At 71.2% G+C, this 54,799-nt stretch carries 62 protein-coding genes (2 of these 62 only partly in view); 38 read left to right on the top strand and 24 right to left on the bottom strand.

The features are described 5' to 3' along the window. The 4 genes in view from AB0L37_RS22425 to AB0L37_RS22410 are tightly spaced (at most 46 nt apart) and all read right to left on the bottom strand, a layout consistent with a single transcriptional unit that may run on beyond the window. A protein-coding gene (locus AB0L37_RS22425) for a lipid II flippase MurJ (RefSeq protein WP_365508097.1) crosses the window boundary here: on the bottom strand, positions 1–519 show its start. Its footprint begins 1,164 nt before the window's first position; the window shows 519 of its 1,683 coding nt (coding positions 1–519); the start codon lies at positions 517–519; its stop codon lies off the left edge, out of view. Beyond that, complete coding sequence (locus tag AB0L37_RS22420; protein ID WP_365508295.1) at positions 516–1,823, bottom strand: O-antigen ligase family protein; 1,308 nt, start codon at positions 1,821–1,823, stop codon at positions 516–518. Before AB0L37_RS22420 ends, AB0L37_RS22425 begins: the two co-directional genes overlap by 4 nt. Before the next feature lie 46 nt (positions 1,824–1,869). Beyond that, positions 1,870–3,342 (bottom strand): sugar transferase, encoded by a 1,473-nt coding sequence (locus AB0L37_RS22415; protein WP_365508094.1) that lies wholly within the window; start codon positions 3,340–3,342, stop codon positions 1,870–1,872. Then, a complete protein-coding gene (locus tag AB0L37_RS22410; RefSeq protein ID WP_365508091.1) occupies positions 3,339–4,490 on the bottom strand; it encodes a glycosyltransferase in 1,152 nt (383 codons plus the stop codon). Before AB0L37_RS22410 ends, AB0L37_RS22415 begins: the two co-directional genes overlap by 4 nt. Positions 4,491–5,115: 625 nt before the next feature. Here AB0L37_RS22410 and AB0L37_RS22405 point away from each other — a divergent pair. The 5 genes from AB0L37_RS22405 (at position 5,116) to AB0L37_RS22385 (ending at position 7,924) form a co-directional block, all read left to right on the top strand. Next, the gene (locus tag AB0L37_RS22405; RefSeq protein ID WP_365508292.1) at positions 5,116–5,304 is read left to right on the top strand and encodes a chaplin; all 189 of its coding nucleotides are present in this window, start codon (positions 5,116–5,118) and stop codon (positions 5,302–5,304) included. A 401-nt stretch (positions 5,305–5,705) separates the two neighbouring features. Next, positions 5,706–6,278, top strand: a complete 573-nt coding sequence (locus tag AB0L37_RS22400; RefSeq protein WP_365508088.1) for a hypothetical protein — start codon at positions 5,706–5,708, stop codon at positions 6,276–6,278. 269 nt (positions 6,279–6,547) lie between these two features. Continuing rightward, entirely contained in the window at positions 6,548–6,835 is a 288-nt protein-coding gene (locus tag AB0L37_RS22395) for a hypothetical protein (protein WP_365508085.1), read from the top strand. 118 nt (positions 6,836–6,953) lie between these two features. Beyond that, the gene (locus AB0L37_RS22390) at positions 6,954–7,205 is read left to right on the top strand and encodes a chaplin (protein WP_365508082.1); all 252 of its coding nucleotides are present in this window, start codon (positions 6,954–6,956) and stop codon (positions 7,203–7,205) included. Positions 7,206–7,420: 215 nt separating this feature from the next. Then, positions 7,421–7,924, top strand: a complete 504-nt coding sequence (locus tag AB0L37_RS22385) for a DUF5949 family protein (RefSeq protein ID WP_365508079.1) — start codon at positions 7,421–7,423, stop codon at positions 7,922–7,924. A 79-nt stretch (positions 7,925–8,003) separates the two neighbouring features. On the opposite strand, the gene AB0L37_RS22380 is transcribed toward AB0L37_RS22385, so the two are convergent. After that, entirely contained in the window at positions 8,004–8,231 is a 228-nt protein-coding gene (locus AB0L37_RS22380; RefSeq protein ID WP_365508076.1) for a hypothetical protein, read from the bottom strand. A gap of 306 nt (positions 8,232–8,537) precedes the next feature. On the opposite strand from AB0L37_RS22380, the gene AB0L37_RS22375 reads away from it, so the two are divergent. From AB0L37_RS22375 to AB0L37_RS22365, 3 genes are all read left to right on the top strand, one after another. Then, positions 8,538–9,041 carry a hypothetical protein gene (locus AB0L37_RS22375; protein ID WP_365508073.1) on the top strand — a complete coding sequence of 168 codons (504 nt, stop codon included), beginning with the start codon at positions 8,538–8,540 and terminating at the stop codon, positions 9,039–9,041. 97 nt (positions 9,042–9,138) lie between these two features. Beyond that, entirely contained in the window at positions 9,139–9,591 is a 453-nt protein-coding gene (locus tag AB0L37_RS22370) for a tyrosinase family oxidase copper chaperone (protein WP_365508070.1), read from the top strand. Between the two features lie 6 nt (positions 9,592–9,597). Then, positions 9,598–10,467 carry a tyrosinase family protein gene (locus tag AB0L37_RS22365; RefSeq protein ID WP_365508067.1) on the top strand — a complete coding sequence of 290 codons (870 nt, stop codon included), beginning with the start codon at positions 9,598–9,600 and terminating at the stop codon, positions 10,465–10,467. A gap of 115 nt (positions 10,468–10,582) precedes the next feature. Here the strand turns inward: AB0L37_RS22365 and AB0L37_RS22360 are convergent, their stop codons facing one another. Both AB0L37_RS22360 and AB0L37_RS22355 read right to left on the bottom strand, forming a co-directional pair. Continuing rightward, positions 10,583–10,849, bottom strand: a complete 267-nt coding sequence (locus AB0L37_RS22360) for a chaplin (protein WP_365508064.1) — start codon at positions 10,847–10,849, stop codon at positions 10,583–10,585. A 162-nt stretch (positions 10,850–11,011) separates the two neighbouring features. Then, positions 11,012–11,416: a hypothetical protein gene (locus AB0L37_RS22355; protein ID WP_365508061.1), complete on the bottom strand. Its 405-nt coding sequence runs from the start codon at positions 11,414–11,416 to the stop codon at positions 11,012–11,014. A gap of 259 nt (positions 11,417–11,675) precedes the next feature. On the opposite strand from AB0L37_RS22355, the gene AB0L37_RS22350 reads away from it, so the two are divergent. Both AB0L37_RS22350 and AB0L37_RS22345 read left to right on the top strand, forming a co-directional pair. Continuing rightward, positions 11,676–12,872, top strand: coding sequence for an FAD-dependent monooxygenase (locus AB0L37_RS22350; RefSeq protein WP_365508058.1), 1,197 nt, complete (start codon positions 11,676–11,678; stop codon positions 12,870–12,872). Positions 12,873–13,155: 283 nt separating this feature from the next. Further along, positions 13,156–13,407 (top strand): chaplin, encoded by a 252-nt coding sequence (locus AB0L37_RS22345; RefSeq protein ID WP_365508055.1) that lies wholly within the window; start codon positions 13,156–13,158, stop codon positions 13,405–13,407. Positions 13,408–13,492: 85 nt separating this feature from the next. Here AB0L37_RS22345 and AB0L37_RS22340 read toward each other — a convergent pair whose 3' ends face one another. Next, positions 13,493–13,723: a DUF4287 domain-containing protein gene (locus tag AB0L37_RS22340; protein ID WP_365508052.1), complete on the bottom strand. Its 231-nt coding sequence runs from the start codon at positions 13,721–13,723 to the stop codon at positions 13,493–13,495. Between the two features lie 88 nt (positions 13,724–13,811). Between AB0L37_RS22340 and AB0L37_RS22335 the strand changes: the two genes are divergently transcribed. After that, positions 13,812–14,123, top strand: a complete 312-nt coding sequence (locus AB0L37_RS22335; protein ID WP_365508049.1) for a hypothetical protein — start codon at positions 13,812–13,814, stop codon at positions 14,121–14,123. Between the two features lie 128 nt (positions 14,124–14,251). Here the strand turns inward: AB0L37_RS22335 and AB0L37_RS22330 are convergent, their stop codons facing one another. From AB0L37_RS22330 to AB0L37_RS22320, 3 genes are all read right to left on the bottom strand, one after another. Then, on the bottom strand, positions 14,252–15,088 hold the full coding sequence (locus tag AB0L37_RS22330) for a hypothetical protein (protein WP_365508046.1): 837 nt from the start codon (positions 15,086–15,088) through the stop codon (positions 14,252–14,254). A 244-nt stretch (positions 15,089–15,332) separates the two neighbouring features. Then, positions 15,333–16,553, bottom strand: coding sequence for an acetyl-CoA C-acetyltransferase (locus tag AB0L37_RS22325; protein ID WP_365508044.1), 1,221 nt, complete (start codon positions 16,551–16,553; stop codon positions 15,333–15,335). A gap of 526 nt (positions 16,554–17,079) precedes the next feature. After that, entirely contained in the window at positions 17,080–18,120 is a 1,041-nt protein-coding gene (locus AB0L37_RS22320) for an SGNH/GDSL hydrolase family protein (protein WP_365508041.1), read from the bottom strand. A 161-nt stretch (positions 18,121–18,281) separates the two neighbouring features. Between AB0L37_RS22320 and AB0L37_RS22315 the strand changes: the two genes are divergently transcribed. Beyond that, positions 18,282–19,673 carry a cystathionine beta-synthase gene (locus tag AB0L37_RS22315; protein ID WP_365508038.1) on the top strand — a complete coding sequence of 464 codons (1,392 nt, stop codon included), beginning with the start codon at positions 18,282–18,284 and terminating at the stop codon, positions 19,671–19,673. Between the two features lie 298 nt (positions 19,674–19,971). Here AB0L37_RS22315 and AB0L37_RS22310 read toward each other — a convergent pair whose 3' ends face one another. Next, on the bottom strand, positions 19,972–20,856 hold the full coding sequence (locus AB0L37_RS22310; protein WP_365508035.1) for a MurR/RpiR family transcriptional regulator: 885 nt from the start codon (positions 20,854–20,856) through the stop codon (positions 19,972–19,974). Between the two features lie 101 nt (positions 20,857–20,957). Here AB0L37_RS22310 and AB0L37_RS22305 point away from each other — a divergent pair, with 101 nt between their 5' ends. After that, complete coding sequence (locus tag AB0L37_RS22305) at positions 20,958–21,479, top strand: hypothetical protein (RefSeq protein ID WP_365508032.1); 522 nt, start codon at positions 20,958–20,960, stop codon at positions 21,477–21,479. 39 nt (positions 21,480–21,518) lie between these two features. Here AB0L37_RS22305 and AB0L37_RS22300 read toward each other — a convergent pair whose 3' ends face one another. Both AB0L37_RS22300 and AB0L37_RS22295 read right to left on the bottom strand, forming a co-directional pair. Further along, positions 21,519–22,526 (bottom strand): hypothetical protein, encoded by a 1,008-nt coding sequence (locus tag AB0L37_RS22300; RefSeq protein WP_365508029.1) that lies wholly within the window; start codon positions 22,524–22,526, stop codon positions 21,519–21,521. Positions 22,527–22,544: 18 nt separating this feature from the next. Next, the gene (locus AB0L37_RS22295) at positions 22,545–24,005 is read right to left on the bottom strand and encodes an aromatic amino acid ammonia-lyase (protein ID WP_365508027.1); all 1,461 of its coding nucleotides are present in this window, start codon (positions 24,003–24,005) and stop codon (positions 22,545–22,547) included. A gap of 187 nt (positions 24,006–24,192) precedes the next feature. Here AB0L37_RS22295 and AB0L37_RS22290 point away from each other — a divergent pair, with 187 nt between their 5' ends. The 7 genes from AB0L37_RS22290 to AB0L37_RS22260 all read left to right on the top strand — a co-directional run bounded on the left by AB0L37_RS22290 (position 24,193) and on the right by AB0L37_RS22260 (position 30,158). Beyond that, entirely contained in the window at positions 24,193–25,311 is a 1,119-nt protein-coding gene (locus tag AB0L37_RS22290) for an ABC transporter ATP-binding protein (protein WP_365508025.1), read from the top strand. Further along, positions 25,308–25,964 (top strand): ABC transporter permease, encoded by a 657-nt coding sequence (locus tag AB0L37_RS22285; protein WP_365508023.1) that lies wholly within the window; start codon positions 25,308–25,310, stop codon positions 25,962–25,964. The genes AB0L37_RS22290 and AB0L37_RS22285 overlap by 4 nt, the downstream gene beginning before the upstream one ends. Positions 25,965–25,969: 5 nt before the next feature. After that, positions 25,970–26,656 (top strand): ABC transporter permease, encoded by a 687-nt coding sequence (locus AB0L37_RS22280; protein WP_365508289.1) that lies wholly within the window; start codon positions 25,970–25,972, stop codon positions 26,654–26,656. Positions 26,657–26,667: 11 nt separating this feature from the next. Beyond that, entirely contained in the window at positions 26,668–27,606 is a 939-nt protein-coding gene (locus AB0L37_RS22275; RefSeq protein ID WP_365508021.1) for an ABC transporter substrate-binding protein, read from the top strand. Between the two features lie 12 nt (positions 27,607–27,618). Continuing rightward, positions 27,619–29,061, top strand: coding sequence for a cytosine permease (locus tag AB0L37_RS22270; RefSeq protein WP_365508018.1), 1,443 nt, complete (start codon positions 27,619–27,621; stop codon positions 29,059–29,061). Positions 29,062–29,072: 11 nt separating this feature from the next. Continuing rightward, on the top strand, positions 29,073–29,501 hold the full coding sequence (locus AB0L37_RS22265) for a hypothetical protein (protein ID WP_365508015.1): 429 nt from the start codon (positions 29,073–29,075) through the stop codon (positions 29,499–29,501). Between the two features lie 87 nt (positions 29,502–29,588). Beyond that, entirely contained in the window at positions 29,589–30,158 is a 570-nt protein-coding gene (locus AB0L37_RS22260; RefSeq protein WP_365508013.1) for a hypothetical protein, read from the top strand. 17 nt (positions 30,159–30,175) lie between these two features. On the opposite strand, the gene AB0L37_RS22255 is transcribed toward AB0L37_RS22260, so the two are convergent. The 5 genes from AB0L37_RS22255 to AB0L37_RS22235 all read right to left on the bottom strand — a co-directional run bounded on the left by AB0L37_RS22255 (position 30,176) and on the right by AB0L37_RS22235 (position 33,959). Continuing rightward, on the bottom strand, positions 30,176–30,550 hold the full coding sequence (locus AB0L37_RS22255; protein WP_365508010.1) for a hypothetical protein: 375 nt from the start codon (positions 30,548–30,550) through the stop codon (positions 30,176–30,178). 68 nt (positions 30,551–30,618) lie between these two features. Next, positions 30,619–31,140, bottom strand: a complete 522-nt coding sequence (locus AB0L37_RS22250) for a roadblock/LC7 domain-containing protein (RefSeq protein WP_365508008.1) — start codon at positions 31,138–31,140, stop codon at positions 30,619–30,621. A gap of 113 nt (positions 31,141–31,253) precedes the next feature. Then, complete coding sequence (locus tag AB0L37_RS22245) at positions 31,254–32,012, bottom strand: DUF4388 domain-containing protein (protein WP_365508005.1); 759 nt, start codon at positions 32,010–32,012, stop codon at positions 31,254–31,256. Next, positions 32,009–32,413: a hypothetical protein gene (locus tag AB0L37_RS22240; RefSeq protein WP_365508002.1), complete on the bottom strand. Its 405-nt coding sequence runs from the start codon at positions 32,411–32,413 to the stop codon at positions 32,009–32,011. Before AB0L37_RS22240 ends, AB0L37_RS22245 begins: the two co-directional genes overlap by 4 nt. Before the next feature lie 181 nt (positions 32,414–32,594). Then, complete coding sequence (locus tag AB0L37_RS22235) at positions 32,595–33,959, bottom strand: APC family permease (protein ID WP_365508000.1); 1,365 nt, start codon at positions 33,957–33,959, stop codon at positions 32,595–32,597. A gap of 155 nt (positions 33,960–34,114) precedes the next feature. Between AB0L37_RS22235 and hutU the strand changes: the two genes are divergently transcribed. The 7 genes from hutU (at position 34,115) to AB0L37_RS22200 (ending at position 41,045) form a co-directional block, all read left to right on the top strand. Beyond that, entirely contained in the window at positions 34,115–35,773 is a 1,659-nt protein-coding gene (gene hutU / locus AB0L37_RS22230; protein ID WP_365507998.1) for a urocanate hydratase, read from the top strand. Positions 35,774–35,835: 62 nt separating this feature from the next. Further along, positions 35,836–37,038, top strand: a complete 1,203-nt coding sequence (locus AB0L37_RS22225; protein ID WP_365507996.1) for an allantoate amidohydrolase — start codon at positions 35,836–35,838, stop codon at positions 37,036–37,038. An 11-nt stretch (positions 37,039–37,049) separates the two neighbouring features. Beyond that, positions 37,050–38,378, top strand: a complete 1,329-nt coding sequence (locus AB0L37_RS22220) for a formimidoylglutamate deiminase (RefSeq protein ID WP_365508286.1) — start codon at positions 37,050–37,052, stop codon at positions 38,376–38,378. Positions 38,379–38,464: 86 nt separating this feature from the next. Further along, positions 38,465–39,634 (top strand): imidazolonepropionase, encoded by a 1,170-nt coding sequence (hutI, locus tag AB0L37_RS22215; protein WP_365507993.1) that lies wholly within the window; start codon positions 38,465–38,467, stop codon positions 39,632–39,634. Between the two features lie 38 nt (positions 39,635–39,672). Further along, positions 39,673–39,882 carry a hypothetical protein gene (locus tag AB0L37_RS22210; RefSeq protein ID WP_365507990.1) on the top strand — a complete coding sequence of 70 codons (210 nt, stop codon included), beginning with the start codon at positions 39,673–39,675 and terminating at the stop codon, positions 39,880–39,882. Between the two features lie 33 nt (positions 39,883–39,915). Then, the gene (locus AB0L37_RS22205) at positions 39,916–40,545 is read left to right on the top strand and encodes a class I SAM-dependent methyltransferase (protein ID WP_365507987.1); all 630 of its coding nucleotides are present in this window, start codon (positions 39,916–39,918) and stop codon (positions 40,543–40,545) included. Beyond that, the gene (locus AB0L37_RS22200; protein ID WP_365507984.1) at positions 40,542–41,045 is read left to right on the top strand and encodes an NUDIX domain-containing protein; all 504 of its coding nucleotides are present in this window, start codon (positions 40,542–40,544) and stop codon (positions 41,043–41,045) included. The genes AB0L37_RS22205 and AB0L37_RS22200 overlap by 4 nt, the downstream gene beginning before the upstream one ends. Here the strand turns inward: AB0L37_RS22200 and AB0L37_RS22195 are convergent. From AB0L37_RS22195 to AB0L37_RS22185, 3 genes are read right to left on the bottom strand one after another with little or no spacing between them, the layout of a single operon-like run. After that, positions 41,025–41,432, bottom strand: a complete 408-nt coding sequence (locus AB0L37_RS22195; protein WP_365507981.1) for a type II toxin-antitoxin system VapC family toxin — start codon at positions 41,430–41,432, stop codon at positions 41,025–41,027. The genes AB0L37_RS22200 and AB0L37_RS22195 overlap by 21 nt on opposite strands. Next, positions 41,429–41,725: a type II toxin-antitoxin system prevent-host-death family antitoxin gene (locus tag AB0L37_RS22190; RefSeq protein ID WP_365507978.1), complete on the bottom strand. Its 297-nt coding sequence runs from the start codon at positions 41,723–41,725 to the stop codon at positions 41,429–41,431. The genes AB0L37_RS22195 and AB0L37_RS22190 overlap by 4 nt, the downstream gene beginning before the upstream one ends. Positions 41,726–41,776: 51 nt before the next feature. Beyond that, positions 41,777–42,034, bottom strand: coding sequence for an ATP-binding protein (locus AB0L37_RS22185; protein ID WP_365507975.1), 258 nt, complete (start codon positions 42,032–42,034; stop codon positions 41,777–41,779). A 34-nt stretch (positions 42,035–42,068) separates the two neighbouring features. On the opposite strand from AB0L37_RS22185, the gene AB0L37_RS22180 reads away from it, so the two are divergent. After that, on the top strand, positions 42,069–42,293 hold the full coding sequence (locus tag AB0L37_RS22180) for a DUF397 domain-containing protein (RefSeq protein ID WP_365507973.1): 225 nt from the start codon (positions 42,069–42,071) through the stop codon (positions 42,291–42,293). 102 nt (positions 42,294–42,395) lie between these two features. Next, a complete protein-coding gene (locus tag AB0L37_RS22175; protein WP_365507970.1) occupies positions 42,396–43,274 on the top strand; it encodes a hypothetical protein in 879 nt (292 codons plus the stop codon). Positions 43,275–43,289: 15 nt separating this feature from the next. On the opposite strand, the gene AB0L37_RS22170 is transcribed toward AB0L37_RS22175, so the two are convergent. Continuing rightward, positions 43,290–44,456 (bottom strand): peptidoglycan bridge formation glycyltransferase FemA/FemB family protein, encoded by a 1,167-nt coding sequence (locus AB0L37_RS22170; protein WP_365507968.1) that lies wholly within the window; start codon positions 44,454–44,456, stop codon positions 43,290–43,292. Positions 44,457–44,584: 128 nt separating this feature from the next. Here AB0L37_RS22170 and AB0L37_RS22165 point away from each other — a divergent pair, with 128 nt between their 5' ends. Then, the gene (locus AB0L37_RS22165; protein ID WP_365507965.1) at positions 44,585–45,403 is read left to right on the top strand and encodes a class I SAM-dependent methyltransferase; all 819 of its coding nucleotides are present in this window, start codon (positions 44,585–44,587) and stop codon (positions 45,401–45,403) included. Positions 45,404–45,478: 75 nt separating this feature from the next. On the opposite strand, the gene AB0L37_RS22160 is transcribed toward AB0L37_RS22165, so the two are convergent. After that, complete coding sequence (locus AB0L37_RS22160; RefSeq protein WP_365507962.1) at positions 45,479–46,390, bottom strand: RNA polymerase sigma factor SigF; 912 nt, start codon at positions 46,388–46,390, stop codon at positions 45,479–45,481. A gap of 249 nt (positions 46,391–46,639) precedes the next feature. Between AB0L37_RS22160 and AB0L37_RS22155 the strand changes: the two genes are divergently transcribed. The 8 genes from AB0L37_RS22155 to AB0L37_RS22120 all read left to right on the top strand — a co-directional run. Beyond that, on the top strand, positions 46,640–47,011 hold the full coding sequence (locus tag AB0L37_RS22155; RefSeq protein ID WP_365507959.1) for an STAS domain-containing protein: 372 nt from the start codon (positions 46,640–46,642) through the stop codon (positions 47,009–47,011). 282 nt (positions 47,012–47,293) lie between these two features. Next, a complete protein-coding gene (locus AB0L37_RS22150) occupies positions 47,294–47,773 on the top strand; it encodes an ATP-binding protein (RefSeq protein ID WP_365507956.1) in 480 nt (159 codons plus the stop codon). A 144-nt stretch (positions 47,774–47,917) separates the two neighbouring features. Beyond that, on the top strand, positions 47,918–48,631 hold the full coding sequence (locus AB0L37_RS22145) for an LPXTG cell wall anchor domain-containing protein (protein ID WP_365507953.1): 714 nt from the start codon (positions 47,918–47,920) through the stop codon (positions 48,629–48,631). Between the two features lie 133 nt (positions 48,632–48,764). Then, positions 48,765–49,607 (top strand): hypothetical protein, encoded by an 843-nt coding sequence (locus AB0L37_RS22140; RefSeq protein WP_365507951.1) that lies wholly within the window; start codon positions 48,765–48,767, stop codon positions 49,605–49,607. Next, positions 49,604–50,749: a hypothetical protein gene (locus tag AB0L37_RS22135; protein WP_365507948.1), complete on the top strand. Its 1,146-nt coding sequence runs from the start codon at positions 49,604–49,606 to the stop codon at positions 50,747–50,749. Before AB0L37_RS22140 ends, AB0L37_RS22135 begins: the two co-directional genes overlap by 4 nt. Then, the gene (locus AB0L37_RS22130; protein ID WP_365507945.1) at positions 50,746–52,140 is read left to right on the top strand and encodes a hypothetical protein; all 1,395 of its coding nucleotides are present in this window, start codon (positions 50,746–50,748) and stop codon (positions 52,138–52,140) included. Before AB0L37_RS22135 ends, AB0L37_RS22130 begins: the two co-directional genes overlap by 4 nt. 118 nt (positions 52,141–52,258) lie before the next feature. Then, on the top strand, positions 52,259–52,570 hold the full coding sequence (locus AB0L37_RS22125) for a trypco2 family protein (RefSeq protein WP_365507943.1): 312 nt from the start codon (positions 52,259–52,261) through the stop codon (positions 52,568–52,570). Between the two features lie 30 nt (positions 52,571–52,600). After that, positions 52,601–54,799: the beginning of a trypsin-like peptidase domain-containing protein gene (locus tag AB0L37_RS22120; protein ID WP_365507941.1), read on the top strand. 2,607 nt of this gene lie beyond the right edge of the window; only the first 2,199 of its 4,806 coding nucleotides appear in the window; its start codon is at positions 52,601–52,603; the stop codon falls past the right edge of the window.

The following is a 54,799-nucleotide window of genomic DNA, read 5'->3' as shown; positions in this document are numbered from 1 at the left end:
GATCGCGAGCCGCGGATCCGGCAGCCCCGGGGCCAGGAGCGCGACCAGCTGCGGCGCACTGATCATCAGGAGCGCGGAGCAGGCCAGGAACGCCAGGGTGAGGCGGGGCAGCGTGCCGGCCACGAGGGCTCGCACCGGGTCCTGGACCTGCTCGCGAGCGCCCGGCTCCGACCGGCCCCGGGCGGCGATCGCGGCGCTGAAGGCGGGCACCAGCATGAAAGCCAGCCCGTCCTCGATGAGCATCGTCGACGCCACCTCGGGCACGGTCCAGGCCACCAGAAAGGCGTCCGTCTCACGGCCGGCCCCGAAAAGATGGGCCAGCGCCTGGTCACGGCCGAGGCCCAGGAGCGATCCCGCGGCGGACAGGACGGCTGTCAGCAACGCGGCACGGGCCAAGAACGCCCCGGACAGGTTGTGAGCGTCGGAACCCTTGTCGGTGCTGTCCGGGGCAGGGTGCTGCGCCGGTACCGCGGGGGAGCGGAGGAGATCGTCGCCGTCACGCGGCAGGGTGGGTTTCATCGCTTGTCCGCCGCCCCGGGCAGCGCGGCCGAGGACAGGGCCCACCAAGCGGCCAGTCCGAAGACGACGGAGGTGAGCACGGTGGACGGGCCGCCGATGTCCGCGTACACGAAGTCGATCAGCTGCCAGGTGAGCAGTCCGCAGGCGATGAGCGCGCAGTCCAGGCCGCGGCCGCGGCGGTGGGCCGTGACCAGGCGCCGTGCTCCGAGCACCAGCATCGCGGCCCAGGCGCCGGTGATGGCGCACAGGCCCAGCAGTCCCTGCTCACTGAGGATCAGCAGATACATGTTGTGCGGCGACAGCAGGGGTTGCCGGCGGAAGGAGGCTCCCGCTCCGGCCACGTCGCTGCCCGCGGACAGGGCGATGGAGGCGTGCCCGTCGCGGTAGGCGGGAAAGTTCTTGAGACCCACTCCGGTGGCCGGGTGCTCTTCCCACATGTCGATCGCCGCCGCCCACATCGTGTAGCGGTCGGTGACCGACTGGTCGGGGGCCGCGGTGACCTGGGTGATGCTGCTCAGGCGTTCTTGCAGCATCGAGGTCCCCACGCCGAAACCGCCGACGAGGACGATCGCGGCAGCGACCGCCGCGGCCAGGAGGCGGGCGGCTCGGCGTACGCCGCCGAGGACGATCTGGAGCACGCAGACCACCGCTGTGGCGATCCACGCACCGCGGCTGAAGGAGAGCGCCAGGGGAACGACGAGGCCGAGCGCACAGACGAGAGCAGTGATCCGTACGCGGGCCCTGCCCCCGCCGAGGGCCAGCGCCACAGCGCAGACCAGCCCGTACGCCACCACCGTCGACATGCCCATCACGTCGGTGGCGCCGAAGGTGCCGACGGCCCGGATGTCCTCACCCGCGTACGAGGCACCCGTGCCCGTCAGGTACTGGTAGACGCCGATCGAGCCCTCCCACAGGCCCAGCCCCACCAGGGCCCAGGCGACCGTCCGGAAGTCGTCGTGGTCGCGGACGAGGAGCAGTACGGCGGCAGGGACGAGCACGAGGATCTGGTAGTACCGCGCCATCCCCTCGAAGGCGTTCGCCGGCGAGTCCGCGCCGAGGGCGGCCGCCGCGACGGCGATCACCGGCAGCCCGAGCACGATGAGTGCCGTTCGGCCGAGCGGGCGCTGACGCTGACGTACCGCGCGAACGGCGCAGAAGATCACGACGAGTCCGGAGACGGCGTCGGCCGGTGTCCCGCCGCTGCCCTCGCCGCCGGCTCCGAGCGGCAGTGCGAGCATGGCGACCAAGAAGGCGACGGGCACCACGGGCCCAGCTCTGCGGACCGCGCGCAGGCCGGTCGCCATCGGGCTGGGGCGGCCGATGGCCGCTGCGGGGAGGGTCGTCACGTCGTCAGCTCCCCGTGGGCCGGAAGAACTCGGACGCTGTGCGCACCAGGATGGTGATGTCCTGCCACAGCGACCAGTTGTCGATGTACGCGTTGTCGAAACGGCAGCGGTCCTCGATGGAGGTGTCGCCGCGCAGACCGTTGATCTGAGCGAGTCCGGTGATGCCGGCCGGCATTCGGTGCCGTGCGCTGTAGCCGGGGTGCATCTCGCTGAACTTCACGACGAAGTAGGGCCGTTCGGGCCGCGGGCCGACCAGGCTCATGTCGCCGCGGAAGACGTTCCACAGCTGGAGCAGCTCGTCGAGCGAGGTGCGTCGCAGGAAGCGGCAGAACCAGGGCATCTGGTGGTCGTTGGCGACGCTCCAGCGCGTGGCGGACTCGATCGCGTCCGAGGGCCGGTGCGTGCGGAACTTCAGCAGGGTGAACTGCCGGCCGTCCTTCCCGATCCGCTTCTGCCGGAAGACCACGCCGGGCCCTTCACTGACGCGCAGCCAGAGAGCACACGTCAGGAGCACCGGACTGGCCAGCACCAGCAGCAGGGCGGAGACCGTCAGATCCAGTGCGCGCTTGCCGGGATGTACCGGGAAGGGGGGAGCCGTGACCGGCCGGCAGCGGAACCCCGCCACATGGGTGACGGCCGTGCGCACCTGTGGAACGTACGGCGACGGCTCCGGGTCCATCTCCCAGATCTCGCAGCGCAGTTCGGTCAGGCCCTGGAGCCAGGGCCGGTGCGCCGGGGCGCTGGCGCTGCCGAGGACGATCGCTCGCCGGACGCCGTTCTGGATCACCGCGCGGCGCATGTCACCCAGGGTCGTCAGCACGGGAAGGCCGGGTGCCGTGCCCTCCTGGTGTTCCTGCTCCGTTGCGCCGTCACTGACGATGCCGACGGGGCGGATTCCGCTGGCCGGGTGGCGCTGAAGTGCCGAGGCGACGCGCAGGGCGGTCTGCTCCGGCCCCACCAGGAGGGTCGTGCACGGCCGCCGGACCAGGGTTGTCCGTCGACGCCAATGGACGAGTGCCCGGCCCAGGAGCGCGAGGGCGACCTGGGTGGCACAGCCGACGAACACCCCGCGCAGCGGGATCTGCTGGAGGTGCGGCAGGCTCGCGCAGGCGGCGGCGAGGGCGCACCATGCGGCCGTCGTGCGACCCAGGAGGCCCGGGCAGTCGTCGAGCATGTATCGCTCGTGGACGAGGCGGTACAGCCCGGCGTTCCAGTACAGCCCGACACTGAGGACCGCGAGCCCCGCCAACAGCAGCGGATGGCGTTGCAGGGGCGTGAGGGCGATCGTGCTCAGCAGTACGGCCGTGCAGTCCGTGGCGAGCAGCAGGGCCCTGGAGGAGTGGTCCCGGGAGGCGCCGCCCACCAGGGTGCCCCCGGCACGGTCCCACGTCCGTTGCGCGATGACGGTGGTGGAGACTCCTGGCTCGTCCCGGGCGAGTTGCCGACCGGACGAAGAGACGATGCGTTCCTGGGTCACGTCGTGATCGGCTCTCTGCACTCGATGGTCTCCAGGCTCAGCAGGTCGCCGTAGATGCCGGCGACCGCTGCGGCCGTGCACCGTAGGTCATGGTGGGTACGCACGTGATCGGCTGCGATGCGGCCCAGTTCGCCGAGGTCTTCGGGCCCGCGCAGCAGGTGGACAAGGGCCCGCGCCATGGCTTCGGAGTCGTCCGGCGGAGTCAGGCACGTGCGGGCCAGCCCCGGCGGCAGGCTCTCGCGGGCACCGTCGACATCCGTGACCAGGACCGGGCTGCCGCAGGCCATGGCCTCCAGCGGGGCGAGCGCCATGCCCTCCCACCGGGAGGGCAGCACCACCAGGTCTGCCGCCCGGTACCAAGGCACGGGGTCCTGGACCGGTCCGGTGAAGGAGACCGACGGGGGAGCCGCCGCCTTCAACCGCGCCGCGTCCGGCCCCCCGCCCACCAGGACCAGACGGGCCCGCGGGACCTCGGTGGCGACGGTTCGCCACGCCTCGATGAGGACGTCCTGCCCCTTCTGGCGGCACAGCCGCCCCACGCAGACCACGAGGGGCCCCGCCGCATCGGGCCGGGACAGGCTCCGTTCGGACGGGCTCGCCGGGCGGAAGCGCTCCAGGTCCACCCCGTTCGGCACGATCCGCCAGTCCCCTTCGACGCCGTGGCTCGTGCCGGTGCGCTGCTCGGCCCGGCTCACGCACAGCAGCCGGGAGGCCCAACGCGCTCCGTGCCGTTCCCACATCCGGGCCAGCCAGGCCTCGGCGCCTCCCACGGCTTCGAAGGACCAGGCGTGCGGCTGGAAGACCGTGGGCACCCGGCCCCGGACCACCAGGCGTGCGACCAGACCTGCCTTGGCGCTGTGGGCGTGCACCACATCGGGGCGGACGAGCGACACCACTTCGGCGAGCCGGCGCCACTCGCCGGGCAGCCCTTTGTGCGGCGATCTCGACGCCTCCCACGTCAGGACCTCACAGCCGAGTCCGGTCAGTTCCTCCGGCAACCCGCCGGAGGAGGGACAGGCCACCGAGACCGTCATTCCCGCGGCACACTGCCTGCGCACGAGGTCGGCCACCACGCGCGCCACTCCGCCGTCAACCGGTTGTGTCACGTGCAGTACGCGCGGCGGCAAGGGTGCAGACGTCACATGCATCGCCTCTAACTTGGCTGGACTGGAGGGAGCGGCTGGGAACGGGCGTCGACAGCGCCTAAGAGCGCGCCGTTCCGGACGGCATGAGCACTCGCGAGCCGGCGGCGTGGGAGGGGGCGCGGCGCACCTGCTTGACCGAGTCGGCGCCCCGGCACCTGACCGCCTGGGAGGGCAGCGCCGGCGCAGTCAGGGTCTGCATGCCCACTGGCGCACGACGCGGGAAACAGCATGGGAGGTTGCGCACGACCGACTTCACTTTCAGGAATGAGTTGACGCTTTCGGTGCCGGATAAGAAAAATGAGAAAGTCATATTTTCCGACGGGCGTTCTGTAGCGCGCATTGCCCTGATGAGGGGCGGTCAATAATACTCACCAAAGGGCAAGTTCACTTGATACACGATGTGTGTCGGAGTTGTGAAATTCTGGCTTTCGTTACGTCGACTCTCCGTAGCGCACTTCAATGACCTAACGCGCATTCACTCGTTCGGTGCCGCAACTCCAGGAGGGTCCCCGGCGTTGCACCACGCGCCGGGAATGTGTCCCGGCCGAACACGATTCACCCCCCAAGGAGCATGTTCATGTCGCGTACCGCGAAGGCCTTCGTCTTCTCCGCTGTGGCCGCTGCCGCCATGGCCGGCACCGCTGGTGTCGCCACCGCCGACAGTGGCGCGCAGGGCGCCGCCACCGACTCCCCCGGTGTCGTCTCGGGCAACGTCGTCCAGGTGCCCGTGCACGTGCCGGTCAACGTCTGCGGGAACACCGTGAACGTCATCGGCCTGCTGAACCCGACGTTCGGTAACAGCTGCACCAACAGCTGAGCAGCACAGCCTGACTCTTCCCTGCCGTCCCCTGTTCCAGGGGGCGGCCATTTGATGTGGGGGGCGGGGCCTTCGGTGTCCTGCCCCGTTTGGACGCGGGCGCGGGAACGGCACCAAGCCCCGCCCACCAGGGCGAACGGCTCGAACGCCACCCACTCCGAACACGGAGAGCGGCGGTACGGTTGCGGGTTGCAGTGGGGCGATCGACGGTGATCTCAAGCACCGACACGCCCTCGAAAGGGAAAAACATGCCCGCTTTGCCCGTACGGCGCCTTGCGACCTCCGCTCTCTGCGCGTCTCTCCTGATCGGTGCGTCGGCACCGGTGTTCGCTGCGGACTCAGTCGGCGAGCGCGTCAGCCGCACGGCCGCGTCAGTCGCCCCCGTACCCGGCGCTGACGCCGTGCTGGGTCAGGTCAAGACCCTGCAGAACACCGGCGGCGTTCTGACGCCGGTCACCGATCTGCTCGACGCCGTCCTCAAGACGAAGGACGGCAAACTCCCCGCCGAGGAGACCCAGAAGCACGTCGACGCCATCAAGGCGGCCATCGACGCGGCGAAGGAGCAGGCTCCGGCGACCCCGGCGCCGCCGGCGGCCGACAAGGCGCTGCCCGACGACGCGAAGGTGCCGCTCGACGTGAAGGCCGACGCCCTGGCCGCCCTTCAGTCCGCGGTCGACGCTCTGGTGAAGGCGACCACCGCAGGTGATGTCACCGCTGTGGCCACCCAGGTGCCCGTCGTCGTGACCGGACTGGTCAACTTCGTCGCGGCCACGCTCCTGAGCGGCGCCCTTCCCGCCCCGAACCTGCCGGGACTCCCGGCGCTGCCGCAGCTTCCGACGTCCGCCGTGCCGGTGCCGACCACCCCGACGCTGCCCGCGACGCCGGCCCTGCCTCCGGCGCCGACGCTGCCCCAGGCACCGGCCCTGCCCCAGGCGCCGGCACTCCCGCAGGCGCCGGCACTCCCGCAGGCGTAGCCGGAGCGCGCCTGTAGCGAAGCAGGCTCCATCGCCCGCCGCGACCCCGCCGAAGGGGGCCGCGGCGGGCTTTCAATGCGGCCAGGTAATTCATATTTACGCAGCGCTGCCGTTCTTTCGAGTGGGAATCAATGAAGCCGGGCACCCAAGGGTTTCTGTGGGGCTGGACGGTCGTTATGCAGGGGGAAGCGGAACATCGGGCATGCGAAATGCCCGGACTTGGTGAGAATTCCATCCGATGACAAATGTCATCAAAGAAGGGATAAGAAATGAAGGCTCTGAAGGCCGCTGCTGTCCTCGCTGGCTCCATGGTGATCGCCGGTGCCGCCGCGCCCGCCTTTGCCTCGGACCTCACTCCGACGAGCCTGAACGGCGCTCTTGACACCATCACGAGCCAGCCGACGCTCGACGCTGCTCCGCTGGACAGCAACCTCCTCGACCCGAAGGGCCACGAGGGCCTCGTCGACACCGTCACCGGCGCCGCGGACAAGCTGGACCCGGCCGGTACCGCCGAGGCGCCCGCCAACCTGCTCGGGGGCATTCCGCTCGCCAAGTAGTCCGCCTTTCGCTCATTGACCCAAATGAGCGATCGCTTTATGAGGGTGTGTCTTCGTAGCTGTCCGTACGGGCCGCCCTAATATCATCCAGGAACCCCCGAAAGAAAGGTGCACTGAAATGAACACTGCCAAGAAGGCTGCTCTTGTGCTTGCCACTGCCGGTCTCGCGGCGGGTGCCGCGTCGGGTGCTGCTTTCGCCGACGGTGGCGACGGAGCCATGGCTGAGGGCGCCGCGGTGAAGTCCCCGGGCGTCGCCTCCGGCAACGTCGGCCAGATCCCGGTCCACGTTCCGGTGAACGTTTCCGGCAACACGGTCAACGGCATCGCCGGCCTCAACCCGGCCTTCGGCAACACCGCTGTCAACGACTGACGCGGCAGCGCATATTCGTACGCAGTCACGCCACATGCGAAGGCTGGTTCGGGACGATGACGTTCCTGAACCAGCCTTAGGCTTTTCTCATTCGGGGTGTGCGCGGAAGGTCACTTCGAACGGGTATGTGCCTGGACCTCGATCGGGACACTGCGTTCGGCCGATCGGGTGAATATGGGCGAGATCGGCCGCTCCGGTCTGGCTAGGCTTCGCGAGTGACTTCAACGTCGAGTATTGACACCGCTTTTCGGCCGGCCGACCTGGGAACTCTCGCTGTCATCGCATGGAGTGGCGAGCATGTCAGCGAGGACGCCGACGTGCCTTTCCTTCTCGCCTACTCCATGGGTGACTCCCCGGCCGGGCCTGAGGGTTCGGAGGCGGCGGTGCGGGCGCTGCTGACCAATAACGGTCTGACGGTGGGGACCACCGTTCACGATGCGACCCGGCATCCCAGTTTCCCCGTCTCCCTGCTCGTCGAAGCAGGTCAGGCCGTGGTGACGATGCCTCTGCTGAACGCCCAGTGCCCCGTGCCGCCGGAGTGGCTCGAAGCCGCGGAGGCTCGCGGGAGCGCGTACTTCATCTTCACCGCCCGCCCCTGGCCGGCCGCTGCGCCTGGACGCCCGGTGGCGGAGGGCGAACTGGAGCGGTTCGCCGGCGCCGAGGAGACCCTGGCCGCCGCCGCGCACTGTCTGCTGCCCATCCGGCGCCTGCGCTCGTAGCCCCGGACGCCAGAAGGGCTGGGGACGACCGACGCGGCCGTCCCCAGCACTCCTGGTGGGAGGAACCTCTGGGTCGTCGTCAGCCGATGACGGTTCCGACGCCCAGGCCCAGTCCGAGACCCAGCCCGACACCGTAGTCGTGGTGCCAGTGGTGCCAGCACTCCCAGTCGTTGCCGCAGGGGTGCGAGGCGGCCGTTGCGGAGGCAGGCGCCTGCGGCGTGGCTGCCTGGGCTGCGCCGGCGAGCGGCAGGAAGGCGGCGACGGCGAGCAGGGCCGTCACGGAGGTCCGTCGGACGATGCGCTTCACGAGAGGTCCAATCTGTGAGCTTTTGGGACATGAGCGACGCTAGCGCCGCCGATCGAACCTGTCGCGCGGAGCGTCACGGAATGGCCACTCTCTGTAACGTTACGTGATTTCGGCCGCCTCGATCGTCACGTTCTGGAACGCGACCGTATTCGCGGTGCGCGATGAACATGGGGCAATTCTTTTTTGTTGTGCTTTTCTTCCCTCGCCAGGCGGATTAGTCCCGCAGAGGGAATTCTGTGCTGCTGTGGCCGGAGGCTCGTTACCCCTGATGCGTCATCGCCCTGAGCTGAAGGAGTCCACACAGTAATGAGCATCAAAGCAAGAGGAACGATCGCGGTACTGACAGGCTGCCTCGCGGCGGTGGCGGGAGCAGTGCCCGCTGTCGCGTCGAGCAACGTGCCCATCCGTGTGCCGCTCGACGGCCTGGAGAGCGCCCTGCACATGGACGCTCCCCGGCTCAGCACGGCCGCGCCCATTCCGCTGCCCGGCACTCCCGGGGGTCCCCGGTACACGCGTGGCCACGTTCTCCCGCAGCAGCCGATTCCTCAACTGCCCGTCAGCAGCGAACTGCCGGCCACCGATGCCGAGTTGCCGCTGCCGCAGCTGCTGGCCACCGACGACGTGGAGCGGCTGGGTCTGACGACCGAGGCGAGCGGCGTACGGGCCGCCACCCCGGGTGCCACGGTGAATCCTCCGCTGACCGGCCCGCGGTCGAACAGGATGGGGCTGCCGGAGGTGGCGCCTCCGCAGGCCGCTGTCGCCGTGCCCGATGTGCAGGCTCGGCCCGGGGCGGACCTGGCGCTCGGCTGACGTGGCGGGTGGGCCGGGCGACAGACCGTCACCCGGCCCACCCGTGGCGCGTTGCCCTGGTAGGTGACGGACTGCCAGACCCTAGGAGGAGACGGTCGTGAATTCTCACGTGACCCTGCTGGACCTGCGTGCACCCCGGAAAGGCGAGAACACCGAGGCCGCGACGGGGCGGGAACCGGGCACGGGGCCACTGCTCACCAGACGCAGCGCGAGCCTGATCCTGCTGGGTGTCGTCTCCAGCGTCGCCACTGTGGTTCACGTCCGCTCGCAGAGCGGACAGGGGTCGGTCCCGGATACGGAGACGTTCGACGAGACCTATCTGGGCCGACGGATCACCGGAGCGCCGCTACCCGTCTCCGGGACGCCGGGCTCGGGTGCCTGGCAGGTGACGGTCGACGGGCGCCCGTTGCATCTCATGCGCCGGGCCGATGGCTCCTACCTCAGCATGGTCGACCACTACACGTCCTACCCGACTGCCCTGGCCGCGACCCGAGGGGCCGTCGTGGAGCTCGGGACCCAGGCACTGCAAGCGCATGGACCGAAGGTGTGAGGTTTCGTGGCACATACGCGTCAGAACCAGAGCAATCTCAGCAAGGCGCAGAAGAGACGGTTCGTCGACGCCGTGCTCGCTCTCAAACGCTCGGGCCGCTACGACGAGTTCGTACGGATGCACATCGACTTCTATCGGGGGGACGGCGACGGTGGCTTACGCGTCGCCCACATGGCCCCGTCCTTCTTCCCCTGGCACCGCAAATTCCTGCTGGAGTTCGAGCGTGCGCTGCAGCGGGTGGATCCGGGCGTCTCGGTCCCCTATTGGGACTGGACCGTGGACCGGACCCCGGCCGTGTCCCTGTGGGGGGACGACTTCCTGGGAGGGAACGGCCGTCGCTCCGACCGACAGGTGACGACGGGGCCCTTCGCCCACCGTCACGGTCACTGGGACATCACGGAGGCCGTGACGGACGGTGACTTCCTCATGCGTGACTTCGGCCGGCCGCAGAACCCGGTCGAGCTGCCGAGCAGGGACGAACTGTCCGAAGCCATGAGCGAGCCGCAGTACGACGCCGAGCCGTGGAACTCCACCTCCGCGAGTGGGTTCCGCAACGGGCTGGAGGGCTGGCCCTCACGGCGCGGTGACCGCACCTGGTTCAACCACAATCGGGTACACCGGTGGGTGAGCGGACACATGCTGGGTGCCGGTTCCGTGAACGACCCCGTCTTCTGGCTCCATCACGCCTTTGTGGACCTGTGCTGGTCGCGCTGGCGCAAGCTTCACCCGGAGTCCGACCCGTATCTGCCCGTGCAACCGCCCCCGCTCGGCAACGCGCAGCACGGCCGCGTGCTGACCGTGGAGGACCGCATGCCGCCGTGGGACACCCCCGTGCGCGACATGCTCGAACACCGATCGCTCTACCGGTACGCATGACTGTCCGCACCACGACGATGGCCCCCGGCAGTTGCTGCCGGGGGCCATCGTCAGGGATTCCAGTGGAGAACCATCAGCCCCGTGGGCTGTGGTTCGCCGCTGCTTCTCCCGCGAGTCAGCCGCCGTAGCCGGCGTCGCTGTCGTCGCTGTTCACGCAGGTGTTACCGAAGGCCGGGTTGAGCAGGCCGATGACGTCCACGGTGTTGCCGCAGGCGTTGACCGGGACGTGAATGGGGGCCTGGATCAGGTTGCCCGACAGCACGCCCGGCGAGTTGGTGGCTTCGCCCTGAGCGCCTGCGTCGGCCATGGCCAGACCGGCGCCGCTGAGCACCACAGCACCCGTGCCGAAAGCGACAGCAGCTGCCTTCGCGATGCGAGACATCACGTTCTCCTTTTACTTGCAGGTGCGGCCGCGGGGTCGCAGCCGTCGCCTCTTCAACGGCACGCCCCATCGGCAGTCACGGCTTATGCAGAGATGCATCATGAAAAGACCAGGAATATCGCCGTAATGGGTGGAGCAACCTCGATCCGGAGGCGTCGCGGTTCAGTCCGTCTGCTCGAATACGGAGGCCACGATCTTCCCGTCGTAGACCCCTCCTTCGCACACCTGTGTGCCACCCCCTGCCTCGGCCCCGCTGTCCCACCGCATGACCCCGCCTCCCGCCTGGCACTCCGCGGGCGCCAGGTAGTCCAGATCGAAGGCGGGGCGCAGGACGAAGGCGAAGCCCGGGTCCGTCCCCTGGGTGCCGGGGCCCGCGCCCTCCGCCGTGCTGACGCACCGGTAGGCGTCGCCGCCTCCGTAGACCCGGAACGCGGGAGCGCCGCCGCGCGCCCGGCATTCCTGCACGGTCAGCAGTGCGGGCTGGTCCCGGCCGTCCGCCGCGGCGGAGGTCACGGGCCAAGCGAGGACCGCCGCGCCCAGCAGAACCAGGTGTCGGGTGAGCAGCATCCCTGACCGTGCCTTTCCGTCACATGCGTCGCCGAGTGGGATGCACCCAAGACTCGTCCGGTCCGGACTCGGGTGCAGGCGGAGAGGACCGAACGGGGTGTTCTGCGCATATGGCCAAAAATCGATCGAGAACCGGTGGGGCATTACGTCGTTCTCTCAGTAGTGCCAACCGGTACTTTCCGGGCCCGCGCGTATCGTGCCGCGCGTGCCCGGTCCCGCCTCGGAGAGCGCCGTCGCCTTGCGGCCAGGGAGAGCACACATGAAGGTGGTCTGCGCCGGCGGCGGCCCGGCATCGCTGTATCTGGCCATCCTCCTCAAGCTGGGGGACCGCAGCCGGGAGATCAGCGTTTACGAGAAGAACGCCGCCGGAGCGACCTACGGGTGGGGCGTCACCTACTGGCCCGACATGCTGCACACCCTCATGTCCCACGACGACGTGTCCGCGCGTGCGATCGAGAAGGAATCGGTGCGGTGGAGTGGGGGCGTGGCGCACATCCGCGACCGGATCACGCGTCACGACGGCGACCAGGGCTACGCCGTCGGCCGCCACCGGCTGCTCGAGATCCTGGCCGACCGGGCGACCTCGCTCGGCGTCGACGTGCAGTTCGGCCGGCCGCTCACTCCTGGAGACCCCTCTTTGGAGGGCGACTTGATCGTGGCGGGGGACGGCTCCCGGAGCGTGCTGCGCGACCACTACCCGGAGCACTTCGGGACCCAGGTCACGCTCGGGCACAACCGGTTCATCTGGCTCGGGACGACCAAGGTGTTCCGCTCTTTCACGTTCGCCTTCGTGGAGACCGAACACGGCTGGCTCTGGTGCTACGCGTACGGATTCGACGGCACACACAGCACCTGCATCGTCGAGTGCTCACCCCGCACTTGGCAGGGGCTCGGCCTCGAGACCGCCGAGCGGGCCGACGCCCTGGAACTGCTGGAAGGTCTTCTCGCGGCACCGCTGCAAGGACACCCGCTCATCGACCGCACGGACGGCGGAGCGCTCTCGTCCTGGCAGCGGTTTCGCACAGTGACCAACCGCGTCTGGTCCCGCGGCAACATGGTGCTGCTCGGCGACGCGGCGCACACCACGCACTACTCGATCGGCGCCGGCACCACATTGGCGATGCAGGACGCCATGGCGCTCGCCCAGGCCCTTCAGAGTTCCGCGCCGCTGCCGTCCGCGCTCGAGCGCTACGAGCAGGTCCGCAGGCGCGAGTTGCTTCCCCTCCAGAGCGCGGCGCGGCACAGCGCGAACTGGTACGAGAACCTGACGCGCTACATCCACTTGGAGCCGCACGAGATGTTCGCGCTGCTGGGGCAGCGTCACTCGCCGCTGCTTCCCTACGTCCCGCCGCAGCTCTACTACCGGGTCGACCGGGCCGTGGACCGGGCGCAGTCGCTGCGGTCACTGAAGCGCTGGCTCGGCCCCCGTGTCGCGCGGCTGATGCAGAAGGGGTGACCGGGGAAGTGCGGGGAAACGACCCGAGGAGCAGGCCGGACGGCGGATCGGACACCCCGATCTACGAGGCTGTGGTCAGCCTGTGGCGGGCGCGCGGGAAAGAAGTCCCCGGGCCGCCCCAGGCCACTCGTCCTGCGCGCGGATGGGTTCGCGTCGAGCCCGTGCCCCACCGGCAGCGCTGATCCGGGCAGGACACGCCCGCAGTCAGCGGAATCAACCAGAGCCAGGTGTGCGTACCGGTCTGATGGAACGGTCATGTTCCCTCATCTACCAGGGAGAATCGATGCGTCTTCGTACCTTCGCGGCCGCCACGGCGCTGGCCGGCGTGTCCGTCATGGGTTCCGCGGCAATGGCTTCGGCCTCGGACGGGCCCGACGGAGCCAGTGCGTCGGCGGTCGCCGCGCACAGCCCCGGAGTGCTGTCCGGGAATGTCGTGCAGATCCCGGTCGACGTTCCGATCAACGCCTGTGGCAACTCGCTCAACCTGATCGGTCTGCTCAACCCGGCGTTCGGTAACACCTGCGTGAACGACTAGCCGGTCACCCGGTAGCAGTCTCGGGCCCGCGCACCCTTCGGGGTGCGCGGGCCCTTTTGCCTGTGTGGTCGTGGGGGAGTGGGGGCTAGCCGAAACGGCGCGCCGCGCGCCGCAGGTCGTACTCGTGGACGATCGCCTTGGCGTGGCCGTACGCGAGGTTGTGCTCCCCGCGCAGCCAGCTGACCTTCTCTTCGAAGCGAAGGAAACAAGGTCCGTCTTCGACGGTGCGCAACCAGTCGGAGACTTCACGACCGGTGCAGTGGGGGATGCGGGCCAGCAGATTGCGGTGGGTCTCCTCGGAGAAGACTTGGGACATCGGCGCCTCCGGAACGCTTCGATGTGGCCGGGTCTTCACGCCACCGTGCCTGAGCGTCGAAGGCTTGTAAACAGCTACAGTCACCCGCGTGCTTGATACGACGCCTTTGACAGCGGCAGTGGATCAGTTCGCCGATCGACTCCGGGCCGCGCCGCAGAGCAGACTCCAGCGGGGCGCTGCCGCGGAGGCGCTGGCGCTGGCCAGGGAACTCTCGTCGTGGGCCCAGCGGTTGGAGGATCCGGCGGGGCCGGTCCGGGAGATGCCGGATGCGGGGATGTTCGCCGCGGCCGACCAGATCACGGTCGCGGGGCGGGATCTGTCGGTGGCGCTGCGCGAGCCCGGGGATGTGGCGCGGGCCGTCGAGATGGTCGAGTCGGCGATGAAGCGGGCCGGGGTTTAGATCCGGGTCGCTTCGGGCCCCGGTCCCTTGTCCGTGCGCCGTTGCCGGTCGAGGGTCTGTCGCGCGTTCAGCCACGTCGTGGCTGCTCGCGCGGTTCCCCGCGCCCCTGGCGGGGCGCAGCCACGGATTCAGGCCGACGCTATGACGCGGTCGGCGAGGATGTACACGTTCTCCGCGCCGCACTCGAACGTGAGGGCATACGCGCCGGAGACGCCGGAACCGCCGAGAAGGAACGGGCTGCGGCCCTCGCGCAGTGCGGCGGCGAGCTGCTCGGCCGTCTCGCGGTGGCCCGGGGTCATGCACAGCGTCGTGCCGTCGGCGAAGACGTAGACGTCGAGCGTGCCGAGCGGGCCGGGGCGGACGTCCGACAGGGCCGTGCGCGCCTGCGCCAGCTCCTCCAGACACGCCACCGTGCGCTCGTGGTCGCTGATGACCGGCGACTGGACGGGGACGAAGTCCGGGTGCGAGGGGTGGCGGCGACGGGCCGCGGCCAGTTCGGGGGAGTCGCCCGCGAACTCGTCCTCGGGCTCAAGGGCCGGCTCGACGACGGGCTCGACCATCGGCTCGAGGCCCGCGAAGTCGGCCTGGCGGGGCAGGAAGAACTCGCCGCCCAGGACCTCGTCCAGGGAGCTGCCCGCGCCGAGCGCACCGCCACCGGTCAGGAACGGCGGCAGGTCGGACGTGTCCCGCGCCTCCTGCGCCGCCCAGAACGCCCGCGCCTCCGCCAGCTCGCGCTCCCGCTCCTCGGCGAGGGCGTCGGCCACGGCGGACCGTATGGCGTCGGTGTCGGGGGTGCTGCGTGCCGCGGGGACACCGCCCTTGGCGTGCGCGGCACGGCCGCGGGCCAGTTCCTCGCGCAGGTCCGAGACCTGGCGACGCAGGCCCCTGACGTTGTGCAGGGTGGCGGCGCCGACGGCCGTGGCAGCGGCCGTGGCGAGCAGCAGGACACTCATTGCGACGGGCATGGCGCTCACTGACGTACTCCCGGTTTCAAGTCGACCCCCGACTTCCTACATCAGCTTGAAGCCTGGACGAACCGGCTGTCAGTGCATTACGTCACGAATTGGACAGGTCTTTTGGCCGGGCGTTTAGGCCCGTTATGGCCTGGGTACGGCCCTGACCTGCAAAAATCAATCTCCCCCGAGACGCACGTCACATCCTGGGGGAGATTGGATCACGATTGCGTAGCCGGATTCAGGTCAGCAGTCGTCAGCTCAGGCGCTCGATGACCATCGCCATGCCCTGGCCGCCGCCGACGCACATCGTCTCCAGGCCGAACTGCTTGTCGTGGAACTGGAGCGAGTTGATCAGGGTGCCGGTGATCCGGGCGCCGGTCATGCCGAAGGGGTGGCCGACGGCGATGGCGCCACCGTTCACGTTCAGCTTGTCCTCGTCGATGCCGAGGTCGCGGGCGGACGGGATGACCTGCGCCGCGAACGCCTCGTTGATCTCGAACAGGTCGATGTCCGAGACGGACAGGCCGGCCAGCTTCAGGGCGCGCTTGGACGCCTCCACCGGGCCGAGGCCCATGATCTCGGGCGAGAGGCCGGAGACGCCGGTCGAGACGACGCGGGCGAGCGGGGTCAGGCCGAGCTCGCGGGCCTTCGTGTCCGACATGATCACGAGGGCGGCGGCGCCGTCGTTCAGCGGGCAGCAGTTTCCGGCCGTGACCAGACCGTCGGGGCGGAAGACCGGCTTGAGGCCGGAGACGCCCTCCAGGGTGACGCCGGCGCGCGGGCCGTCGTCCTTCGACACGACGGTGCCGTCGGGGGTCGTGACGGGGGTGATCTCGCGCTCCCAGAAGCCGTTCTTGATGGCTTCCTCGGCACGGTTCTGCGAGCGCACGCCGAAGGCGTCCATGTCCTCTCGGGTGATGCCCTTCAGGCGCGCCAGGTTCTCGGCGGTCTGGCCCATCGCGATGTACGCGTCCGGGACGAGGCCGTCCTCGCGCGGGTCGTGCCAGGTCGTGCCCTCCTGCTGCGCGACCGCCGCGGTGCGGGCCTCGGCCTCGGCGAAGAACGGGTTGCGGGTGTCGGGCAGCGAGTCGGAGTTGCCCTTCGCGAAGCGCGACACCATCTCGACGCCGGCCGAGATGAAGACGTCGCCCTCGCCCGCCTTGATGGCGTGCAGCGCCATGCGGGTCGTCTGGAGCGAGCTGGAGCAGTAGCGGGTGATGGTGCAGCCCGGCAGGTGGTCCATGCCCATCTGGACGGCCACGATGCGGCCGAGGTTGTTGCCCTGCTCGCCGCCGGGCAGGCCGCAGCCGAGCATCAGGTCGTCGATGTCGCGCGGGTCCAGCTCGGGGACCTTGGCGAGGGCGGCCTGGATGATCGTGGCGGTCAGGTCGTCCGCACGGAGGTCTTTCAGGGAGCCCTTGAAGGCGCGGCCGATGGGGGAACGGGCGGCTGAGACGATCACTGCTTCGGGCATCACGGCTCCAGAGGTTCGTAGCGCTTTTCAGGCGGGACCGTCTGGGAAGTTACCCGTACGTACTGCTCAGGTCACCGGCATGGGCGTGTGACCCCCGCCGCATTTTTCTAAGCGCTTGCTCAGCGCTCCGCGGGTTCGGCGGATCATCGTGCGGGGAGTCTTCGCCGCCCCGGGGCGCGGGGCTGTGTCGATATGCGGCTCCGCCGCGGGACGCGACCAGCCGGGCTCAGCCCCGTCAGGGGCGCGGGGAACTGCGCGAGCAGCCACGGCGGCGCGGTACTCGCCGACGAAAGCGCGACCGGCAACGGCGCCGAGGCCCGGGGCGCTGCCCCGGACCCCGCTGCTCAATCGCCGCAGGGGCTTGATTGGCTCAGCCCCGTCAGGGGCGCGGGGAACTGCGCGAGCAGCCACGACGGCGCGGTACTCGCCGACGAAAGCGTGACCGGCAACGGCGCTGAGGCCCGGGGCGCTGCCCCGGACCCCGCTGCTCAATCGCCGCAGGGGCTTGATTTGCCGAGCACGCTGCTCAATCGGCGCAGGGGCTTGATTTGGCCGAAGCAGCTGGTACGGGGTCCTGCTGGGGGACCCGGCGCCTGCGGCGTCGCTTCAGGAGGGCCCAGGGGCCCCGGGGACCGGTCGGCATCGCGGCGGTGACCTCCGTGCCGCCCTCCGCCGCCGCCTGCGCCGCCGCGCGGGCCACCGGCAGGAAGCCCTCCGCGCGGGAGACGTCCGGGCGCTCCTCCTCCGGCCACAGGCCGAGCGCCGCGCAGAGCGTGGGCAGGACGGCCATCGCCGCCGTCGCGTACCCCTCGGCCGAGGGGTGGTAGTTGTCCGGGCCGAACAGCTCGCGCGGGTTCGCCGAGAACTCCGGGCCGAGCAGATCGCCGAGCGAGACCGTGCGGCCGCCCTGCTCGACCGTGCCGATGGTCTGGGCCGCCGCGAGCTGCCGCGAGGCGCGCCGGGCCAGCCAGCGCAGCGGCTGCTGCACCGGTTCCACCGAGCCGAGGTCGGGGCAGGTGCCGACGACCACCTCCGCGCCGGCGGTGCGCAGTCGCCGTACGGCCGCGGAGAGGTGACGTACGGACTTGGTGGCGGGGATGCGGTGGGTGACGTCGTTCGCGCCGATCATGATCACGATGACGTCGGGCCGCCAGTCCGGGTCGGAGAGGATCAGCGCCACCTGGCGGTCCAGGTCGTCGGACATGGCGCCGGGCAGGGCGACGTTGCGCAGTTCCACGGTGCGCTCGGCGACCGCCGCCAGGCCGGAGGCGAGGAGCGCCGCCGGGGTCTGCCGCGCGCGGTGCACACCCTGTCCGGCGGCCGTGGAGTCGCCCAGCATGGCGAACCGCAGCGGCTCCGCGGACGAGGCGGCGTACGCCCTGCCGTACAGGCCGTCCGCCGACGGCACCCGCACCGGATCGGTGCCGTGGTTGCCCACCTGGCGGCGCGCCATCTGCACCTCGGTCAGCACCACCCCGACCGCGGCCGCGCCAATGAGTCCGATCCCCCCGCCGCCGTACGCCGCCCCCGCGGCGATCCGCCGTGCCACCCTCGCCCTGCTCGACATGTTCCGCGGCCACCTGCCTCTGCGTACCAAAACGTCCGGCTCTTTTACGGCTTCATGAACTCATTGCCCCGTAATCACCGTCGGCCAATCGCAACAGGAGATGAAGGGCCGGTGCGCGGCTTACTCTGGCGGCATCCCTACGGAGGAGATCCGGAGACACCGTGCAGATCCACGACTCGATGATCAGTCTCGTCGGCAACACCCCGCTGCTGAGGCTCAACAAGGTGACCGAAGGCATCCAGGCGACCGTCCTGGCCAAGGTCGAGTACTTCAACCCCGGCGGGTCCGTGAAGGACCGCATCGCGCTGCGCATGATCGAGGCGGCCGAGCAGAGCGGGGAGCTCAAGCCCGGCGGCACGATCGTCGAGCCGACCAGTGGGAACACCGGTGTCGGGCTCGCCATCGTGGCGCAGCAGAAGGGGTACAAGTGCATCTTCGTGTGCCCCGACAAGGTCTCCACCGACAAGATCAACGTGCTGCGCGCGTACGGCGCCGAGGTCGTCGTCTGCCCGACGGCCGTCGACCCCGAGCACCCGGACTCGTACTACAACGTCTCCGACCGGCTCGTACGCGAGACGCCGGGCGCGTGGAAGCCCGACCAGTACTCCAACCCGAACAACCCGCTCTCCCACTACCACTCGACCGGGCCCGAGCTGTGGGACCAGACGGACGGGCGGATCACGCACTTCGTCGCGGGCGTCGGCACCGGCGGCACCATCTCCGGCACCGGCCGCTACCTGAAGGACGCGAGCGAGGGCCGGGTGAAGGTCATCGGCGCGGACCCCGAGGGGTCGGTCTACTCCGGCGGCTCCGGGCGCCCGTACCTCGTCGAGGGTGTCGGCGAGGACTTCTGGCCGACGGCGTACGACCGTGACGTCGCCGACGAGATCGTCGCCGTGTCCGACAAGGACTCGTTCCAGATGACGCGGCGGCTCGCGAAGGAGGAGGGGCTGCTCGTCGGCGGCTCCTGCGGCATGGCCGTCGTCGCCGCCCTGCGCGTCGCCGAGCGGCTCGGCCCGGACGACGTCGTCGTCGTGCTGCTGCCGGACAGCGGGCGCGGGTACCTCAGCAAGATCTTCAACGATGAGTGGATGGCCGACTACGGGTTCCTCGACGACTCCGGGTCGAGCGCCCGCGTCGGCGACGTGCTCAAGCACAAGGACGGCGGCGCGCTGCCCGAACTCGTCCACATGCACCCCGAGGAGACGGTCGGTCAGGCCATCGACGTGCTGCGCGAGTACGGCGTCTCGCAGATGCCGATCGTGAAGCCGGGCGCCGGACACCCGGACGTGATGGCCGCCGAGGTCATCGGGTCGGTCGTGGAGCGCGAGCTGCTCGACGCCCTGTTCGCCCAACGCGCCTCCCTGCACGACCCGTTGGAGAAGCACATGTCGGCGCCGCTGCCGCAGGTCGGCTCCGGTGAGCCGGTGGCGGACCTGATGAGTGTGCTCGGCGCGGCCGACGCGGCGATCGTGCTGGTCGAGGGCAAGCCGACCGGTGTGGTGAGCCGTCAGGACCTGCTGGCCTTCCTGGCGAAGAGCAGCGCCAAGTAGGTTCGCGAAAACGGTACGAGCGCGTCACGTGCGCGCAGCACCCGCTTAACACGGGTCCGGCAGATTAGGGGATGTCGGAAGGGGCGGGAGCGGCTCCCCGCCTCGGACGGCACAGAGCGGCGTCAAGGACAACCGGAGCGGCTCCCGGACCTCCATGGACGCCCAGGACGTGGCACCTGGCCCTGACCCGGTGCGCGTCCCTCGCGGGGACCGCCGTCGTCCCGCCCCCCGTAACAGGGGGTGCGGCGGTCCCCGCGCAACTCTCTCTCCCGCGCGACTTCCTTCCGCTGTGCCGGAGTCACTCCACGAAGAGGCCGCGCTCCGCCGCCCGTACGTCGAACTCCTCAAGGCGTGCCTGGGCCTGCGGCAGTTCGTCGCACATCGCTTCCAGGAGGACCCGGCCGAGCAGCATCGGCGCGCACGCCGTGTCGAAGGCGAGGCCGGTGCCGACCGCCGCGGGCAGCAGCAGGTCCGAGTGCCCGGCCACCGGGGCGAAGGCCGAGTCGGCGACGGTGACCACGGTCAGGCCCGCCGACTTGGCGTACGCGAGCGCGTCGACGACCTCGCGCGGGTGGCGGGGGAGCGCGAAGCAGAGCAGCGCCGTCGCCCCGGCGCGGACCGCCGCGTCGATCCGGTCGGCGAGCATCGTGCCGCCCTCGTCGAGCAGTCGCACGTCCGGGTGGACCTTCGCCGCGAAGTACGAGAATCCGTACGCCTGCGAGGCTGCCGCGCGCAGGCCGATGACGGGCAGGGTCGGGGACGCGGCGAGGAGCCGGCCCGCGCGCTCGACCGGTGCCGGGTCGGCGAGCAGGTCGGCGAGATGGCGCAGGTTGGCGATCTCGGCCTCGACGGCCTGCTGGTACTCGTTGGCCTTGGTGGCCGCGGTCGGTTCGGCCGGGGTGACCTCGCGCAGGTGCTTGCGCAGGGCCGGGTAGCCGTCGAAGCCGAGGGCGACCGCGAACCGGGTCACGGACGGCTGGCTGACCCCGGCGAGCTCCGCCAGCTCCACCGAGGACAGGAACGGCACGTCGGCCGCCCGGCGGACCATGCAGTGCGCGATCCGGCGCTGGGTGGGCGTGAGGCGGTGCCCCTCGAAGAGGTGCTGGAGGCGGCCGGCGGGGCTGTGCCCGCTCTGCCCGGCCGCGCCCCCGGTCGCCGTGTTCGTGTGCTCGCGCTCGCTCATGGTCTCCCCGTCCCGGCGGTCCATTCATGGGCGCCGATTCGTGCATGAGTTTATTCAGGCGGAGGGTGGGGCGCCAGGGGTGGGATTGCTACGTTGCCGGGATGGGGTTTCTGGACAAGCTGACCGGTACGAAGCGTCCCGCCGCCGGGGTCGCGCCGCGCTCCGCCCAGGAGGTGCGGGACGCGCTGCTCGCGCAGGGCGGGGGTGACGTGCCCTGGGCCGTGCGTGGCGCGGAGCCCGGTGAGAAGGCGGAGTTCGTCGCCGAGTGGCGGATGCGGGAGCCGGCCTGGCGGGGGTTCTTCCTCAGTCGCAGCCGGCACCTGGACCGCACCGTCAGGATCCGGATGCGGCTCGTCCCGGAGGAGCGCGTGGTGCGGGCTGTCCAGGAGCAGTGGGAGGTCACCTGGGTCGACGGGACGCCCCGGTTCGCCCGGTCGCGCGAGTACGGGCGGGGGCAGGGGCGCACCGTCAGCAAGCAGTGGACGTTCGGGCGGGACGGGAACGGCGGGCGCCGCCTGGAGGAGACGTTCAGCTTCGACTCGGCCGAACTCACCGGACCGCTGCGGGATGCGGTGCTCAAGGCCGGGTGGACGTGGCGGGCCGTGACGTTCGGGAAGCTCTAGCCCCGACTGCCTTACGGCTTAAGGCTTGCGGCTTGCGGTTTATGGCTCATGGCTTGCGGCGCAGGGTGCGGCGGGCGCGGGCCACCGTGACGAGCGTGGCGCGGGCCGTGCGGCGGGGGTGCGGGGCGGGCCGGGTGACGTCCCGGCGGCGGGGAAGTGGCGGCGTTCGCGGTAGGAGACGGTGCCGCCGATGCCGCCGGCCGCGGCCAGGAGGACGCCGGCGGAGATCAGGCCGTCGTTGACGTCGTTGCCGGTCGAGCCCTCCCAGTCCGCGTTGTACAGATCGCCCTTCCAGGGCCCGTACGAGACGACCCAGCCGTATTCGAGGTCCGGTATCAGCGCGTCCCGGTGGCCCTCGCAGATGAACGAGGCCGTGCGGTGTTCGTGGGTCAGCGGGTCCTTGAAGCCGACGCGGCAGGGGCCCGGCTTCGTCGTGTGGTCGATGACCTTCAGTTCGACCATGGGGTCGTGGTCGGCCGCCTCCGAGCCCGCGATGCCGAGGCCGCCCACGACTAGGCCGAGCAGCAGCACCCAGCGGTAGCGGGCGCGGCGGCCGCCGAGCGGGCGGACCCAGGTGAGGGCGGTGCCGCCCGGCGCGGACACGACGCCGCCGTGTTCGGGGGTGCCGGCCCACCACAGCGGGCCGTTCTCCGTCGGGCAGGTGGGATTGATCCGGGGGTGCTTCAGGTGGAGCACGGTGTCCGACTCCGGGTCGCGCAGGAGGATCACGCGGTCGTCGCGCACCTCGGCGAGGCGGCGGGTCCAGGGGTGCGTCTCCAGGGCGCGGCGCATGCGGTGGGCGGTGAGCAGGGTCAGCAGGCTGCGGATGATCAGGGCCGCGCCCGCGCAGTACGGGCCCGGCGACAGGTCGAGGACGGACAGGAACTTGAGTGCCGCGCACACCAGGATCAGCGCCGAGCCGAACGCCGCGGGCCAGATCGACGACGACCGGAAGTCGTCCAGTGCGCGCCGCGTCGGCTCGGCTCCCAGCGCCGGAGACTGCTGCTCCGGCAACTTCACGATGTCCATCGCGCCCCCAATGCCCAAGAGAACAAGGGTAGTTGCTCAGTCCCCCAAGCGCTCCAGCAATGACGCCGCCCGCGCGACATCCGCCGTGAGCGGGCGGTCCGCCAGGTCCGGGGAGAGTTCCGCGGCCGCGAGGTCGAAGGCGCGGCCCACCGGCAGGTCCGGGTCGGGGCGCAGGTCGCGCTGGCGCAACGCCCGTACCGCCGCGACCAGTTCACACCCGACGACCTGCCGGTACGCCGTGCACAGGCGCAGCGTCTGGCGGGCCGCGAGGGAGGCGAAGCTGGCCTGTTCCTCGACGCCGCGGGAGAGGACCGCGTGGCCGAGCGAGGCGGGGGCGGAGAAGGCGCGCAGGTCGCCGAGGGCGGCGCCCGCCGCGTATTCGAGGATCATCACGCCCGACGACGCCGGCTCGCCGTCCGCGAGGAACGGGCGCAGACGCGTGTACGCCGGTTCGTTGAGGGTCGACAGGCGGGACGTCGAGAGGCGGGCCACCTGGGTGACGGACAGTCTGAAGTGGTCGAGTGCCAGGGCGAGTTGGGCCATGTAGAAGCCGCCGTGGTGGTACGCCGCCATGTCGGCGGGCGAGATGAGCGGGTTCTCGGCGGCCGCGTTGATCTCGACGGTGAGGACGTCCTCCAGGGCGTCCGCCGCGTCGGCGGCCGGGCCGTGGATCTGGGGCACGCAGCGGAAGCCGTACGGGTCCTGGATCCGGCCGAGCGGCGGCGTGGGCCGGTCGGGGGCGCCCAGGATCTCGCGCATCCGGGCCGCGACGTCGTACGAGCCCTTGTGGCGGCGGGCCTCGTGCACCGGGAGCGCGTACGCCTCGTAGGAGCCGTCCGTCGCCAACAGGCTGAGGGCGGCGACGAGTTGGGTCGCCGACAGGAGCGTGCGCAGCTCGTGCAGGGCGAGCGCGGACTGGCCGAGGGTGAGCGCGTTGGAGGAGATCAGCGCCAGTGCGTCGTTGTTGTCGAGCGGCTGGGCCTCGGGGGGTGCGCCCTTGCCGCGCCACGGGTGTTCGCCCGCGAGCGCGAGGCCCATCTGGGCCAGCGGCGCGATGTCGCCGGTGCCGACCGAGCCGTGTTCGTTGACCGCGGGGTGCGCGCCGTTCTCCAGGGCCTCGCACAGCGCGGTGACGACGGTGGGGCGCAGGCCCGCGCCGCCGGCCAGGAGCTGGTTGGCGCGGACGGCGAGCATGGCCCGTACCTCGCGCTCGGGCAGTTCGGCGCCGATCGCGCCCGCGTGGCTGCGCAGCAGGCGCAGGCCGTGGTCGGCGGCGGCCTCGGTGGGGACGTCCTCGCTGCGGTTGGCGCCGACGCCGGTGGAGCGGCCGTAGACGCGGCCCCACGCGGCGATCTCGCGGGCCGCGTTCCAGGACTCCTCCACGCGCTTCATGGCGTCCGTGCCGGGGACCGGGCGGGCGGTCCCTTCGGCGAGGCGGACCACGTCGGCGGCCGGGAGGCCGTGGCCGTCGAGCACGACGACCGGGTGGGGCACCATGCGCTGTTCCTCCTCGAAAGGTGGCGAAGGCGACAAAAAGCCGCCAAGGGGGCGTCCGCGTCTCAGAGTTCGGTACCGGGGTGGGGATTTACCGGTGATTTACGCGGGAGGATTGACAAGTTATTCACGCACCGAGAACTCTGCATGACGATATGCAGGACGGGCAAGAGGACTCCAGAGGCGCTCCATGATCCAGTTCGAAGCGGTCCACAAACGATTCCCGAACGGCACGACAGCGGTGCACGACCTCTCGCTCGACATGCCGGAGGGCGGTGTGACCGTCTTCGTCGGATCCTCCGGCTGCGGCAAGACGACCAGCCTCCGCATGATCAACCGGATGGTCGAGCCCACCTCGGGCACCATCCGGGTCGGCGGGCGTGACGTCCTCGACCAGGACGCGGCCGAGCTGCGGCGCTCCATCGGCTACGTCATCCAGCAGGCCGGCCTGTTCCCGCACCGCACCGTCCTCGACAACATCGCCACCGTGCCGCTGCTGCTCGGCTGGGGCCGCAAGAAGGCGCGGGCCGCGGCCGGTGACCTCCTGGAGCGGGTCGGGCTCTCCGCCGAGATGGGCAAGCGCTACCCGCACCAGCTCTCCGGCGGGCAGCAGCAGCGCGTCGGTGTCGCGCGGGCGCTCGCGGCGGATCCGCCGGTGCTGCTCATGGACGAGCCGTTCGGTGCCGTCGACCCCGTCGTGCGGACCCAGCTCCAGGACGAACTGCTGCGTCTCCAGACCCAGTTGAACAAGACCATCGTCTTCGTCACGCACGACATCGACGAGGCGGTGCGCCTCGGCGACCGAATAGCCGTGTTCCGCGAGGGCGGGCACCTGGTGCAGTGCGCTCCGCCGGCCGAGCTGCTCGCGCGGCCCGCCGAAGACTTCGTCGCGGACTTCCTGGGGGCCGAGCGGGGGCTCAAGCTGCTGTCGCTCTCGACGCTGGGGGACGTGCCGCGGGGTGCTGTTCCCGAGGGCGGCGAGTGGGAGCTCGTGCTGGATTCGGGGCGGCGGGCTGTCGCGTGGCGGCGGGGGGACGTGGAGATGCCGGTGCGGGCTCTGCGGGACTCGGATTCGCTGTTGTCGGCGCTGAACGAGTCTCTGGCCTCGCCGGTGGGGCTTGTGGTGCGGGTGGACGACGACGGCGTCGTGACCGGGGTTTCTTCTCGGGACGACATCCATGAGCGGGCGGGAGCTGCTCACGCTGAAGCCTTGTCGAGCGTGCCGTCTCGGGGCTCTGCCCCGGACCCCGCTGCTCAACCGCCGCAGGGGCTTGATTTGGGCACCGGTGCTTCGAAGGGTGCGGCATGACCATCGACTGGGCCTGGATCGGGGAGCACAAGAGTGATCTCGCCACCCTCACCGTCTCGCATCTCCAAGCCGCCCTCACCGCCGTGCTGTTCGGGCTGCTGATCTCGTTGCCGCTCGCCGTCGTCGCGCACCGGGTGCGTCCCCTGCGCGGGTTTCTGCTCGGGCTTTCGAACGTCCTGTTCACCATCCCGTCCATCGCGATCTTCGTGCTGCTGCTCCCGGTGTCCGGGCTCACCCGCACCACCACCGTCATCGGCCTGACGGTCTACACGCTCGTCGTGCTGCTGCGGAACACCGTCGAGGGACTCGACTCCGTACCGCACAAGACGAAGGAAGCCGCCAAGGCCATGGGTACGCGGCCGCTGCGCACGCTGCTCACCGTCGAGCTGCCGCTCGCGCTGCCCGTCATCATGGCCGGGGTCCGGATCGCGACCGTGATGGCCATCTCCCTCGTCTCCGTGGCCACTTACATCGGCGACGGCGGGCTCGGCCAGCTGTTCACCGACGGGTTCCAGCGGAACTTCCCGACCCCGGTCGTCGTCGGCGTCGTCCTCACGCTGCTGCTCGCGCTCGTCGCCGACGCGCTGCTCGTCGGCGTGCAGCGGCTGCTGACGCCGTGGGCCCGCACCCGGACCCGTACTCGGAAGGCCTGACCGCCATGTACGAACTCTTCAAGAACCTCGGATCGTGGCTGGTCAGCGGCGAGCAGTGGACCGGGTCCGACGGCATCGGGCACCGGCTCGCCGAGCACCTCCAGTACTCGCTGCTCGCCACGCTCATCGCCGCCGCCATCGCGCTGCCCGTCGGCCTGCTCATCGGGCACACCGGGCGCGGCGCCTTCCTCGCCATCAACCTGTCGTCGTTCGGGCGCGCGCTGCCCACCGTCGGGCTCGTGGTGCTGGTGTTCCTCGCGAGCGGCCTGTCGATGTGGCCCGTCTACATCGCCCTCGTCGCGCTCGCCGTGCCGTCCATCGTGACGAACACGTACGCGGGGATGACCGCCGTCGACGCCGAGGTGCGGGACGCGGCGCGCGGCCAGGGGATGCGGGCCCACCAGGTCCTGTTCCAGGTCGAGTTGCCGCTCGCGCTGCCGCTCATCATGACCGGCCTGCGGCTCGCCCTCATCCAGGTCGTCGCGACCGCCACCATCGCCGCGTACGTCTCCTTCGGCGGGCTCGGCCGCTACGTCTTCGACGGGCTCGCCCAGCGCGACCTCGTGCAGGTGCTCGGCGGCGCCGTCCTCGTCGCGGTCGTCGCCGTCGTCCTCGACCTCGCACTCTCCGGCCTCCAGCGCCTCCTGTTCCGTCACCGCCCCACCGGCTCCGCCGCTCTCAAGTCCGCCTAGGAGAAGCCCAGATGAACCGACGTACTCTCCTCGGCGGCCTGTTCGCCGCGGCCGCAGTCCCCGCCGTCGCCGCCTGCTCCGGCGGCATCACCTCCCTTGACGGGAGCGGGAGTTCGGGCGGATCGGGCGCCGGCTCCAGCAAGGGCGGCGTCACCATCGGCACCGCCAACTTCACCGAGAACCAGGTCCTCGGGTATCTGTACGCCGCGGTGCTCGGCGCGGCCGGGGTGAAGACCACCGTGCGGCCCAACCTCGGCACCCGCGAGATCCTCATCCCCGCCCTCAAGGGCGGCGACATCGACCTGCTGCCCGAGTACCAGGGCGCCCTTCTGCACTACCTCGACGCCAAGGCGACGGCCACCGAGGAGGGCGAGATGCAGAACGCGCTCGCGATGGCGCTCCCCGCCGGGCTCCAGATCCTCCCGTACGGGATGGCCGAGGACTCGGACGCGTTCGTCGTCACGCGGGAGACGGCGAAGAAGTACCACCTCACGTCCCTCGCCGATCTGGCGGAGCACAACGGCGAGCTCGTCATCGGCGCCGCCCCCGAGGTCAAGAAGCGGCAGGTCGGCGCCGTCGGCCTGAAGGACGTGTACGGCGTCGAGTTCAAGGAGTTCAAGTCCCTCGATTCGTCGGGTCCGTTGGTGAAGGGCGCCCTGAAGAAGGGCGATGTCGACGTCGCGAACCTCTTCACCACCGACACCGACATCGTCGCCAACGACTGGGTCGTCCTCACCGACCCGAAGAACCTCGTCCCCGGCCAGCACGTCGTCCCGCTGATCGCCGACCGCAAGGCCGACTCGACGGTGCGCAAGGCCCTCGCGCGCCTCGGCAACGTCCTGACGACCGAGCAGCTCACCGAGCTCAACCGGCTCGTCGACAAGGACAAGAAGGACCCCGAGGACGTCGCGAACGACTACGCCCGCAAGCACGGGCTCACCAAGAAGTAGGAGGCCACGACCATGGCAGCGGTAGTGGAGAAGCACTCCATCGACGTCGTCCCCGACAGCGAGCGGCACGGGCGCGCCTTCAACCAGTTCACGCTCTGGCTCGGCGCGAACCTCCAGATCACGGCCGTCGTCACCGGCGCGCTCGCCGTCGTCTTCGGCGGCGACGTGGTCTGGTCGCTCGTCGGCCTCGTCCTCGGCAACCTGCTCGGCGGCGCCGTCATGGCGCTGCACTCCGCGCAGGGCCCCAAGCTCGGCCTGCCGCAGATGATCCAGTCGCGGGCCCAGTTCGGCGTCAAGGGCGCCGTCGTACCGCTGCTCCTCGTGATCCTCATGTACGTTGGGTTCTTCGCGTCCGGCAGCGTCCTCGCCGGGCAGGCGACGGCCGAGCTGACGCACACGAACGACACCACCGGCATCGTCCTCTTCGCCGTCGTCACCGCCGTCACGGCGGCCGTGGGCTACCGCGTCATCCACGTACTCGGCCGCGTCGCGAGCGTGATCTGCGCGCTCGCCTTCGTCTACCTGGGCATACGCCTCCTCGACCGCGTCGACCTCGGCGATCTGCTGGGCAACGCGCACTTCTCCTTCCCCATGTTCCTGCTCGCCGTCTCCCTGTCGGCGTCGTGGCAGCTCGCCTTCGGCCCGTACGTCGCCGACTACTCGCGCTATCTGCCGCGCGACACCAGCGCCCGGGCGACGTTCTGGTGGACGCTGTCGGGGTCGGCGATCGGCTCGCAGTGGTCGATGACGTTCGGCGTGCTCGTCGCGGCCTCGTCCGGCGGCGCGTTCCTCGACAACCAGGTCGGATACGTCGTCTCGCTCGGCGGCGCCGGTCTCGTCGCGTCGTTCTTCTACTTCGTGATCGCGCTCGGCAAGCTCACCATCAACGTGCTCAACACGTACGGCGGCTTCATGTCGATGGTGACCGGCATCAGCGGGTTCCGCGGGCAGCGCGCACTGTCGCAGCGCGGCCGCGCCGTCTACATCGCGATCATCATGGTGGCGGGCACGGCGGTGGCGCTGCTCGGCAAGGACAGCTTCCTCGCCTCGTTCAAGGACTTCCTGCTGTTCCTGCTGACGTTCTTCACGCCCTGGTCAGCGGTGAACCTCGTCGACTACTACCTGATCTCCAAGGAGCGCTACGACATCCCGGCCCTCGCCGACCCCCGCGGCCGGTACGGGGCCTGGCGCTGGGACGCGCTCGTCGTCTACGCGGTCGGCGTCCTCGCTCAGCTGCCGTTCCTGGCCACGCACTTCTACACGGGCCCGCTCGTCGAGCCGCTCGGCGGCGCCGACGTGTCGTGGATCGTCGGCCTGGTCGTCCCTGCCGTCCTGTACTGGGCGCTCGCCCGCCGCGACACCTCGCACGTGCCGGAGCGCACGGTCCTGGGGACCGGGGACGAGTCGGACAAGAGGGGGGCTAGCCCCACTGTCACGGGCGCCGGTGCTGCGTAACGTGAAGCGGTATGGAAGCCCGCGAACAGGCACGTGACGCCGAACTGAAGAAGGAACTCGACGCCACCCTGCACGCCCGCAGGGAGCTCGGTGAGGAGTACGAGTCCGCGCTCGTGGACTCCTTCGTCGACAAGGTCGAGCAGCGCCTCGACTCGGTCGTGGACCGTCGGGTGCGCCGGCAGCTGGCCGAGCAGCAGATGGTCGTCGCCCGCGGCAGCCGCGGCGGCCAGGACCCCGGCGCCGACAGCTGGGGCGAGCGCTTCGGCTTCGCCGTCGTCTCCCTCGTCCTCGCCATCCCGCTCTCCGCGATCGCCGCGGTCAACGGCGGCCGCGCCGGGCTGCTCATCGCCTGGTTCGGCATCGTCGGCGTGAACGCCCTGCACACCCTGCGCTGGGCCCCGGCCCGCCGCGCCCGGCGGGAGTCCGACTGGGAGGAGTGACCGGCTCCTGAGGGAGCTCTCACCGAGCCCTCAGCCTTCCCTCAGAATCCGGCGCTAGCGTTCCGCGCCGACGGAGGGAGACGCGGCGTGACGCGCGGAGCACAGGGGCTGGTCAGGACGGCAGTGGTGGTGCGGGCCGGAGCCGCGCCGCTGTGGTGGCTCGGGCTGCTCGCGGCCGGGATCGGGCTGCTGCCCGGCGGGTTCACGGGGCGCCGGATCGGGGTGCTCACGGGCGCCGTCCTCTTCCTCGTGGCCGCGGCGGCGGTGGCGTACAGCCGCAGGAAGCGGTACGAGCGGCTGACCCGCGCGGCCTCGCGCGCCGGCAGGTTCGACGTGCTCCAGGACCGCGCCGTCACCGTACGGAACTGGCGGCGCGGGCACCGCTGGTGGCTGGTCCTCGCCTTCCTCGCCGCGCTCGGCTCGGCCTCTGCCGTGCCCGCGGCCGGCGGTATGGCCCTGGCGGGCGCGGGGGTCGGGCTGTGGCTGAAGGCGGTCTGGCTGGGGCGGCGCGAGCACCGTGACGGATCCCTGGTGTGGCTGCGCGTCGACTGGCTCGGCCCGCGTGCGGGCGCCCCCGTCGGCAAGCAGGCCAAGGGGTACCGCGTCACCGGCACGGCAGCGGGCGACGCCGCGCCCGGCGGGGCACGGCGTCGCTGACGGGGCCTGGCCGGGGCTCAGACCTCCAGCTCGGCCTCGATCTTCTTCAGCTGGTGGCGGGCCATCGCCAGGTTGGCCCGGGACGAGTCAAGGACCAGGTACAGGAACAAGCCGTTGCCGCCGCGGCCCTTGAGCAGCCGGATCAGGTGGTACTGGGTGCCCAGCGTGATCAGGATGTCCTCGATCTCGTCCTTGAGGCCGAGGTGCTCCATGGTGCGCAGCTTGGAGCGCACGACATCGGTGTTGCCCGCCGCCGCGACCTCCAGGTCGAAGCTCTTGGAGCCGCCGATGGTGCCGAGGGCCATGCCGCTCGTGTAGTCGACGAGTGCGGCGGCCGAGGCGCCTTCGATGGAGGCGAGGGCGTCTTTGAGGGCGGTTTCTGTGTTGGCCATGGTGGGTCCTTTCCTGGATTTCTGCGTTGCTGATCGTTACTGGTCGGTGCTGTGCGGTGGGTACGGCCTCAATGGGCCGTGCCCGCCTGCGGGTTGGGCTGTTCGGGCACCACGGGCGTCTTGGGGGTGCGCACCGGGAGCGCGGGCGTCGCGGGCGTCGTGCGGGCGCGGGCCCGGCCCCTGGCCCGTAGAGCGGACTCCTTGGCCGCTTCGGTACGGGCCGCGGTCGTGACGAGCTCGCCGATCCGCGTCCCGGCCCTGCGCCCCTCCAGATGGAGCCGGCCCACGTTCACCCGGTCCTCGGCGAGCAGGGTGAGAACGGCGGTGTCCCCGGCGGCGTACGTGGCGACGTACCCCTCCGTGCCGCGCACCAGGAGCTCCCGGAAGGCCCCCTGCGCGGTGGCGTCGGCCAGGCGCTGGGCGACGCCGAGCGCGGCGGCGGTCAGCGCGGCGACGCCCTCCGGTTCGACGCCGGGGGTGTCCTGGGCGAGGACGAGTCCGTCGACGCTGGCCGCGAGCGCCCCGGTCAGCTGGGGCACACGGACTCTCAACCGCTGGAGTTCGGCGAGGAGTTCGGCCTCGTCGACCATGGGTGGTCTCCTTTCGGAAGGCTCGGAAGGCTCGGAAGGGCCGGAAGACGCGAAGGGCAGGGAAGGCAGGGAAGGCTTTCGCGAAGGCCGCGAGGCGCCCAGGCGGCGGCGTATCACAGCGCCTCCAGGGCGGCCCGCAGCCGGCGCAGCAGGGCCACATCGGGGTCGTCGACGTCGGCGTGCTGCGTGATCCAGTCCGGTACGGCGGCGGCTTCGGGGGCGGCGGGGGAGATCAGGCCGCCGGAGGCGAGGCGGCGCAGGTCGACCAGGGTGTGGAACGCGGGGCGGCCGAGGGCGAGCGCGATCTGGGAGGCGGTGCGCGCCCCGTCGACCTGGTCGAGGACGAGCCGCCGCCGCGCCGGCACCGGCAGGTCCGCGTCGCTGGTACGGGTCAGGGGCGCCGTGTCGGTGTCCGGTTCGGGCCAGATCCGCTGGAGCAGGTCCCTGCGGCGCAGCGTCTCCCGCTCCACCGCCTCGACGGGCACCGGCCGCACCGTCCCGAACCAGTGCGCCACCCCGTAGCGGAACCGGGTCGGCCCGCTGCTGGGCGCGAGCGTGAAGTACGCGGCGTCGAACACGGCCCCCAGGTGGCACAGTTCGAGCGCGCCGTCGGACAGCCGCCCCCGCTCCACGAGATAGCGGCCGACGCGGCGGCCCGCACCCGCCTGGTCGACCGCCTCCCACCAGCCGTCGGCGGGTATCACGCCGTTGGCGGTGAGCAGGACGTCCATGCCGGGCGTCGCGGGCGACTCGGCGTGCACGACGCGCCCGTCCTCCAGGTAGAGCGTGCCGTGTTCGCGGATCAGCGCCCCGGTCGCCCGCTCGGCGGCCAGCCGGTGCAGCATGGGGGAGACGCCGGCCCGGGTGGTCATCCCAGCACCAGCCGGTCGGCGAGGTCGCCGAGGCGCAGCCGGGCGAGCGCGAGGTTGCCGTCGGAGCGGTCCAGCCACAGGTGCAGGAAGACGCTGCTGTCGAAGCTGGTCCGTACGAAACGCAGCAGGTGGTAGCCGTCCCGGCTGGTGATGATGACGTCCTCGACGGGCGGCTCCGCGCCGTTGGCCGTCCAGTCCGCGCCGTCGGCGGGCGCGAACGCGCGGTGCTCGGCGGTGAGCCGGGCGACCTCGGCGGCCTCGGCGGCGGTGGCCTCGTGGTCGCCGTTGGGCGAGTCGCCGACGGTGCCGAGGGCCAGCCCGCTGGTCCAGTCGACCACCGAGGCGCCTCGTGCTCCGGGCAGCCGCATGGCTTCGAGGAGACACTCGTCGATTCCGGGCACGCCTGAATCCCCCACCTTGTACGTCACATCCGTGCATCCTTGGTGCACGTGTGACGCAGACGCTACGCACCGTACGGAATGCTGGTGAGCGTTCTGGCATTTTCCAGTGGAACATGCGTGCAGAGGACTAGAATCCGCCAACCGGCGGGAAAGTCACGGCAGTTACCTCTCTTCCCGTGGGTCACTCCTCGCTGCGCGCCTTCATCACCAGCTTGTTCACCGCCCACAGGCCGATGCCGATGGCGACGAGGACGCCGGCCCGGATGTAAACCTCGGCGGGCCGGTCGGCGAGCGGGCTCGCCAGGATCAGCGCGGTCAGCGCGCCGAGCACCGGCAGGATCGTCGGCGTACGGAAGTGCGGGTGGCCGACCGGGTCGCGGCGCAGCACGAGCACGGCGACGTTGACGACGGCGAAGACGCACAGCAGCAGGAACGCCGTGGTGTCGCCGAGCCCCTCGATCTCGCCGGTCGACACGAGGCCGATCGCGAGCAGCGACACGAAGACGATGCCGACGACGGGCGTGCGGCGCGCGGGCAGCACCCGGCCCATGGCGCGCGGCAGGATCCGTTCGTTGGCCATGCCGTAGCAGAGCCGCGAGGCCATCATGATGTTGATCAGCGCGGAGTTGGTGACCGCGAACAGGGCGATGAGCGCGAAGAGTTCGTGCGGGAAGTCGAGCCCGCCCGCCTTCACGACCTCAAGGAGCGGACCGCTCGACGACTCCAGCGTCTTGTGGTCGACGAGCAGTGACGACACGAGCGCGACGAGGACGTAGATGGTCCCGGTGACGGCGACGCCGATGAAGATGGCGCGCGGGAAGGTCCGGGTCGGATCCCTGGTCTCCTCCGCCATGTTGACCGAGTCCTCGAACCCGACGAACGCGAAGAAGCCGAGCGCGGTCGCCCCCAACACCCCGGTCATCAGGGCGAATCCGGACCCGCCCGCCTCGAACTCGGTGAGCCGGGACGGTTCCCCGTCGCCCGTCAGTACGGCGTACGCGCCGATGGCCAGGATGATCAGGAGCCCGCTCAGCTCGACCAGGGTCAGCACGACGTTCGCCTTCACGGACTCGCTCACACCGCGCAGGTTGAGGGCGGCGAGCGCGAGGACGAAGAGGATCGCGATCAGCGTCGGCGGCAGCGCGTCGTTCGTCAGCTCGCCGAGGTAGTCGCCGCTGAAGGCGCGGGCGGCGGCGCTCGCGGACGAGAGCCCCGAGCACATCACCATGAACGCGACGATGAAGGTCAGGAACGGGACCTTGAACGCCTTCTGCGTGTAGAGCGCCGCCCCCGCCGCCTTCGGATACTTCCCGACGAGTTCCACGTACGAGGCCGCGGTCAGGATCGCCACGACGAACCCGATCGCGAACGGCAGCCACAGCGCGCCGCCGACCTTCCCCGCGACCTTGCCGGTCGTCGCGTAGATACCGGTGCCGAGGATGTCGCCGATCACGAACAGGATCAGGAGCCTGGGGCCGATGGCGCGGTGCAGCGGGGTGTCGCCGTCGGCGGGTGAGGTGGTGGTGGATGCCGATGAGGTCGTCACGGGTGCCTCCCCCGAGGTGGCTGCTACGGGTACTGCCGCAATTGCCTGAACGCATGCCCGCGATGCGGAGAACCATCCGCCGGGGATTGACTAGGTCTATTCAGAGGGTCAGGATGTGAATAACCAAGGTCATGTGAGCTACAGGAGGCACGCCGATGTCAGGACCCCGCCCCGTACGAGCCCCGCGCGGCACCGAGCTCAACACCCTGGGGTGGCAGCAGGAGGGCGCCCTGCGGATGCTCATGAACAACCTCGACGCCGAGGTGGCCGAGCACCCCGACAAGCTCGTCGTGTACGGCGGCACGGGCAAGGCGGTCCGGTCCTGGGAGGCGTTCGACGCGATCGTGCGCACGCTGAAGACGCTGAAGTCGGACGAGACCCTCCTCGTCCAGTCCGGCAAGCCGGTCGGCGTCCTGCGCACGAGCGAGTGGGCGCCGCGCGTGCTCCTCGCCAACTCCAACCTGGTCGGCGACTGGGCCAACTGGGAGGAGTTCCGCAAGCTGGAGGCCGAGGGCCTCACCATGTACGGCCAGATGACGGCCGGCTCGTGGATCTACATCGGCTCGCAGGGCATCGTCCAGGGCACGTACGAGACGTTCGGCGCGGTCGCCCGCAAGAAGTTCGACGGCACGCTGGCCGGCACGATCACGCTCACGGCGGGCGTAGGCGGCATGGGCGGCGCCCAGCCCCTCGCGGTCACCATGAACGAGGGCGTCGCGATCTGCGTCGACGTCGACGAGACCCGCATCGACCGCCGCATCGGCACCCGCTACCTGGACGTCAAGGCCGACAACCTCGACCACGCCCTGGAGCTGGCGATCAAGGCCCGCGACGAGCGCCGTGGCCTGTCCATCGGCGTCGTCGGCAACGCGGCCGAGATCTTCCCCGAGCTCCTGCGCCGCGACGCCCCGATCGACATCGTCACGGACCAGACCTCGGCCCACGACCCGCTCGCCTACCTCCCCGTCGGCATCTCCGTCGAGGACTGGGACAAGGAGCGCGAGGCGGACCCGGCCGGCTTCACCGAGAAGGCCCGCCAGTCGATGCGCCTGCACGTCGAGGCCATGGTCGGCTTCCTCGACAAGGGCAAGGAGGTCTTCGACTACGGCAACTCCATCCGCGACGAGGCCCGCAAGGCCGGCTACGAGCGCGCCTTCGACTTCCCCGGCTTCGTCCCGGCGCACATCCGCCCGCTCTTCGAGGAGGGCCTCGGCCCGTTCCGCTGGGCGGCGCTCTCCGGTGACCCGGCCGACATCGCGAAGACGGACGCCGCGATCAAGGAACTCTTCCCCGACAACAAGCACCTGCACCGCTGGCTCGACATGGCCGCCGAGCGCATCTCCTTCGAGGGCCTCCCGGCACGCATCTGCTGGCTCGGCTACGGCGAACGCCACCTGGCGGGCCTCAAGTTCAACGAGATGGTCGCGTCCGGCGAGCTCTCGGCCCCGGTCGCCATCGGCCGCGACCACCTCGACTCGGGCTCGGTGGCATCCCCGTACCGCGAGACCGAGGCCATGAAGGACGGCTCGGACGCGATCGCCGACTGGCCGCTCCTGAACGCCCTGGTCAACACGGCCTCCGGCGCGTCCTGGGTCTCCCTGCACCACGGCGGCGGCGTCGGCATGGGCCGCTCCATCCACGCGGGCCAGGTGTGCGTCGCCGACGGCACGGACCTCGCGGCCCAGAAGATCGAGCGCGTCCTCACCAACGACCCGGCGATGGGCGTCATCCGCCACGTCGACGCCGGCTACGAGCACGCGATCGAGGTCGCGGACGAGCGCGGTGTGCGCGTGCCGATGCGGGAGAGCGAGTGACCCGCGAAGCCTCTGAGGAGCGGGGTCCGGGGCAGAGCCCCGCGACCCCGGGTTTCCTGGAAATGTGGCAGGACCTCCTCCCCATCGGCCAGGACAGAGACTCCCGCGGCTACCGCCGCTACGCCTGGACGGAGGCCGACACCGACTGCCGCGCCTGGTTCAAGGCGCAGGCCGAGTCCCGCGGCCTGACCTACGAACTGGACCGCAACGGCAACCAGTGGGCCTGGCTCGGCGACCCCGAGGCGGGCGACGCGGTCGTCACCGGCTCCCACCTGGACTCCGTCCCCGACGGCGGCGCCTTCGACGGCCCCCTCGGCGTCGTCTCGTCCTTCGCCGCGCTCGACGAACTCCGCCACAGGGGCGTGGAGTTCACCAAGCCGCTCGCGATCACCAACTTCGGCGACGAGGAGGGAGCCCGCTTCGGCCTGGCCTGCGTGGGCTCCCGCCTCACGTCGGGTGTCCTCACGCGCGAGCAGGCGTACGAGCTGAAGGACGCCACCGGGACCAGCCTCCCCCAGGCGATGGAGAAGGCCGGCTACGACCCGGAGTCGATCGGCGCGGACCCCGAACGCCTCGCCCGTATCGGCGCGTTCATCGAACTCCACGTCGAGCAGGGCCGCGCCCTGGACCTGTCCGGCGACGCGGTCGGCATCGCCAGCAGCATCTGGCCGCACGGCCGCTGGCGCTTCGACTTCCGCGGCGAGGCCAACCACGCGGGCACCACCCGCCTGGTCGACCGCAGGGACCCGATGCTCACGTACGCGGAGACGGTCCTCGCGGCGCGCCGCGAGGCCCAACTGGCGGGCGCGGTGGCGACGTTCGGCAAAATCTCCGTCGAGCCGAACGGCGTCAACGCGATCCCGTCCCTGGTCCGAGGCTGGCTCGACTCGCGCGCGGCCGACCAGCAGTCCCTGGACGCCACGGTCACCGGCATCGAGAAGGCGGCGCGCGAGTACGCGGACGCGCACGGCATCGACGTATCGCTGACGCGGGAGTCGTTCACGCCGGTCGTCGAGTTCGACCATGCGCTGCGCGACGAGCTGGCCCGCATCCTCGGTACGCGCACCGAGGTGAAGGCGCCCGTCCTGGGCACGGGCGCGGGACACGACGCCGGAATCCTGGCCCAGTCGATCCCCACCGCCATGCTGTTCGTACGCAACCCGACGGGCGTCTCGCACTCCCCGGCCGAGTTCGCGGCCGAGGACGACTGCCTCGCCGGGGTGCGCGCCCTGGCCGACGTACTGGAAGGACTGGCCTGCAAGTGACGTCTGAGCCGATGACGACGTACTGGCTGGAGCACGCCTGGCTCGACCCGACGGTGGAGCCGGGCGTGGTGGTCGAGGTGACGGGCGACCGCGTCACGTCCGTCCGCAAGGACGTCGAGACCCCGCCGCCGGGCGCCACGATCCTGCGCGGCCTGACCCTCCCCGGCCTCGCCAACGCCCACTCCCACGCCTTCCACCGCGCCCTGCGCTCGACCGTCCAGGTCGGCTCGGGCACCTTCTGGACGTGGCGCGAGGTGATGTACGGGGTCGCGGACCGCCTCACCCCGGACAGCTACCACGCGCTCGCGCGGGCGGTGTACGCGGAGATGGCGCTGGCCGGCATCACCGCGGTCGGCGAGTTCCACTACCTGCACCACCAGCCGGGCGGCACCCCGTACGCGGACCCCAACGCGATGGGGGAGGCGCTGATCGCGGCGGCGGACGAGGCGGGCATCCGCATCACGCTCCTCGACACGGCGTACCTGTCGTCGGGGTTCGGCAAGGCGCCGGACCGCCACCAGCAGCGCTTCTCCGACGGCACGGCGGACGCGTGGGCCGAGCGGGCGTCGCTGCTCAAGGAGCGCCCCGGGGTCCGGATCGGGGCGGCCGTCCACTCGGTGCGCGCGGTCCCGGCGGACCAGCTGTCCACGGTCGCCTCCTGGGCGTCGGACCGGCAGGCCCCCCTCCACGTACACCTCTCCGAACAGACGGCGGAGAACGACGCGTGCCAGGCCGCCCACGGCTGCACGCCGACCCAACTCCTGGCGGACGCGGGGGTGTTGGGCGTGCGCACGACCGGTGTTCACAACACGCACCTCACGGACGCCGACATCGCGCTGCTCGGCGGTTCGAGTACGGGCACCTGCATGTGCCCCACCACGGAACGCGACCTGGCGGACGGCATCGGCCCTGCGACGGCCCTCCAGAAGGCGGGCTCGCCCCTCTCCCTCGGCTCGGACAGCCACGCGGTCATCGACCTCTTCGAAGAGGCCCGCGCGATGGAACTGAACGAACGCCTGCGCTCGCGCACCCGCGGCCACTGGACGGCGGCGGCCCTGCTCCGCGCGGCCTCCGCCGACGGCCACGCGGCCCTCGGCTGGACCGACGCGGGCGTCCTGGAGTCGGGCGCCCTCGCCGACCTGGTCACGATCACCCTCGACTCGGTCCGCACCGCGGGCGCGCTGCCGCGCCTGGGGGCGGAGACGGCGGTGTTCGCGGCGACTGCGGCGGATGTCACGCACGTGGTCTCGGGCGGCCGGGTCGTCGTACGGGACGGGGAGCATGTGGGCGTCGGCGATGTGGCCGGGGCCCTACGGGACGCGATCGCGGCGCTGCACTGACCGTTCAGCCCCTCCGGCGCTTGAGGAGCGGGGCCCGGGGCGGAGCCCCGCGCCCTAAGGAAGTCTCAGGAAGAGGAACCATGCCGATGCCCACCACGGCCATCACCAACATCGCCACCCTGGTCACGAACAACCCGGAGACGGGCGAGGGCCCCCTCGGCCAGATCCACGACGCCGCACTCGTCATCGAGGGCGACAAGATCGCCTGGGTGGGCCCGACGGCGAAGGTCCCCGCGACGGACGAGCGCCACGACGCGGCGGGCCGGGCCGTGATCCCCGGCTTCGTCGACTCCCACTCCCACCTGGTCTTCGCAGGCGACCGCACGGCGGAGTTCAACGCCCGTATGGAAGGCCGCAGTTACTCGGCAGGCGGCATCCGCACCACGGTCGCGGCGACGCGCGCGGCAACGGAGGAGGCCCTCGAAGCGAACCTCACCCGCTACCTCTCCGAGGCCCTCCGCCAGGGCACGACGACCTTCGAGACGAAGTCCGGCTACGGCCTGACGACGGCCGACGAAGAGCGAGCCCTGCGCATCGCGTCGGCCCACACGGACGAGGTCACCTACCTCGGCGCGCACATCGTCTCGCCCGACTACGCGGACGACCCGGCGGCGTACGTGTCCCTGGTGACGGGCGAGATGCTGGACGCGTGCGCACCCCACGCCCGCTGGATCGACGTCTTCTGCGAGAAGGGCGCGTTCGACGGCGACCAGGCCCGCGCCATCCTCACTGCGGGCAAGGCGAAGGGCCTCCACCCCCGCATCCACGCGAACCAGCTCAGCTACGGCCCCGGAGTCCAACTGGCCGTGGAACTGGACGCCGCGTCGGCCGACCACTGCACCCACCTCACGGACGCGGACGTCGACGCACTGGCTCAGGGCGACACGGTGGCAACGCTGCTCCCCGGAGCGGAGTTCTCCACCCGAGCGGACTGGCCGAACGCCCGCCGTTTGATCGACGCCGGCGCGACGGTGGCCCTCTCCACGGACTGCAACCCGGGCTCGTCCTTCACGTCCTCCGTCCCCTTCTGCATCGCCCTCGCGGTACGGGACATGGGCATGACCCCCGACGAGGCCCTCTGGTCGGCGACAGCGGGCGGCGCGAAGGCGCTCCGCCGCACGGACGTGGGCCACCTGTCCCCGGGCGCGCGGGCGGACCTGGCACTCCTCGACGCCCCCAGCCACGTACATCTGGCGTACCGGCCGGGGGTCCCGCTGGTGTCGCAGGTCTGGCGGGCGGGGCAGCGGTCAGCCTGACCCAGCCCTCATAACCTGCCGTACCTGCCGTACCTGTCATGCTCAGCGGCATGATCCTCACCCTGTTGCTCGCGCTGCTGGTGGTCGCCGCGTTCGGGTTCGCGTGTTCCGTATGGGCGGCCCGCGGCGGCCCCCGCTGGACGCGGATCGCGTCGACCGTGACGGTCGGCGCGGCCAACGCGGTGTCCGCCACCGTCAAGTCGAACCGGAACTCCGGGAACCGGAACCAGGGCGACGACGGCGTCTGAGAGCCGGCCGCACCGCCCCGATAGAGTCCGGCCGTGGCGAATCACCAGGACGAGACCAGGGCGGCCTACGACGGGGTCGTCGAGTTGTACGCGTCGCTGTTCGCGGACCGGCTGGAGACGCAGCCGTTCTCCCGGTCCATGATCGGCACCTTCGCCGAACTGGTGCGGGCGACGGGCAACTCCCGCGCGGCGGACGTCGGTTGCGGCCCCGGACACCTGACGGCCATGCTGACCGAAATGGGCCTCGACGCCCACGGATTCGATCTCTCCCCGGGCATGATCGACCACGCCCGGCGAGCCCACCCTTCTCTGCGCTTCCAGGAGGCGCGGATGGAGTCCCTGCCGGTCGAGGACGGCGCGCTGGGCGGCGTGCTCTCCCACTACTCGATGATCCACACCCCGCCGGAGGACCTGCCGACGCTGCTCGCCGAGCAGGTACGCGTCCTGACGCCGGGCGGCCTGCTCCTGGTCTCCTTCTTCGGCACCGAGGAGCCGGAGCCGATCCGCTTCGACCACAAGGTGGCCCCCGCCTACAGCTGGCCGCCGGACCGCCTCGCCGCCCTCCTGACCGACGCCGGCCTGACCCCCTTCGCCCGCCTGCTCCACGACCCTGCCTCCGAACGCGGCTTCCTGGACGCCCACTTGATAGCCCGCCGCGCATGAGCGCCGAGTGCGTAGAGCGAGTCGACGACCACGACGAGGTGCTGTCCGTGGTCACCAGAGCCGACGCGATCCGCCACCACTGGCTGCACCGCATCGCCACGATCACCTGCCGCGACCCCCAGGGCCGCTACCTCGTCCACCGCCGCCCCGCCACGGCCTCCCGCTTCCCCGGCCACTACAACTGGATGCTCGGCGGCGCGGTAGAGGTCTCCGAGTCCTACGAACAGGCCGCGGCAAGGGAGTTGAAGGAAGAACTCGGCGTCGAGGCCGCCCCGCGCTTCATCTTCAAGTACCGCTGCGAGGGGGCGATCAGCCCGTACTGGCTGGCCCTGCACGAGGCCGTCGTGACGACCCCCCTCACCCCGGACCCGACAGAAATCGCCTGGCACGCCTGGCTGACACCCGCCGAACTCACGCACCTCGTCCAGCACGAGAACTTCGTCCCGGACGCACGCGAGGCCTTCCGGCGCTACCGGGAGTCAGGCGCCGGCGCCGGGTGACTCGACCGGCAGGCCGCGCTCGGTTGCGGCCGCCGCAAGCCGCTTGTCGTACGTGACGAACGCGGTCAGCGCGTGTTCCAGGTACTCCGCACTCGCCAGATGGATCGCGTCGAGGCTGCGCAGATGCTGTAGGGGGAACATCCCGGCGGCCCGCAGCACGGGGTCGGTGACGCGGATCCGCAGCAGTCTGCCGAGCAACTCCTCTGCCGCATCGCCCACTTCGGGGTCGGCCCCTACGCGTACGAGCGTGCGGAACACCTCGGTCTGCGAGAGCGCCGACGTCACATGCCCTTCCGTGGCGCGCGCCGACAGGAACGTGCGCAGGGCGTCCGTCTCGGCTTCCGGCAGGAGAAACTTCAGCAGTGCGCACGAGTCGAGGTAGATCACCGGTCCTCTTCCTCGCGGATCTGGAGCAGTACCTCAGAGAGCTTGGCGGGGGATCCGGGCCGGGCGGGCAGCGGCTGCCAGTCGCCGAGGCCGCGAGCCGATGCCGCGTTGTCGGGATCCACCGTTCCCGTGCGCACCAGGTCCTCCATGACGCGCTGCTCGGGATCGGGAGGGCCCAGGACCGCGATCAGGCGGCCGTTCCGGGTGATCTCGACCCGCTCGCCCGCCGCGACCCGGTCGATGAGTTCGCTGGCGTGCTGCTGGAGCTGCCGGATGGGCACGCGTGTGGTCATGGCCTCACGCTAGGAGCACCGTGCGGCGCTTTCCAGGATCGTGCGGCGTTTTCACCCGGCCGAGCGAGGCCCGGGCTCCGTCAGCAGCGCCCACACCAGCTTCCCGTCCCGCGTCGGCAGGACGCCCCACAGGTCGGCCGTCGCCGCGATGAGGAACATCCCGCGCCCGCACTCCGCCTCCCAGTCGGGCTCGGCGTGCGGCATCGGCAGCGCGGGGGAGCGGTCGGCCACGGACACCTGCACCGCGCCGTCCTCCGGCAGCGCACGCAGCCGCACCTCGCGCTCGGGGACAGCCACGTGCCGGTGCACGTTCGCCAGCCTGACCCCGGGTGACTCCGCGAAGTTGATCAAGCAGATTGCAGGGGAGCTATGCCCCAACCTCGCATGGTTCAAGCCCAGTTACAGCGGAGCTGAAGGCTGCGACTGCGTAGAGGTCGCCCACGCCTCCGCCATTCACATCCGCGACTCCAAGAACACCGACGGCCCCAACTCCGGCCCCACGCTGGCCATTTCGCCGGACAGCTGGACCGCATTCGTAAACTTCGCCGCCAACTCCGCGCTACAGTAACCGCGTCATCACGTTCCGTGCGCGAACACGGAGCGGCCCCCAGCGGTGCGCCAACACCGATCTGAGGGCCTTCACCGACGACTGGAATACAGGTCCATCGCGATGCTCAAGCATGCTATCCCGCCTGCCCGCTTCTTCTCTCAGATCCCGAACGAGATCATCAGGCATCCCCGCCTGAACGGCACGGCCGTGCGCCTCCTCAGCTGGGCGCTCTCCCTCCCGGAGGGCTCGCGGGAAACCGTCCAGTCCCTCGGCGAGAAGATGCCGGAAGGGCGTATCGCCGTACGCAAGGCCAGGCGGCAGCTGGAGGAGGAGGGGTACCTGCATACGCGGCGTACGCAGGACCCGGAGACGGGGCAGTGGACGACTCAAGTCCTGGTCTCCAACGTGCCGTTGACGTCACCTGAAGAGATCGCCGACGCGTTCGGCCCGGGTGACCGGAACCCGGCAGCCGGTGACGCGACGGGGCAGGCCGTCGGCTCATACCCCTTGGGCGAAACCCCCGAGGACAACACCCCCGACCCGGCCCCCGTCGAGCCGGACGCGGCGGAGCGCGCAGCGGCGGCGGACTTCCTGGTCCGGCTCGGTGACCGCGCCCCCGAACTCCGCCTCGCCGCCCGTGACATCGAGCACCTCGCACCTCTCGCCGTCCGCTGGCTGGCCGCCGGTGTCACCGAAGCCGATCTCCGCCAGGTCCTGACCGCAGACCTGCCCCGCCCGGTGCGCGCCCCCGCCGCCCTCGTCCGGTACCGCCTGGAGAACCGAACTCCCGCGCCGAGCAGGCGAGTCCAGGCGGTGCGCTCCCTCGGGGAGTGCGCCGAGTGCCGCGACCCGCTGCCGCGCGGTGCGGGCAGGGGTATCTGCCGACGCTGCGCCGGGCTGGAGTCCAGTAAGACCTCGGTGCCCGCCCCCGCCCGCACCATGCGGGAAGCGATCGACCTGGTGAGGGCCGCGCTGCGTCCCGTCGACGCGGGGGCCTGAGCGCGCCGCGGATCGTCACCGCCGCCCCAGATAAACCCCCACAGCCCGCTGTAGCGCCCGCCCCCGCGCCCCCACCGGGATCTCCCACTCCCCGAGGTACTCGACCGCCCTCCCGCCCGTGCCCGTCTTGAAGCGGAGGCGGCCCAGAAGGCGGTTCGGGTCGGTCAGGAGCGGGGTGATCGCGCGGAGGTCGTAGGTGGTCGCGCCGGACGCGTGGGCGTCGGTGAGCATGCGCCACAACAGGGCGTTGCTGGGGCGCAGTTCGCGGCCCTTGGGGGCGGACGCGGCGTAGGAGTGCCAGACGTGGGAGCCGACCGTGATCATCAGTGCGGCGGAGAGGGTCTCGCCGTCGTGTTCGGCGAGGTAGAGGCGCAGACGGTCGTCGTCCTGCGCGTTCAGGGCCTGCCACATGCGCTGGAAGTAGGCCAGGGGGCGGGCCTTGAAGCCGTCGCGGGCCGCTGTCGCCGCGTACAGGCGGTGGAAGTCGGGGAGGTCGGCGGGGGTGCCCCAGGTGACGCGGACGCCGGCCAGTTCGGAGGCGCGCAGGGACTGGGACCAGTGCAGGATCAGGCCGTCGCGGAGGTCCTGCGTCGAGCGGCCGGCCAGGGGGACGCGGCAGCCGTAGCGGGGCTGGCCGACCCCGAACCCGGTGTCGTCCCCGTCCGCGCACGGCTGCCATCCGAGCCGCCGCAGCCGCTCGGCGACCTCCAGGGCGGACCCGTCGAGCGCGTCGGCGGACATGCCGTGCAGATGCCGTACGCCGGGGTCGGCGATGCCCTCCGCGACCGTACGGGCCGACCATTCGCGGACGATGAGGGGCGGGCCCATGCGGAGCGAGAAGGCGCCCTGGTCAGCCACGTGCGCACGCAACGGGTCCAGCCAGCGTTCCAGGCGCGGGGACGTCCAGTCGATCGACGGCCCTTCGGGGACGTAGGCCAACGAGCGGCGGGTGCCCGGGAGTTGGCGGTAGAGGACGAGCGCCGCGGCCACCATCAACGGCTCCGCCGCACCCGGCCGCTCCTCGAACCAGCCCACGCTCCGCGCCGTCCAGTCGGGCTTCACCCCGGCCCACTCGGGGATCTGGAGGTGGCTCGCCTCGGGGTGCAGGGCGAGGTGGGCCAAGTGGGTCTCGCGGGATATCTCCCGCAGGACGAGAGGGGCGGAGGCGGACGGGCTGGTCATGGCGGGCAGGGCTCCTGTCTCGGCGGCGGCCACCCTAAGCCGCAGATCACGCCGCTGGTCAAGGGACCGGAGGTATTCCCCAGGTGTACGTTCGGCGCACGTGGACCCTGGCTGAGGAGACGGTGGACATGACGACGACAGCCGCACGCTTCGACGCGCACGAACGCCGCATGTGGGCCGGGCGCGCCGCCGCCTTCCGCCGCACCGCCGAGCGGCTGTGCGCCCACCCCGTGCCCGATCTGCTCGACGCGGCAGGGGTCGAAGCGGGCGTCGCACATCTGGACGTCGGCTCGGGGACGGGCAGTGTCGTCGAGGCGGCCGCGCTGAGAGGGGCGCACGTCACCGCCGTGGACGCCGAGCCGGACATGGTGGCGGCCACCCGGGCGCGGGTGCCCGAGGCCCGCACGGAGCCGGCCGTGCTGCCCCAACTCCCGTTCGGAGACGGGGTGTTCGACGCCGTCACCGCCAACTTCGTCCTGAATCATGTGGGGGACCCCGTCGCCGCACTGACCGAGATGCGGCGCGTCCTGCGGCCGGGCGGGCGGCTCGCCGTCACGCTCTGGCGCAACCCCAACGCCGCAGGTCAGACCCTGCTCGGCCGGGCCATGGGAGCGGCGGGAGCGGTGCGCCCCGACGGGATGCCGCGCCCCGGCGTGGACTTCGAGCGGACCGGTGACGGGGTCGCCGGACTGCTGCGCGAGGCCGGACTCGCCGGCGTGCGCGGCGACGAGATCGCCTGGGACCACCGGGCCGGGCTCGACGAGTGGTGGAACGGGTTCACGGGCGTGGGGGTGGGCAGCGTGGGGGTGCTGCTGAGTTCGCTGTCCGTCGAGGGGCGCGCTGATGCCCGTACGCACTACGAGCGTCTCGCCGCCGAACTGGCCCGCCCCGACGGGCTGTTGGCGCTTCCGCACGTCGCCGTCCTCGCGAGTGGAAGCCGCCCCTGAACCGCGCTACGCGTACGGGCCCGCCTCCCGGGGATCAGGGAGGCGGGCCCGTACGCGTACAAGGGGCGGGTCGGCTCACTCCTCGACCGTGAGCCCCTGTCGCAGTCGCACGAGGGTGCGCGACAGGAGCCGCGACACGTGCATCTGCGAGATTCCCAGCTCGTCGCCGATCTCCGACTGCGTCATGTTCGCCACGAAGCGCAGTGACAGGATCTTGCGGTCGCGCGGCGGGAGCTCGGCGATCAGCGGCTTGAGGGACTCGACGTACTCGATGCCCTCCAGGCCGTGGTCCTCGTAGCCGATGCGGTCGGCCAGGGCACCTTCGGAGTCGTCCTCCTCCGGCTGGGCGTCCAGGGACGAGGCGGTGTACGCGTTCGACGCCGCCATGCCCTCCACGACCTCGTCGTTCGTGATGCCCAGGCGCTCGGCGAGCTCGCCCACCGTGGGGGCGCGGTCGAGCTGCTGGGCGAGCTCGTCGCCCGCCTTGGCAAGGTCGAGACGGAGCTCCTGCAGGCGGCGCGGAACGCGCACCGACCAGGACGTGTCGCGGAAGAATCGCTTGATCTCGCCGACGATGGTCGGCATCGCGAAGGTGGGGAACTCGACGCCGCGGCTCAGTTCGAACCGGTCGATCGCCTTGATCAGGCCGATGGTGCCGACCTGGATGATGTCCTCCATCGGTTCGCTGCGGGAGCGGAACCGGGAGGCCGCGAACTTCACCAGGGCGAGATTGAGCTCGACCAGGGTGTTGCGGACGTAGGAGTACTCGTGGGTGCCTTCCTCGAGCGACTCGAGGCGCTCGAAGAGGGTCTTGGAAAGGGCTCGCGCGTCGAGCGGTCCGACCTCGTCGAACGGAGGGATCTCCGGAAGGCCTTCGAGGCCCTCGAGAGTGTCGGACGCATTCTCGGGTACGTCGTCGACAGGGGGTTCCGGGGGGAGAGTCGACGACGCCTGGTCAGTACGCGATTCGTCGAGCCGGGGTGACATGTGTCCTCCATCGTTCTCGGCATATGGCTGCCGATGCCGATACGTGCACTGCGGTGTGCGGCGCCTCCAAAGCCGGTCGTGTCGAATGCTGTCCTTACTAGGCCTACCCGCTTTCCTCACCGGGCCGCAAGTGCGGTCTGGTGGTAAATGTCCGATTTCTAGAGGTTGTTCGGGTACCGGGGGGCGTGGAGAAGGCGTAGTGTTCGAGGGCGTCAATCGGCACGTCGAAGGCAGCGAGAGAGAGACGTCATGGACCGCGGGACAGTCGGCAGCGCGCATCTGGGCCGGCTTCTGGTCGAGGTGCGACACGAGGGCTCCAGTGCCGTCGTGACCCCGGCCGGTGAGTTGGATCACCACACCGCCGATCTCTTGCGCGAACCCCTCGATGAATGCCTTGCGGACGGCCTGTCCCGCCTGGTCATCGACTGTTCGCGGCTCGAGTTCTGCGACTCCACCGGGCTGAACGTCCTGCTGGGCGCCCGCCTCAAGGCCGAGGCCGCCGGCGGCGGGGTCCACCTGGCGGGAATGCTTCCCGTGGTGGCCCGGGTCTTCGAGATCACCGGCGCCGAGGCCGTCTTCACGGTGCATGACTCTCTGGAAGCGGCGCTCGCCACCGAGTGACCAGGTGGCCCCGCGATCACGCAGCGTAGAAGTTACGCTCCAGTTGTCACCGCGTGATCGAGGCGTTACCAGCGTCACAGGCGCCGGACGGAATTCGTGGGTGTTCCCGCCGTCCGCCCGGGCAGGAGACACCCGACCACCCCTGTGGCCCGCATCACGACCGGGCGGCCACGACGACCATGACGACCATGACGACCGCGACGACCGCGACGACCGCGACCATCGCGACACGAACCACGACATCCTGAAGCTGAATTGGTGAATCGGTGAGGTGAAGTGCTGATGAGCACCACCCGGCCTTACTCGCCGGGCGACCACGGCCCCGAGCCCGGCGATCCGCCGGCTGCCACGGGCCGTCAGGTCCGCAGGCTGAGCCTCGACGGGGCGAGCGGCATCGTGCCGCTCGCCCGCGACTTCACCCGCGACGCGCTCCATGCCTGGGGCTGGCTGCCCGCGGCGACCGCGGACCGGCGTGCCGCGGCCGAGGATGTCCTGCTGGTCGTCTCCGAGCTGGTCACCAACGCCTGCCTGCACGCGGAGGGTCCCGACGAGCTGATCGTCTCCCTCGACAACAAGGTGCTGCGCCTGGAGGTCGCCGACCGCGGCGCCGGACAGCCCGCGCCGCGCACCCCGCACCGGGCGGGGCGCCCGGGCGGCCATGGCATGTTCATCGTCCAACGCCTCTGTCTGGACTGGGGAGTTGTGCGCACGCCGGGTGTCACGGGCAAGACCGTGTGGGCGGAGCTGGGCGCTCCCGCCTGAGCCGTTCTGTGTGTGTTTCGTGCGCGTCGGATCGTCTTCGATCCGGCGCGCACTTTGTCTTCCCTCGGCAAGGTCCCGGGCGTACCTTGAGCCACCCGCATCTGATGAACCGTCAGTAACCGTCGGCTCGAAGGGATTCTCGAGGTGTCGTACCGGACGTACCAGAAACGAACCGCCGCGTTCGCGCTCAGCGCGGCCCTGGCCGGCTCGGCGGTGCTGATGGCCGCCCCCAGCGCTTCGGCCACGGTGCAGGACGTCAACTACCAGTGCAAGACGCCGATCGGCAACAAGGGCGCCGTCTCCCCGATCGACATGAAGTCGGTCAGGAGCGGCAGCGGATACAAGATCACGATGTCCTTCCAGAAGGGCGTCTCGTCCAGCCCCGTCGAGCTCGGCAAGGGTGCGATGAGCCCCAGCGCCGTGATCCAGCTGGGCGGCGCGGAGAGCGGCACGCTGCCGGTGTCCGGGCCGCCGAACGCCGAGGCGATCCCCGCCAACACCCCCATCAAGATCAGTGACTTGAGCGGGACGTACACGCCGAAGAAGAGCGGGCACGTGACGTTCACCGCCGGTGTCCTCACCATCAAGGCGCTCGGTACGACGACGACGTGCACGCCGTCGAACAAGCCGAAGCCGTCCCTGGAGCTGGATGTGAAGGGGGCCGGAGGTTCCGGGGGCTCCGCGGGTTCCGGGTCCACGGGAGGCTCGCAGTCGGCGCCTTCCGGTGGGGGTGAGCTGCCGCAGACCGGGCCCGAGGACTCGGCGATCGCGCTGGGGACGCTGGGCGGCACGGTGCTGCTGGCCGGTGCGGCCGGCACCCTGTGGCTCACCCGTCGCCGTCAGGGTTCGCCCCGCTGAGGGGCGCGGGGAACTGCGCGGGCAACCAGAGATGACGCTGCACCCGCCGACGAAGGATCAGCCCCTACGGCGCGCGGGCCACGGGGCTCCGCCCCGGACCCCGCTGCTCGATCGCCGCAGGGGCTTGAACGGCTTGATCGGAGCCGCGCTGCTCGTGGCGTGCTGCGCAGCCCCCGCCGCGGCGGACCGCGCCACCTGGTCGATCACGCCCTCCGCCGGCGGCTCCGCGCGCCCGTACATCTACGCGGAGGGCACCCCCGGCACCACCCTGGAGGACAAGGTGGCCGTCACCAATCCGACCGCCGAGCCCCTGCGGGTGGCGCTGCGCGGCGCCGACGCCGACAACCGGGCCGACGGCGCGCTCGGCGTGCGGGCCAAGGCGCGGGACACCGGTGCCTGGATCACGTTCGCCGAGAAGTCCGTGAAGGTACCGGCCCGCACCCGCGCCGAGATCCCGTTCACGGTGACCGTCCCGGCGGGCGCGACACCCGGCGACCACCCGGGCGCGATCGTGGCGAGCGCCGGGGGACGGCAGGCCGGGGTCAGCGTGCACCTGCGGGTGAGCGGGCCCACCCTGTCGGCGCTCACCGTGGAGCACGTACAGGTCGGCGGGGACGCGATCACGTACGACGTCGTGAACCGCGGCAACACGACGCTCAGCCCGCGCCTCACCGTCCGGGCCGACGGCGTCTTCGGCTCCGTGCTCGACCGGCCCGCGCGCACGCTGCCGGTGGAACTGCTGCCGGGGCGCCGGGCCAGTCTCACCGAACCCTGGGGGGACGCGCCGGCGCTCGACGCCGTCGACGTGAAGGTGACGGTCACGGCGGGCGGCGGCGCGGCGGACTCGGCGACGGCGAGCGCCCGGTTCGTGCCGTGGGGAGCGCTCGCGGGGGCCCTCGCCGTGCTCGCGGGGGCGGGCGCCGCTCTCACCATCCACGTACGCCGACGCAGGCAAGGACAAGGGAGTACGCCATGAACCGCCGCAGCGCCCGCGCCCCGCGGCTGCTGACCGTCCTCGTCCTCGCGGCGGCCCTGCTCGCGGGCACCGCGCCGTGGGCCGCAGCCGCCGACAAGCCGACCGTCACCCTCTCCAAGTCCCAGGCGGGGACCGGGGGTTCGATCACCGTGAAGGGCGCGGACTGGCGGCCGAAGGCGCTGCTGATGCTGCTGATCTGCGGGCAGTCGAGCCCGCAGCGCGGTGTCATCGGCGGCACCAACTCCTGCGCCAACGCCGACGGGCTCGCCGTCACCACCGACGCCCACGGCACGTTCCGCAAGAAACTGCCCGTCGCCGAGCCGCCGAAGGCGTGCCCGTGCGTCGTCCACGTGGCGACGGTGATGGGGGAGAAGGCGGCCGTGGACGCCGCGTTCACCGTCGCCGGGCACCCGGTGAAACCGCTGCCCGCCGCGTCCGGCAACGGACGCCTCGCCATGGTCACCGACACCCGGCTCGACGGCTCCAGCGGCCTGCTCACCTGGTTCGGCGCCCCGCCCGCGCGCACCTTCACGTTCACCGTGGGCAACGTCGGCTCGACCCCGGTCAAGAACCCGGTCTTCCACGTGGGCACCTCCCACGGGGTGTTCGCGCCCGAGTGGGAGGAACAGCAGTGGCGCGGCACGATCGCGCCCGGCCGCAAGGCGCAGATCAAGCTGCCCGTGGAGCTGACGGCGGGCGCGAGCGGCAGCTATCTCGTCTCCCTCAAGTACGAGGGCAAGGTCCTCGCCGAACAGCCGTGGGGCGTGGGCCGGCCCTGGGGTGTGACGCTGTTCTGGATCCTGCTCTGCGTCGTCGTGCCGGCCGCAGTCTTCCGGATCGGCATGGCGGTCGTCGACCGGCTGCGCCCGCGCGACCGGTACGCGACCGGACGCCACCGCGGCAGCCAGCGCCTCGCCGAACTCACCGTGCGGCTCCCGAAGTTGACGTTCACGCAGCGGCCGCGCGACCCCGATCCGGGTCCGGCGCCGAGCGGCCCGCCGTCGGGACGCACGAACGGCGACACCGGCGCCTCCACGACCACCCTGCCCTGGTTCACCCCGGACACCGGTCCGGGCGGACCCGCGGCCGGACAGCTCTCCGCACCGCCCGACAACAGTCAGACGACGAAAGGACATTCGTGAGCACGCAACGGAGGGCCGGTGCGGCCGGTTGTGCCCTGATCCTGTCCGGCGCGGGGCTGTGGCTCGCCGCGGCGCCGGTGCACGCGGCCGAGTCCAGCTTCAAGACGGAGTGCATCCCGCCCTCCATCTCGGGGCTGCCCCCGGTCGAGGGAACCACCGTGGCCGACATCACCGCCCCGGCGACCGCGAAGGTCGGCGACGAGATCGACGTGGTCTGGAAGACGACCCAGGCCGCGTCGAAGAACCCGGACGTCCTCGACCTCGCCGCCGACACCGTCCAGCCGTCCGGCACCGTGAAGGTGGGCGGCGCCCAGACCGGTGACCTCAAGGTGCAGGGGCCCCGCAAGAACCCGGCGATCAAGAAGAACAGCCCGATGGTCCTGTCCGACATGACGGGCAAGCTGAAACTGACCAAGGCCGGGGACGTGACGCTGACCCCGGACGCGTACACCATCAACGTCAGCAAGCCGGTCTCCACCGACACCAAGTGCACGCCGAAGGAGACGGTCAAGCCGGCGGTGACCATCAAGGTCACGGACGGCGGAGGCGGGTCGTCGTCGACGGGCGGCTCCACGACCTCGACGGGCGGCTCCACGACCTCGACGGGCGGTACGACGTCCGGCGGTGGGACGACGTCCGGCGGCGGGTCGAGCAGTACGAGTACGGGCGGCACCGCCGGCGGATCAAGCACGACCGGCGGTGGCGGAGGCGGCCAGAGCGACTTCACCGGCAAGGAGGTCGAGATCCCGTACGCCTGCAAGACCCCCATCGGCGACAAGAACGCGACGTCCCCGGTGCAGATCAACGCCAAGAAGGACGGCGGGAACTACGCCCTGACGGTCAAGTTCAAGAAGTCGGTGATGGACAGCCCCGCCGACATCCCGGCCGACTCGGTCAAGCCGTCGATGGCGGTCCAGCTCGGCGGCGCCGACAAGGGCACCGTCGCCGTCGAGGGCCCGACCAACAAGGAGCCGATCAAGTCCGGCGACCCGATGACCATCCCCGACCTGACCGGCACCTACAAGCCGGGCGCCGACGGCAAGTCGACGCTGTCGCCGGGCGTCCTCACGGTGAAGGCGCTGGGCACCACGACGACGTGCACCCCGACCAAGACGGCGGTCTCCCTGGAGATCGACACCACGGCGGTGGAGGGCGGCGCGACCGGCTCGGGTTCGGGCTCCGGCTCCGGCTCCGGCTCCGGCTCCGCGGGAGGCTCGGCAAGCGGATCGGCAGGGGGCGGTGACGCCACCGGCGGCGGCCTCGCCGAGACCGGCGCCTCGAACGACGGCGCCCTGCGCGCCCTCGGCCTCGTGGCCGGCACGGTGATCCTGCTCGGCGGGGCGGTGTTCACGTTCCTGCCGCGGGCACGGCGGGCCGCCCTCAGGAGGTAGTGGTCGTACGAAGGTCAGGGCGCGGGGTGCGAGGGGCGGCGCGGGCCGTTCCTCGCACCCCGCGCCGGTCCCGCCGGTTCTCAAGTTCCTTGCAGGTGAAGGCAGTTATGATGTGCGGATGCAGATCGGACTCGCCGACGCCCTCAAGGCGCTCCGCGGTGAACTCGCCGAGGCGGCGCTGGCCGCGGACGGCGATCCCGTACGACTCCTGGTCGAGTCGGTCGACCTCGAACTCCAGGTGGCCGTGACCGACACCGCGGAGGCGGGCGGCGGCGTGAAGTTCTGGGTGGTCTCCGCCGACGGCAAGATCTCCGGCTCCACGGCCGTCACGCACACCGTGAAACTGCAGCTCGCCGCCGAGAGCGCGAGCGGCGACCGGGTGCGCACCGGCTCGGGACGCGACGGCCGCACGCCGGTGGCGGACGACTGACCCGGCCCGGACGGGGACGGACGGCGAGCGATGGGCGAAACCCTCGACCGCGCGGTGCAGATCCGGGGTCTGCGCCCGGACGGGCAGGTCTACTTCGAGGGCTCGGGCTTCCTCCTCGCCGGTGAGCTGGTGCTCACGGCCGCGCACGTCGTCGCGGACCCGGACATCCGCTACGAGGCGGTCCGGCGCCTCGCCGACGACACCGTCGTACGGGCCGCCGTGGTCGCCGTCGTGCCGCACGCCGACCGTGACCTTGCGCTGCTCCGGCTGGCCGAACCCGTCGGCCGGCCCTCACCGCCCCCGGTTCCCCTCGCTCAACTCCCGTACGGCTGGGGCCAGATCGAGGTGCACACGGTCGGCTACCCCGGTTTCACCGAGGAGCGGGCGCGGCCGCGCAGCCATCAGGCCGACGGCACCATCCAGCTCGCCTCGGACCGGGTGGGGCACCAGTTCCAGATCGCCGTCCACAGCAGCGACCCGCTGCCCGCGGGCCCCGGCGCCTCGCCGTGGCAGGGGTTCTCGGGCGCCGGGGTGCTCACCAAGGCCGAGGGGCTGCTCGCCGGAGTCGTCACGAGCCACCGCCCCGCCGAGGGCGGCCGGACGCTGACGGCGACGGATCTGGCCGGGCTCGACGACCCGGCGTTCCTGCGGGCGCTGGCCGACGGCGGGGTCGGCGTCGCCGGGGCCTGGCTGCCCGGTCCCGTGCGCAAGCTCCTCGCCCGGCAGCGGGTCGACCTGGACGACCTGCCCCTGCGCTCCCGCGAGGACCGGCGCACCCGCCGGCTGACCGCCGTCTACATCCGGCAGGTCCTCAGCCGCTCCGCCCCGGACGCCGACCCGCCGCCGGACGCCGACCAACAGGGCCTCGCCGATGATGAGTTGACGCAGGCCGCCGTGCTCAACGAGAAGATCAATGAGCAGATCAAGGAGAAGTTCAAGGAACAGCTCAAGGAACAGCTCAAGGAGCAGCTCAAGGAGCAGCTCAAAGAACAGCTCAGGGGGCAGGAGGCGGCAGGCCCTCCGCGCCAACTCCGCGAAGTTCTCGACGAGTTGCTGAGCACATCGGAACCCGGCGCCGGCGGCCACCTGATCGTCGAGGCGGGCCCCGGCGCGGGCAAGTCGACACTCCTGTACAGCTGCGCCCTCGACTACGGCCGAGACGTCGAGAACGCGGCCGGGCCCCTGGGGCAGGTGATTCCCCTGTGGACCACTGCCTCCCAACTCGCGGGCGACGGACACTCGTTGGTGAGCGCCGTCGCGGCGGCCGCCGGACTCGACACCGGTGACGGGACGCTGCCCGCCCTGCCGCAGGGCGCGCGCTGGCTGCTGCTCGTCGACGCCCTCGACGAGGTGCCGTACGACCAGCGCAGCCGCCTCATCCACCGGCTCGCCGACGGCGCGGGCGACCCCTCGCTGTGCATCCTGCTGACCACACGCCCCGACCAGGACGCCCGCTCCGAACTCGGCAGGGCGGGCTTTCGCCACTACGCCCTCGACCCCTTCGACCGGCCCCGCCTGGAGCAGTTCGTCCGCACCTGGTTCGAGGACTCGGGCCGCCCCGGCCTCGCCGTGGAGTTCCTGCGGCAGATGGACGACACCGACCTCGGGGAGCTGCTGCGCAACCCGCTCCTGGCCACCGTCACCGCCATCGTCCACGGCAACGCCCCCGACCGCCCGCTGCCCGACAGCCGCTGGGCGCTGTACGAGCAGTACCGGGCGCACCTCCTGGAGGCCAAGCGCGACCAGGCCGAACGCCTGTGGCAGGAACTGGAGGCGCGGGCCGGCCGGGACCCGCGCGGACGTGCGGCCGTGGCGTACCTCCAGCGGCACCTGACGACGCTGCTCTCCCACCTCGCCTACGCACAGGCCGTGGAGGAGACCGACGACCTGGCCGCCGCCGCGGACCGCTGGTGGCAGCGGACCGCCGTCGACGACCAGGGCCGCCTCTTCGGCGCGGCGCCGCCGCTGGAAGGCTTCGCGCGGGCGATCGCCGACGCGCTCCTCGTCACCGGACTCCTGGTGCGGCGCGGACGCCGACTCCAGTTCCTGCACACGACGTTCGCCGAGCACCTGGCGGCCGAGCGCCTCGTGGAGCAGTGGCCGGACACCTTCGACCCGGAGCGCCTTGAATGGCGTACGGCACTGCTCACCGCGACCGGAGTCACCGGCTCGCCCCTGACGCACCTGTACCGCATCGCCCTCGTCCACTACGGGCACCGCCGCGCCGAA

Source organism: Streptomyces sp. NPDC052225 (genome assembly GCF_040679615.1).
Taxonomy (GTDB): Bacteria; Actinomycetota; Actinomycetes; order Streptomycetales; family Streptomycetaceae; genus Streptomyces.
This window is presented reverse-complemented; position numbering and strand designations above follow the sequence as displayed.

Coding starts and splice junctions, on each gene's coding strand:
- AB0L37_RS22395 (WP_365508085.1), top strand. CDS start 6,548: ATGAAGGCTCTGAAGGCCGCTGCTGTCCTCGCTGGCTCCATGGTGATC.
- AB0L37_RS22285 (WP_365508023.1), top strand. CDS start 25,308: ATGACCATCGACTGGGCCTGGATCGGGGAGCACAAGAGTGATCTCGCC.
- hutU (WP_365507998.1), top strand. CDS start 34,115: ATGTCAGGACCCCGCCCCGTACGAGCCCCGCGCGGCACCGAGCTCAAC.
- AB0L37_RS22265 (WP_365508015.1), top strand. CDS start 29,073: ATGGAAGCCCGCGAACAGGCACGTGACGCCGAACTGAAGAAGGAACTC.
- AB0L37_RS22355 (WP_365508061.1), bottom strand. CDS start 11,416: ATGCTGCTCACCCGACACCTGGTTCTGCTGGGCGCGGCGGTCCTCGCT.
- AB0L37_RS22245 (WP_365508005.1), bottom strand. CDS start 32,012: ATGACCACCCGGGCCGGCGTCTCCCCCATGCTGCACCGGCTGGCCGCC.
- AB0L37_RS22200 (WP_365507984.1), top strand. CDS start 40,542: ATGAGCGCCGAGTGCGTAGAGCGAGTCGACGACCACGACGAGGTGCTG.
- AB0L37_RS22350 (WP_365508058.1), top strand. CDS start 11,676: ATGAAGGTGGTCTGCGCCGGCGGCGGCCCGGCATCGCTGTATCTGGCC.
- AB0L37_RS22255 (WP_365508010.1), bottom strand. CDS start 30,550: ATGGCCAACACAGAAACCGCCCTCAAAGACGCCCTCGCCTCCATCGAA.
- AB0L37_RS22280 (WP_365508289.1), top strand. CDS start 25,970: ATGTACGAACTCTTCAAGAACCTCGGATCGTGGCTGGTCAGCGGCGAG.
- AB0L37_RS22320 (WP_365508041.1), bottom strand. CDS start 18,120: ATGTCGAGCAGGGCGAGGGTGGCACGGCGGATCGCCGCGGGGGCGGCG.
- AB0L37_RS22340 (WP_365508052.1), bottom strand. CDS start 13,723: ATGTCCCAAGTCTTCTCCGAGGAGACCCACCGCAATCTGCTGGCCCGC.
- AB0L37_RS22420 (WP_365508295.1), bottom strand. CDS start 1,823: ATGGCGACCGGCCTGCGCGCGGTCCGCAGAGCTGGGCCCGTGGTGCCC.
- AB0L37_RS22290 (WP_365508025.1), top strand. CDS start 24,193: ATGATCCAGTTCGAAGCGGTCCACAAACGATTCCCGAACGGCACGACA.
- AB0L37_RS22310 (WP_365508035.1), bottom strand. CDS start 20,856: ATGAGCGAGCGCGAGCACACGAACACGGCGACCGGGGGCGCGGCCGGG.
- AB0L37_RS22330 (WP_365508046.1), bottom strand. CDS start 15,088: ATGCCCGTCGCAATGAGTGTCCTGCTGCTCGCCACGGCCGCTGCCACG.
- AB0L37_RS22275 (WP_365508021.1), top strand. CDS start 26,668: ATGAACCGACGTACTCTCCTCGGCGGCCTGTTCGCCGCGGCCGCAGTC.
- AB0L37_RS22220 (WP_365508286.1), top strand. CDS start 37,050: ATGACGACGTACTGGCTGGAGCACGCCTGGCTCGACCCGACGGTGGAG.
- AB0L37_RS22225 (WP_365507996.1), top strand. CDS start 35,836: ATGTGGCAGGACCTCCTCCCCATCGGCCAGGACAGAGACTCCCGCGGC.
- hutI (WP_365507993.1), top strand. CDS start 38,465: ATGCCCACCACGGCCATCACCAACATCGCCACCCTGGTCACGAACAAC.
- AB0L37_RS22410 (WP_365508091.1), bottom strand. CDS start 4,490: ATGCATGTGACGTCTGCACCCTTGCCGCCGCGCGTACTGCACGTGACA.
- AB0L37_RS22160 (WP_365507962.1), bottom strand. CDS start 46,390: ATGTCACCCCGGCTCGACGAATCGCGTACTGACCAGGCGTCGTCGACT.
- AB0L37_RS22405 (WP_365508292.1), top strand. CDS start 5,116: ATGGCCGGCACCGCTGGTGTCGCCACCGCCGACAGTGGCGCGCAGGGC.
- AB0L37_RS22375 (WP_365508073.1), top strand. CDS start 8,538: ATGAGCATCAAAGCAAGAGGAACGATCGCGGTACTGACAGGCTGCCTC.
- AB0L37_RS22165 (WP_365507965.1), top strand. CDS start 44,585: ATGACGACGACAGCCGCACGCTTCGACGCGCACGAACGCCGCATGTGG.
- AB0L37_RS22325 (WP_365508044.1), bottom strand. CDS start 16,553: ATGCCCGAAGCAGTGATCGTCTCAGCCGCCCGTTCCCCCATCGGCCGC.
- AB0L37_RS22190 (WP_365507978.1), bottom strand. CDS start 41,725: ATGACCACACGCGTGCCCATCCGGCAGCTCCAGCAGCACGCCAGCGAA.
- AB0L37_RS22210 (WP_365507990.1), top strand. CDS start 39,673: ATGCTCAGCGGCATGATCCTCACCCTGTTGCTCGCGCTGCTGGTGGTC.
- AB0L37_RS22250 (WP_365508008.1), bottom strand. CDS start 31,140: ATGGTCGACGAGGCCGAACTCCTCGCCGAACTCCAGCGGTTGAGAGTC.
- AB0L37_RS22135 (WP_365507948.1), top strand. CDS start 49,604: ATGAACCGCCGCAGCGCCCGCGCCCCGCGGCTGCTGACCGTCCTCGTC.
- AB0L37_RS22305 (WP_365508032.1), top strand. CDS start 20,958: ATGGGGTTTCTGGACAAGCTGACCGGTACGAAGCGTCCCGCCGCCGGG.
- AB0L37_RS22175 (WP_365507970.1), top strand. CDS start 42,396: ATGCTCAAGCATGCTATCCCGCCTGCCCGCTTCTTCTCTCAGATCCCG.
- AB0L37_RS22390 (WP_365508082.1), top strand. CDS start 6,954: ATGAACACTGCCAAGAAGGCTGCTCTTGTGCTTGCCACTGCCGGTCTC.
- AB0L37_RS22170 (WP_365507968.1), bottom strand. CDS start 44,456: ATGACCAGCCCGTCCGCCTCCGCCCCTCTCGTCCTGCGGGAGATATCC.
- AB0L37_RS22345 (WP_365508055.1), top strand. CDS start 13,156: ATGCGTCTTCGTACCTTCGCGGCCGCCACGGCGCTGGCCGGCGTGTCC.
- AB0L37_RS22295 (WP_365508027.1), bottom strand. CDS start 24,005: ATGGTGCCCCACCCGGTCGTCGTGCTCGACGGCCACGGCCTCCCGGCC.
- AB0L37_RS22360 (WP_365508064.1), bottom strand. CDS start 10,849: ATGTCTCGCATCGCGAAGGCAGCTGCTGTCGCTTTCGGCACGGGTGCT.
- AB0L37_RS22150 (WP_365507956.1), top strand. CDS start 47,294: ATGAGCACCACCCGGCCTTACTCGCCGGGCGACCACGGCCCCGAGCCC.
- AB0L37_RS22270 (WP_365508018.1), top strand. CDS start 27,619: ATGGCAGCGGTAGTGGAGAAGCACTCCATCGACGTCGTCCCCGACAGC.
- AB0L37_RS22125 (WP_365507943.1), top strand. CDS start 52,259: ATGCAGATCGGACTCGCCGACGCCCTCAAGGCGCTCCGCGGTGAACTC.
- AB0L37_RS22155 (WP_365507959.1), top strand. CDS start 46,640: ATGGACCGCGGGACAGTCGGCAGCGCGCATCTGGGCCGGCTTCTGGTC.